This is a genomic window from Exiguobacterium aestuarii (assembly GCF_020171655.1).
Taxonomy (GTDB): Bacteria; Bacillota; Bacilli; order Exiguobacteriales; family Exiguobacteriaceae; genus Exiguobacterium; species Exiguobacterium aestuarii_A.
In genome coordinates, this window is record NZ_JAIVAC010000001.1 from 1,557,133 (window position 1) to 1,614,403 (window position 57,271).

Below are 57,271 nucleotides of genomic sequence, written 5' to 3' on the forward strand. Positions count from 1 at the left end.
GGTGCGGTCGACTTCGTCTTTGCCGCTTTCTTGTTCGTCATGATCGCCTACTGGAAATTACCACCTTGGGCACTTGTCATCGCTGGCGTCATCGGTGGGATGTTGATCAATCTGGTGTAATCACTAAGGGACCTTGCGTCCCTTTTTTTGTGGATTTTTTTGCTCATTTGATTGTTAATCTTTTGAAACCATTCCCTCTCCCCCACTCGTTATACTGAAGAATGGATTCTAAAAAAAGGGAAATGTCCGCTTTGACTAGAAAGGAAGTGGGGGCATGAAACCACTTAAACATACAACGTATATGCCCGGTCTGGACGGCTTACGCACGTTCGCCGTTTTGGCTGTCATTTTATATCATTTAAACGTACCTTACATATCCGGGGGATTCCTCGGTGTCGATGTCTTCTTCGTCCTGTCCGGTTATTTGATTACCGGCATCCTCATTCGAGAGTGGACGAAAACCGGCACGATCGACTTGAAAAGATTCTATATCGCCCGTTTCCGTCGATTGCTCCCGGCGCTCGTCTTGATGTTGTCGCTCGTGATGACATACGTCACGCTCTTTGACCGCTCGTTGCTTGAGACGGTACGACAAGATTCACTCGCCGCGCTCGCTTACGTGAACAACTGGTGGTACATCTTCCATGAAGTGTCATATTTCGAGAGCTTCGGGAAACCGTCACCACTTCAAAACTTATGGTCCCTCTCCATTGAAGAACAATTTTACGCGGTCTGGCCGCTCATTTTACTCGTCGGCCTCGCCTTCCGGAAACGGTTGCTTCAATTGGTCGCAGCACTCTTAATCGTCTCCGCGACATGGATGGCGTTCCGCTACGTTCCAGAAGCGGACCCGAGCCGTGTCTACTACGGGACGGATACCCGCCTGTTCGGTCTGCTCATGGGTGCCATGCTCGCATTCGGCTGGCGACCAGATACGTTCAAAGCGGTCATCCCAAACATCGGACGACATATTTTGAACGTGGCTGGTGCAATCTCTCTCATCGTAATCATCGGTATCATCGTCACGGTGAATGCGTATGACGCGTTCCTCTATTATGGTGGCTTCTTGCTCGTCGCTTTCTTGTCCGCAATCTTGATTGCCGCGGTCGCCCATCCGGCGACGATCTGGTCACGCCTATTTGGAAGCGCTTGGCTTCGTGTGATCGGTACGCGAACGTACGGGATTTATTTATGGCACTATCCGATCATCATCTTGTCGACACCGCTCGAACGACTTGGAACGTTTTCACCGCTCCTTGCGGTCGGTCAGGTCGCGCTCACGTTGTTGATCGCCGAATTCTCATATCGCTTTATTGAGACACCGATTCGTCGAAACGGATTCATCGCCTCGTTCCGTCAACTCGTCTCGACACCGACGCATCCAAGTGCCCGTTTCGCGGCTACGGCTTGCGCGACGGCACTCTCACTCGTACTCGTCGGCAACTTGACCATCTTAGCCTTCTCTGAATCGAAGCCGGCACAAGATGAGATTCCGATTGTGAAAGTACCGATGCCAAAGGAAGAGACACCTGATGTGCCGAAAGAACCTGAAACAGATGATTCGGAAGAAGCGACCACAGACGTGACGCCGCCACCAACTGAAACGCCAGAGGAAAAGAGTTGTCCACCAGCGCTCGCGATCGGTGATTCGGTCATGCTCGGATTGAACGAATACTTGGCAGATGCGTTTCCGAACATGACCATCGATGCTGAAATCGGGCGCCAAGTCCGCGATGCCATTCCGGTCGCATCTCAGTATGCATCGTATAACGCGCCAGGTCATGTCGTCTTCCTTCATCTCGGAACGAACGGGGCGTTCAAGATGGACCAACTCGACACGCTCCTCAAACAGTTCGAGCGCGCGGACCATATTTATTTAATCAACACCCGCGTCCCTCGTCCGTGGGAGAGCGAGGTCAATGAGAAGCTCGCTCGGGCAAGCGAACTTCACGAGAACGTTTCTCTCATCGATTGGCATGGTCAATCCGTCGGGAAGGAATCTTATTTCGAGAGCGACGGCGTCCATCTGAATGTGGAAGGCGCCGAAGCGTTCGGTGAGGTTTTAAATCAAGAAATCGGCTGTCAATCAAACTAGGCTCTTGCGGATGCAAGAGCCTAGTTTTTATCTTTGAACAGATAGCGGACAAGTAGTTTCACATAAGCTAACACCTCACGGATCACGTATCGCCCTTTTGCTAGTGGCGGAGTCGGTGCATACAGGGCATCGCTCTCGAGTTGGAAATAGAGCTTCGCAATGAGACGTGCCCGCGGGACATGAAAGTCATTCGTCACGATGGTGAGCCCCGTCTCGCCTTCCCAAAACGGTCGGCTGTGCTGAAAGTTCTCAATCGTTGAGGTAGAGGTCGCTTCAACATGGATCCGGTGTGGTTCAATGCCTCGTGCCATCAGTTCCCGTTCAATCACAAGTGCCTCGGCCATGCCTTCGTCTGGTCCTTGTCCCCCAGTTGCAATGAGTTCTACAGTTGGATGCGCCTTCGCATAGTCAGCCGCGACGTCAATCCGATGCCGGAGCGCTCTCGATGGAGAGGTACCATTGACCTTTGCTCCAAGAATCAATACGAAGCGATAAGTACCATTCCCATTGATTCGTTTCATTCTTAACCCACCTATAAAGAATAGGAGAATCTGATTGAGTTACCATCAGATTCTCCCATGTCTGTTTTATTTTACGTCTACAATGCGTCCTTCAACAGAAGGCGTAACCGTCTGAAGTTTCACCAAATAATCACGCATGATTTCCCAGTCAATGATTCCTAGGTCATTGACACGACCTTCTTCGTACGCTTTTTTGAACTCAAGGTAGTTGTCTCCACCTTTTGCTGCAAAATAGTTCGTTGCAATTTTATACGTTTCAGTCGGCACGACATCCACATACTGCCCGTCTTTAAGGACTTGGGCTTTAGCGATACGGCTGTTTGCAGGTTTCGAGCTATCGAACTCAATTTTCATACCTGACATGTGCAAGAATCCGCCACTTTCAATCGGATAAACGCTAACACTACGCTCGAGCGCTGACAATAGTTCAGAACCATCAAGTGTCATAACAGCCAACGTGTTACCGAATGGAAGTGTCGTTAATACTTCACCCGTTGTAATTGGACCAGCATTGATTGGTGCACGGATACCGCCCGCGTTTTGAATCGCAGCAACGACTTCTCCGTCCATTTGTTTCGCGCGGTCGAGCATACCATCTGTGATCAAATTCCCTAAAGCTGTCTCGTTTTTACGGACACTCGACTTCGTGACATCACCTGCATCACGCGGATTTTCGAATGCTGCAGTTGCATCTGCTCCGATTTCAGCATTGCGAATGCTTTCGATTTCTTGTGCGAACGGAGCTAATAGACTGACTGCAGTCGGATCAGCAGCATATGTTTTCACATCAATCAACTTCCCTTGATGAGAAACAATTTTACCTTTTTGGTCAAACACGACGTCTAATGTTCCTAAGAAGTCGCCATATTGGTAAGCCTGGACGATTACCGTTGGCTCAGCTCCATCTGCTACGACTACTGGTTCATTTAAACGTGAATGTGAGTGTCCACCGATGATGATATCGATGCCCTCCACACGTTTTGCCAATTCCAAATCGTTATCGACAGCTGGGTTATCATCAAAGCCTAAGTGTGATACTGCCACGATTTGATCGACACCACGTTGTTTGAATGATTTGACGGCTTTTTCCGCCTCGTCGATGTAGTGTTGGAACTGAATCGGACCAGGACTCGCGATGTTTGCTGTATCTTCAGTCGTCAAACCGAAGAAGCCTACTTTTTTCCCATCGATTGTTTTGATGACACCCTCATACAATTTTCCATCGCCAGGTTTACGTGTCAACTCTTCAGAATAAAGCTCATTCAAATATTGGTCACCACTGTAATCAACGTTCGAACTGACGAACGGGAATTCAGCGTTTTGAATGAACTCTGCGAATTCAGGATGTCCTGCTTCTGTTCCGAGGTCGAACTCATGGTTTCCCGGAACCATCAAGTCGTATTGCATATAGTTCATTAATGTAAGGTCTGCTTGTCCTTTAAACTTGTTAAAGTAGAGCGAACCTGAGAACACATCTCCTGCATCAATCAACAGACGATTTGCATTTTCTTCACGAAGTTGGTTGATGGCCGTTGCACGTTTTGGCGCATTGTCGAGTGAAGCATGCGTGTCATTCGTGTGCATAATCGCAAGCTCATAGCCTTCTATCGTGTAAGGAACATCCAATGTAACGGTTTGTCCCTTATGAGAATACGATGCCGTAGCTGTAAATTCACCGATTGTAGACGTCGATAGATTCGACCAACGAACAGGCTGTTTCTTGACTTTCCCATCAATCTTCACATTTAGGATACGGTCGTTCCCATTCAACTTTTCCCCTTGCTTGAAAACAACTGGTGAGGTTGGTGCTAAAATCTCAATCGCTTCTTGCTTCTTCGCTTGATATGTAACCTTCTCATTTTGCTTGGCTTCAACTGAAGCCAATGGAGTCACTGCTGAAACGGCCAATGCCGCAGCAATCATCCCAGTAAATAAACGTTCTGATTTTGATGAAAACATTTACTTTTCCCCTTTCTAATTTCCCCTAATTCAATGACAGGACGACATGTAGAGTTCATCTAAAGTATAACTTCTCTACTAATTTAAAGTATAAAATATTACAAAGGGAAACAACATAATTTCAATAACTTTTTTTTAAATATCTGTAAATATAATTGTGTGCACCATTAAATTATATAAATGAACATATGCCTAATTGAGTATAAGAATCAGTTTCTTCAATGATTTTTATATCTTATAAAAAGGATCATGGATGAATTTAATCTGCTTAATTATTAAAATCATCCATCAAACAAAATGGTATATGATTTTAATATACTTTTTAAAAAGTGTTTCTCTCTTAATAATTTATTGTTTGTAAATTTCCGTACATTACTCTTACTTAAGATTTAGTGATCAGTTATCTGTGTAGTATTTATTTCTTACCCTTATTCCTTAGTAGCTTTTTTTATTATAATCATGTAATTACTGTGACATTCGCATGTATTAAATATATTGTTATAAAGCTGTAACTCTATAAACTTGATTGAATAGTTTGTAAAGCTTATAATAATCTTTGTTTTGAATTTTAGATTCTATAATAAACTCTTTAAATTAATGAAAGAATAACTGTTTATTTTATTAGAATTTACATTTGATAAAGGAGCTTATTTATACTATGAAAATTTGTACTGTAGGTTTAGGATATATAGGTTTACCAACGTCAGCTATGTTCGCACATCACGGTGCAAATGTAATTGGTGTTGATATCAATATTGATATTGTTAATACATTGAATTCGGGTAAAATTCATATTGAAGAACCAGGTTTAGAGGAGCTAGTTAAACAAAACGTAGACAATGGAACATTTAAAGCCTCTACAGAGCCAGAGAATGCTGACGTGTTTATCATTGCAGTACCTACTCCAAATTTAGATGATAAATATAAATCTTGTGATTTGACTTATGTAATTGACGCCGTAAATATGATCATCCCTTATTTAGAGAAAGGGAACGTTGTAATTTTAGAGTCGACAGTTGCTCCAAGAACAACAAGTGACCATGTTAAACCACTCATCGAAAAAGCAGGTTTCAAGGTGGGAGAAGATATTAGTTTAGTTCATTGTCCAGAACGTGTACTTCCTGGTCAAATTTTAATGGAGCTTGAACACAATAACAGAATTGTTGGCGGCATCACTCCAAAATGCGCAGAAAAAGGTGCACACGTATATGAGTTGTTCGTAAAAGGAGAAATTATCAAGACCGACGCCAGCACAGCAGAAATGTCTAAACTTATGGAGAACACATATCGCGATGTGAATATTGCACTTGCTAACGAGCTAACCAAGATTTGTCGAGATTTAAGCATCAATGTTCTCGATGTGATTGATATGGCCAACAAACATCCGCGAGTAAACATCCACTCACCAGGTCCAGGTGTGGGAGGACATTGTTTAGCTGTAGATCCTTATTTTATTATTGCAAAATCTCCAGAGAATGCGAATATTATTAGTGCTTCTCGAGAAACAAATCGTTCAATGCCGCGTTTCATCGTAGAAAATGTTCGCGAAATTTTATCAGATAAGATTGAAGATAATCCAACAGAGACAGTAAAAATCGGAGCACTAGGAATCACTTATAAAGGAAACGTAGATGATGTGAGAGAAAGCCCTGCTCTCGAAATTATCGACTTATTAAAAGCGGAAGGTTTCGAATTGTCCGTTCATGATCCTCATGTAAAATTAGAACAGATTCACGGTCTCGAATTAAAAGAATTAAAAGAAACCGTTTCAGAGTCAGACTTGTTACTAGTTCTTGTTGATCATAATGAATTTAAAAATATTGATTTTGATGCTTTATTGCTTGAGCAAACGACTCCTTTAACAGTTTTTGACACTAGAAATATTATCGATTCACATGACAAAATCAAAGTGATCAACTTTGGAAACTTGCCATCAAAATCATTGCTTACAAAATAATCGATAATTGAAAATATTATTTTATGTGAAGAGGTAAAGGATTTTTTCCTTTACCTCTTCACATAAATAACGAAAGGAATACCCTAATGTTGTCACCTATTAAAGTAATTAAAGAACACCTTGAAAACTTATATATGATTGGTAGATTAGCTCGCTATGAAACGAAAGCGCAGTATTCTACGCACATTCTCGGAGTGCTATGGGAACTATTGAATCCTTTGTTCCAAATAGCGACTTATTGGTTTGTTTTTGGTTTGGGATTGAGAGGTGGAAGACCTGTCGACGGTCAAATTGACTATTTACCCTGGTTAGTAGCCGGTTTAGCTTTATGGTTCTTCATCAGCAAATCGATTGTTCAAGGGGGAAACTCAATTTACGCACGAATTAATCTTATCTCGCAAATGAATTTTCCGATAAGTATTATTCCATCATTCGTGATTGTAACTTTTCTAACAGAACATATGTTTATGCTTGTTATCGTAGGCTTCATTATGGTGAGTTATGATATACCTTTCACAATTCATTTAATTCAGTTACCTTATTACTTGTTTGCAGCTTTTTGTTTTAGTTATTCTGTAGCATTACTATTTTCAACATTTTCATCAATCGCACGTGATTTCCAGACTTTACTTCAATCGGCAATTCGTATGTTACTTTACTTGAGTCCAATTTTATGGAGCATCAATTCTATGCCTGAATATTTGCAGCCATTTTTAAAGTTAAACCCACTTACGTATTTAATTAATGGTTACAGGGATTCACTGTTTTTCGAAACATGGTTCTGGGAGCTTCCACAATTAACAATTTACTTTTGGACATTCACGTTATCGATATATTTCATTGCATCAATATTGCATGTGAAATTTAGAGATTCTTTTGCAGATTATTTATGAGTTAAGGAGATTGATTATATGTCTGACTACGCAATCGAGTTTAAAAATGTTTCAAAATACTTTAGAGTTTACAAAGGAACTAAAGACAAAATCTTAGATTTGATTTCTCGGAGTGGTTATGGAGAACGATTCATCGCACTTAACGACATTTCTTTTCAGCTTCCTAAAGGCGAAGTGTTAGGAATTGTAGGAATTAACGGTTCTGGTAAATCCACAATGAGTAATGTTATTGCAGGTGGTTTAAAGCCCGAGAAGGGTGAGGTTATAATTAATGGAGATGTTTCGTTGGTTGCCATCTCTGCTGGATTAAACACACAATTGAGTGGGCGAGACAACATCGAGTTAAAAGGCCTTATGATGGGGCTATCACGTTCAGAAATTAAAGCTTTAGAACCTTCTATTATTGATTTTGCAGATATCGGAAGATTTATTGATCAGCCAGTTAAAACCTATTCAAGTGGAATGAAATCTAGATTAGGGTTTGCTATATCTGTCCACATTAATCCTGATATTCTTGTAATTGATGAAGCACTATCTGTCGGTGACCAAACCTTTTATAAAAAATGTATTGATAAGATGAATGAATTTAAAAATGAAGGAAAAACAATCATTTTCATTAGTCATTCTACTGCTCAAGTTAAATCTTTTTGTACACAAGTTCTATGGCTTGAATTTGGAAAAGTTAGAGAGTACGGTCCCGTAAATGAGATTGTTGAACACTATTCGAAATTTTTAAATGATTTTAACAAGTGGACTGCTCAAGAAAAGTCTAACTATCGTAAAGAAAAACTAGATGAACAGTATATTTTGTTGAATCGCAAAAAGGCACATAACTGAGGTGTAAAAATGCTAAAAGTAATGACAATTTTCGGAACTAGACCTGAAGCAATAAAAATGGCACCGCTAATTCTAGAATTAAAAAAACATCCTGAGCATTTTGAGTCAATTGTCGTGGTGACTGCACAACATCGCGAAATGCTCGATCAAGTTTTAGATGCTTTTCATCTGACTCCTGATTTCGACTTGAACATTATGAAACCTAATCAAACTCTGACATCAATTACCTCAAAAGTATTGGAAAGCCTCTCTGAACTTTTTGATGAGACTAAACCTGACATAGTGTTGGTACACGGTGACACAACCACCACCTTTGCTGCCTCATTAGCAGCTTTTTATAACCAAATACCTGTAGGTCATGTTGAAGCTGGATTAAGAACCTTTGACAAGCTTTCTCCATTCCCTGAGGAATTAAATAGACAATTAACTGGAGTAATTGCTGACTATCACTTTGCTCCAACAGAACAAGCAAAACAAAACCTGTTATTAGAGAACAAACCATCCTCTTCAATCATCGTTACTGGTAATACAGCAATTGATGCTTTGAAGACCACGGTTCAAAAAGACTACGAGCACCCTATTTTGGAGTTATGTGAAGAACACAATTATAAAATGATTCTGCTTACTTCACATCGCCGAGAAAATCTAGGTGCACCGATGCGACAGATTTTTAATGCCGTAAAAAAAATTCATGATTCTCACTCTGATGTGTTTATCGTATTCCCTGTACATTTGAATCCACTTGTACAAGAACTTGCCAATGAAATTCTCGGGGAATCGGAGCGCATTCGTTTAATTCCACCTTTAGAAGTTATTGACTTTCATAACTTCGCAGCGAAATCTCATTTAATCCTGACTGATTCCGGTGGTATACAAGAAGAAGCTCCCTCTCTAGGAAAACCAGTTCTCGTTCTTCGAGAAACAACTGAGCGACCGGAAGGTGTTAAAGCTGGGACTTTGAAATTGGTCGGCACTGATTCTAGTAAAATCTTCGAAGAAGCTCATCGTTTATTAACCGATGAGTCTGTCTATCATTCAATGTCAAACCTATCTAATCCTTATGGAGACGGAACAGCATCAGAGAAAATTGTTGATTTTTTAACCCATTCATTATTAAAAAAGTAAATTTTGAATAAAAATCATCATAAACAATTCAGTATACTCCTTAATTGATAAACAGATGAACTAAAAAATCTGTTATTCTAAATTTGAACTGCACCTCCACTTGTCAGACACATCTAACAAGTGGAGGTGCAGTTTTTATGACTAGATTTACTACTCATCGAAAATTAAACACCGTCATGGCCTATCGGGAAGAGACAGATAGTATGAATGACATCGCGAAAATCCCTAGGGACAGACCCGACCTTGGTGTGTAACTGGGGCAAGCAGTTCGACTATCATGAGCCGATGGCCTTTTCCAAACCCTATACACCTTACCCCGCACAGTTTAAACTGGACGTACTTCAAACATGAACGAGAATGGCGTGTCAGTAAACGGAGCGGCTGTAATCTTCAATATTGCCTCTCCCTTCTCACAGTCCGAAAATGGGAGAGGTAACTGAGGAGGGTAGTGCGCGCTAATTCCTAAGAAGAAAGGACCGCCACCGATGAAAGATATGACAGGCAATGAAAAGCGTCGAATTCCGGCAGAATGGAGAGTTGAACGCCTTAGTTCGATCCAAGGGAAACGTCACTAAGGAAGACAAAGTAAAGGTCATCTATCGTCAACATTCTCGGAGAACAATCCTTTTAGAGAGCAGTTTGTTGAGTTTATTGAGTGGAATGAGTGCGATTGTCAACAGCGGTTTAAAATTGGTTCTTCCTCACTTTTTATGAAGCACGTCCTCGGGAATTAATTCACTAAAATGATTGAAGGGATTAATATGTTAGATGGGTTTCTTCCAGAACTAGAAGTGGTCGATGCAAACCATTCCATCGAAGCATATCAGATCATTTGTCATCGGAAAAAGTTGTGCGCTCACAAAGTTCTCATACCGTGTCCACAGCAGATACATCAGGACGTTGAGGGATGAGCGTGTGTTTGGGATGGATGTACAGTTTCGGGTTCAGGTGAGACGCTTCTTCTGCGACGATTCTGCCTGTTCAACGAGTATCTTCACGGAAAGGTTTTCTTCCGTTTGTCGTTCACATTTTCGCAGAACAATTCGTTTGGAGCGCAGTCTGTTGAGACTATTGAGTGGGTTGAGTGCAATCGGGCTGGAACATATTTGAACAACATCAGCGACAGTACGCTACTCTGAATGTTGAAACGATCGGAACATCATGTGAAAAAAAACTGCTCCTCGCGTTATCGGCATTGACGACTGGGCCTGGAGAAAACGAAAAATATGGGACAATCATCTGCGATCTTAAGACCAGACACCCAATCGCTTTACTCCCCTCTCGGGATGTGAACACTGTCCCTACCTGGATTCGCTCACACAATACCATCCAGGTCGTGGCACGGGACGGATCTGTCGAGTTTCGGGAGTCAATCCGCTTGACCGATGAAAAGATTCAACAGGTGAGCGACCGATGGCACCTGTTTCATAATTTAGGAAAGAAAATTGAAGAAGTTTTGAAACGACAACTTCCATCAAACGCAAAGATTGTTCTCGAACCGGATAGTCTAAGTGTCGAACGTGAGCTGACAGATGCTGAAAGAAGGAAATGGACACTTATTCTAGCCGTACAGTATGATGCAAAACAAGGTGACCCAATCTCCAAGTTGGTCAGAACCCGAAGACGCGTATGAGATATTTGAAGCTGACAGAGCCACCAAAAGTCAATCAGTCACATCGACGTCACAGTGCAGACATCCATAAACAAGATATCGCCAGATGAATCCGCTAAGGCAGGATGACAGAATGGGTGCATCGGGCATTGAAACGAAAGTGGAATCAGTGCATTTCGTTCATATGTCGCAAAGTTAAAAAAACAATCCCTCACGAAAAAATCATTAATCGAGGAATCATCCAGATAGTCCTTTGGGGAGATGAGCCTTCTAACAAGCCACTTCTCCTAAAGATACTTGGCCTCTATCCTTTCCTGAAGCAATTGAACGAGCTTGTCCGTTCGTTCAAGGAACTTTTCGGGGAGACGACGTCTGAACTGGATATCTTAAAGTGGTGTGAACAGGCAGAACGGATGAACGAAACACCACTATCCTCTTTCGCGACCTATATAGGAGGCGACGTCGACGTCATCCGTGTCGGGATGACGCTGTTCTGGGCAAATGGCATGTGCAAGGGACAGGTCAATCGACTGAAAACAATCAAACGTCAAATGTATGGTCGGGCGGGATGGGAACTGTTACGCATCAAAATATTGAGTATCAGTTGAATCCTGATGTTCTACTGATATATAAATCGATATAGATTCAAGGCTCTTAAGATTTATCATCGACTATCGTCCCTCCCTCAATCATAAATCGTTTTAAAAAATAAACGGCATAAGCTCTTTTGAATTAGAGACTTATACCGTTAATTATAGTTTGTAATTAATTTTTAAATAGTTTAAATAAACATAATCTTAATCTGAAGAAGAAAACTTAGATTAATTCACTTTTCAACTCGTTTTCTACAACTGCAATATGCTCAGGCAAATCTACTCCAATACTCTGGAAAGGTGTCTCTAAAATTTTGACTGGTAAATTATTTTCAATAGCTCTCAATTGTTCTAATTGTTCCATTGTTTCTAAATAGGATTGATTAAGCGAAGCAAATTCTTTTAGAAAACTAGGTTTATATCCATATACACCAATATGTTTAAAATACTCAGTTTTGTCATGATTATCTCGATTAAAAGGAATTGTTGATCTAGAAAAATAAACAGCAAAGTCATCAGTCGTCTTCACTACTTTTGCAATGTTAGGATTATTTATTTCTTGCTCATCCTCGATACGCTTACATAACGTTGCGAACGAAACGGCCTCATCCTCGAATGCTGAAATTAATGTGTCAATCATTTCTTCTTTTATCATTGGCTCATCACCTTGTATATTAAGTACAAGGTCGTAGTCAGTCTTAATTTCGTTAACTGCATATGCAATTCGATCTGTTCCAGAAGGTAAATCAGAGGGTGTCATTATTGCTTTCCCACCAAATGAAGACACGCATTCCATAATACGTTCATCATCTGTAGCCACATATACTTCGTCAATCTTCTTCATTTTTTTTACTCTTTCATAAACCCATTGAATCATAGGTTTATTATGAATGAGGGCCAATGGTTTTCCAGGAAAACGAGTAGATGCATATCGAGACGGTAAAACTGCAACAATTTTATTCATCTTCAATCTCCTTAACTTTAGTTAACAATTATTTGAATCCAAATACATCGTGAAGTGTAATAATTCCTTTGACTTCATCATTTGCATCATGAACGACTAGGTTACTGATTTTATTACTATCCATATATTCTAATGCGACGTTTGCCATTTCAGATTCCAAAATATGCTTATACTTCGGACTCATAATTTCATTCGCAGTTACTGACGATAAATCTTTTAGTTTACCAATTACTCGTCGAATATCTCCGTCGGTAATAATACCTACAACTTTTGTATCTGAATAAACAAGAGTCAACCCTAGTCGTTTTGAACTAATTTCATAAATAATATCTTGGATATTCGCATCATAGTCCACTTTAGGAATTTCAGTATGCATTAAGTCACGAACTCTTGTTAACAATCTACGACCTAGAGCTCCACCCGGATGATACACAGCAAAACTTTCCGGCTTAAAATCTCTCTTTTTAATCAGTGCTACTGTTAGTGCATCACCCATAACTAATGTTGCCGTTGTTGAAGACGTTGGTGCCAAGTTAAGTGGACATGCCTCTTTATCAATACCAATATTTAAAACTACATCAGATGCTTTTGCTAAAGGAGAATTAACATTTCCAGTCATAGCAATCAATTTACTACCAATTTGTTTAATGGAAGGGATTAAGTTTAATACTTCTTGAGATGATCCACTGTTTGAAATTGCAATCACAATATCATCTTTATAGACCATTCCTAAATCACCATGTAATCCTTCTGCAGCATTCATAAAGAAAGATTGAGTTCCTGTAGAAGCTAAACTAGCAGCAATTTTCTTTCCGATGATACCTGATTTCCCAATACCTGTAATCACTACTCGTCCAGATGTATTAAAGATTAAATCAACTGCATCAACGAACTCATTACCAATTCGATTTTTCATTTTTTCTAGTTCTGAAATCTCAAGTTCAATCACTTCTTTGGCAATGTCAACAAAATTTAGATTTTTAATCGATTCCACGTTAATTCATCCTTCCTCATTGACCACGACTAGCATAGTTAGTTACAATATTTCCCCATTTACCTGAAGCTTCAAGAACGGAAACGATAATTTCTCTTACTGCACCTTCTCCTCCGTTAAATTGGGACACGATATTTACATATTCTCTTACTTCTTTGGCAGCATCTTTTGGGCAAGCCGAATATTTGCAAGCTTTCATAGCATCGATATCATTAATATCATCACCAACAAACATAAAGTTTTTTAACTCAATATTTAATTCATCTGATATTTGATTCAATACACTTACCTTTGAATGTATTCCTTGAAATACTCGTGAAATCCCAAGCTCTTGAGCTCTTTTAGAAACAGCATCAGAACTTCTCCCAGTGATTAGAATGATTTCAATTCCAACCTTGATGGCTTGGGCAATAGCCAAGCCATCTTTTACATTAAAAGCTTTGATTTCTTCACCAGTGCTGGAATAAAATAATTTTCCGTCAGTTAGTGTCCCATCTACATCAAGTGCGATTACTCTAATATCATCCATTCTTTGTCAACTCGTCATATTTTACAGCTTCACTTAACAACGCTTTAATACCTTCAAGGTATAGTTGGTTAGGTCCATCTGAAAAAGCATTATCTGGATCAGGATGTACTTCTGCGAAAATGGCATCGACACCAATCGCTAGTGCCGCACGCATTAATGGAAAGACAAAGTCTCTATTGCCTCCAGTAGATGTTCCTTTACCACCTGGTTTTTGAACTGCGTGTGTAGCATCAAATACAATCGGATATCCAAATTCCCGCATTTCGATCAATCCAGTCATATCAACCACTAAATTATTATATCCGAAAGAGCTCCCTCTCTCACAAAGCATAATTTTATCAGTACCTGCCTCTTCGAGCTTAGAAACTACGTTTTTCATGTCCCAAGGAGCCATAAATTGACCTTTTTTCACGTTTACAACTTTCCCTGTTTCCGCTGCAGCAACTAGCAAATCAGTTTGGCGAGCAAGGAAAGCAGGAATTTGAATAGCATCTACAACTTTAGCAACTTCTTTACATTGCCATGGTTCATGGACATCAGTAATTACAGGCACTCCTACTTCATTTTTTACTTTTTCTAAAATTTTTAATCCTTTTTCTAAACCTACACCACGAGGTGCATGAATTGATGATCGGTTAGCCTTATCGAAAGATGATTTAAAAATAAAATTAATCCCCAATTCGTCACAGATTTCTTTTAACTCATGTGCTACTTGTAAACTCATTTCTTCACTTTCAATTGCACAAGGACCTGAAATTAATGTGAATCTTCCGTTCCCGATTTGAAATTCTCCATTTACATCTACTGGTTTAACATGCTTAAGTTTAGTCATTTTTAATTTACCTTCTCTCTGAAATTTATATTACACCTTTGTCTATCTTGCTAAAATTTTAGCTACTAATCGCTTGATTGAGTTTTCATCTGGGGCTGCTTTAAAAATTTCCGAAAAATATTCAAATCGTAAATAATAAATAAATTTATGAATAAGGTTTTTATTCACAGGATTATTAACAGCATTCTCAATTAAAGAATCTAATTTACGAACATCATCACAAGAATATGTTATTCCTTCAATATCATAAAATGCTTCTCCTAAAACAATAACCTTCTTTTCATGCATTAATCCTTCAAATCCAACTGTAGAATTGTTAGTGATAATGATATCTGCATTTTCTACTAAATTCTGATTATCCCCGTCATATAATAATTGTGCATATTCATATTCTTTAACCATAGCCTCTATTTCAGGTAATTTAATTAAATCATATTCACTCATATATAAAGGATGATTCTTATAGATTATAGTGTATTTATTGTTGGGATTATTTTCATTATATTGTTTAACCCCTTGTAAAGTGAATTGTACTAAATCTTTCATAGACTTTACTTCTTTTGAGTGCTTAATAATTTGCGAATCTGTCTCTAATTGAAAAGGTACATATATATATTTATTAGTTTCATTAATCATATTTTTTGTTTCAGTATTCGATGATAGCTTTTCAATCTGATTGCTGTCCTGAGGAGTTATATCCATCCCAATCAATTCATAATATTTTTTTCTAAACTTAAAGGCTTCTTCATATTCATTAGAACTCTTTTCAGGTTTTAATAAATATTCATCATACCTTTCGTAATCAACCTCAACTGATTCGTAAAATGTTCGATCCCTCGGGATTGAACTTTCATAGTTTACACCTACACTATCCACCATGAGCGTAAATGGTCTGAAGTATCCATTTTCAAAATTGACATATCTTATATTATTTTTTTGACAAAAGGCTCTGATAACATTGCTGTATAAAGAATTACCCCAGAATACAAACAAATCAATATTATTATCATTTTTTATTTTCTTTAGGTTTTCTAGTATTTTAATTACTTCGCTTTTTAATTCAAATTCAATGTCTGTTTTACTTTTTTTAATTGATAACTTTAAATTAAATTCATAGATATTGTAGATTTCCTCGGAAGAATACTTTTTATATTCATTAAAATCTGTCGACATTATTAAATCAATTGGAAATCTCGGGAAATCGATGTCCAAACCTTTGTACAAATCAACATCATTTATCCCCGCACCGTTTATATTGTATAAATAATATACATTGTGTTCTTTATTCAAACTATCAGCAATTTTTTTGAATAAATATGGTTCATTAATTTCCTCGCCTTTAAAATCCATTGTTGAAAATCCATAAAAAGCAATGTTCATTTTTTATTTCTCCCTTTTGTTTTTAAGAATACCAAATACCATCCAAAAGGCGTTGTCTTAAATTCTAAAAGTGTTTTTACTGTTACTTTTTGAAGAAGCGATAACAAATAAAATTTATTGGTGATTTTTTTATGGTTATACAGTTTGCTAGCATCTAGTTCAATTTTCAATTGATCGGAGTTTATTATAAAAGCTCTGGTTTTACTCAACGATGTAATTGAGAAATTATGAATGAGAATTTCAATTGGATGATTTTCAATGACTTTTTGACGATTCAATAACTTCCCATCAATAGTTTCTAAAACAAACTCAGAATTTCTCATCAATTCTTTTTGTCTGATGTTTATCATAATTCTGTCTTTATTATTACTTTCTAAAATCTCAGAGCGTTTTAAATAATAAGTTGTTATATCATGATCTACAATATCGAATTTAGTTGTTTTCCTTGAAATATTTCGAACTTCCCTCATGATATTATTTTTTTTGTATTTTGCTACTTCATTTTCGTCTAAAACTACTGGGTAGTCATACATCTCAATGAGTGATTTATATATAGGTAAAGGTATAGAGATTTTTTTTCTTTTTATAAAGCCATTTAAATTTGTAAACAGTTCAAGATAATATTCTTTATTGTTTAAATTCATAAGCTCTGCATTGTGAAGTCTGAAGGTGAATGTCCCATTGTTTATGCTTTCTTCAGATGCAGCATGCAGATCTCCACTACGAAAAGTTTGTAAAGGAATTTCTCGGACTATTTCATTTTCCTTTTTAAGGTTTAATGAATAAGAGAAATTACTTTCCGTTAAGTTCACCCCTCGATAATATGCTCGACCAATAAATTCGACACTGTCACCCGTTAATGTTTCAGTTTTAAAACCATCAATTTGAGTATGCAATTGGATATATTTCGAAAAGAAAGAAACATCTTTTAATTGCGATGGAACTTCTTCTTTCATTTTATTATGAAATTCATTCGATAAATTTAACATGAATTTTCCATCGTAAATGTTAACAGGCAAAACTTTTGCCATCTTAAATTTTTTGTATGTTTTTAAATCTCCAATTTTCATTAAGGTATATTCAGTAGATTTAACTTGGGCAAAAGAAATATCTGTCCATTCGAAATCCTCTAGTAATGCATTTATCTTATAAAACATCTTTTCACTAAAAGTTTCATCATATTTTTTATAGATTTGATTTTCAAAAGGTAGTAAAAATTTCTTCAGCGTGTAAATTTTAAATAAATTTAACATTAATTTCTTGTCTTTAGATTTTAGTTTTTCTAATACCATTTCAATAATTTTTAGACGATCTAGTGCATATTGTTCTGAAGAAAAATTACTTGTAATTGTTTGTTCACCATCGAATTTTCTATAGTAATACACTACATCTCTAATAATTTTTATTCTCTCACAATTAGACAAATAAATAGTATTAAAATACAAATCTTCATGCCATAATCCCTCAGGGAATTTAAGGTTAAATGTATCGATAATACTTTTTTTATACAGCTTATTACATGCTGTTTGAGAACCTATAATTGCAGGAAATCTTTCGATACTGTTCACATCCATAGAAACACCGTGCAATAACTCAAATTCCTTCATCGGTTCAGTGCCACTTTCTTTATATAAGTTCATATTTCCGATGACTAAATCAGTAGACTCATTTTGTAACATGGCTTCAATTAAATTAGTACATGCGCTTTTAGGGATTTCGTCATCAGAATCTATAAACATAATATATTCACCAGTCGCATGTTTAATGGCTGTATTTCTTGCCGCACCTAGTCCTTTACCAACTGTAGTGTACAAAGAGATATTAGAATTTTCTTTTTGGTAATCTTCGATAATCAATCTCGAGTTGTCTGTTGAATGATCGTCAACCGCAATTACTTCGATGTTTTCATATTCTTGATTTAAGATAGAATCGATACATTCGTGTAAATATTTCTCAGCGTTATACATTGGTACTATAATAGAGATCTTATTTTTTTGAGTAAACATTATTAATCACTTTCTCCTTAAAGATATAATATATTGAACAATATCTCTTAAACTGTCAGTGTCTGGCCCGGTTCTATAAACTTCAAAAAAGTAATTGAATCTTGTATAGTAAACAAATTTGTTTACTAGATACGGATCAGGACCATTTTTCAAATATTTATAGAACTCATTTATATTTATTGATTGATTCTTTCTAACATTCATTACTATTCCGTCAATATTATAAAATGCTTCACCAAATGTAATGACTGGTTTTTTTAAAGTAATTGCTTCAAATCCAACTGTAGAATTTACGACCATTATGGCTTTAGCATTCTTCAACAAAATTTGATTGTCGTCGTCGACAAGATACATATATGGATGCTTATCAATCTTATTTTTCACTTTTTGATATGAACGTAAATGCTGTTCAGAGGTCCATAATGGATGGAATTTGAATACTAATTTTAAATTCTGCTTTGATAACTGCATAGACTTATAAAAACGATTTATGTCATTGACAACTTCTAATAAAGAATCATACGAAGAGTTTTTTATCATTTGCAAATCTGTCTCTAATTGAAGTGGAACATAAATATATGAATCAAACTTTAAAGAATCACCTTCATCCAAATTAGAATTCTCAATTCTCTCTTTAGAATCAACGGTTTGTGAATCCCCTTCATAATAGGATAAAAAAATCTTTCTAATTGAATCAATTTCATCATGAACGAGTTTTGCTTTTTCAGGGCGAAAGAGAAAGTTATTTAACCTATCGTGGTCTATTTCTATATTATTATAGAATTCTTTATTTCTTGGTACTGAATTAAATGCATTTACTCCTTTTGGGTCAATTTGCAATGTGAATGGACGAAAGTAACCATTTTCCACAGAAAAACAAGAAATGTTGTTTACTGTCGCGAACATTCTTATCGTCTCCGAATCTAAAGAATCACCAAATACAATTATACGGTCCATTGGTTTACTTTCGTGAATTTCGTGTAAACGATTAAGCAATTTGATAATTCGAAATAGAATATCATCTATTTTCTTTTCATAGCCCATTTTTGAACTAAATACCATATTCCGTTGAGCAATTTTTTTTATATCTTCAAATTCATATTTTTTAAAGTACTTTTTATTTCGACTCACTTTATCTAAATCGATATATTCAGATTGAATATTTACTCTATCAAACAATAATTTTTGATTGATGCCTTGTGAAGAGCTTCGAGCTAAATAGTTTGTATTTACATTAGAATAAAGATTAAACAACTCTGTAATTCTTTTTAAAAAAACTACATCATTGATTTGCTCTCCTCTATAATCCATGTATGCAAGTCCTGATATAAAAATATTCATTAGTATCTCCTGATTTATTAGTGAGAATTCATTTTTTTCGAGATTTTAGCTTTTCTTTTTCTATGCATATCAATACTATAGCCAAATATACACCTTTCTTGTTCTAAATATATTCTTTCCAACAAATATTGAGGAATGTTTAAGAAAAACGTGTTTCTTTTATACTTTACGATAATTTTTTCTTGAACATTATGATTATTTTTATCTGGAATATAAAGTTCAAAGCCTAAATTAGTAGAGAAGTCACTATATGCTGTTTTAACATCATCTCTTTCATAAAATCGACTTTTAAGTGCATTCATATCTTGATAAAATAATATTTTTGAAACATCAATAGATGATTTACGTGAAAGTATATAACCTTCTAATTTTATCTGATTATTTTCAGTAATGATCTCTTCAATCTTAATGTGAAAGTTATTACGCCTCGTTATATATTTATATATATATTTCTTTATCATGATTAATCCTCCATACTAAGGATTGCTTCATATATCTTCGAACAGTGTGGATATGAAGGAAATACGGATTCCACCTTTTTATTTTCACCAGATTTTAGCACGCCTAAAATCTCATCTATAGAATTAACAACTACCCCTGGCATAGAATGTTCTAATATTGGGCCTTTATTATAGTGTTCACTATAAAATTTATCAGCATCAAATTGATAATATATTACCGGTTTACCCATATATGCGAAATCGTACGATATCGAAGAATAGTCTGTAATCATTATGTCACTAGTCAAAAGAAGGCTTTGAATATCTTCTTCTCCTCGCATAATTTTAATGACATCATTTTCGACTTTAAAATCATCCGGAAGATATTTTTTCAAAAGATAATGTGGATAAAAACACATTTCAATATTGTTACTACGTAACCAATCAACAAATTGTACACTTGTCATCAATTCTATAAATCTTCTCCAATATTCTGAAGCCAACAAATCAGAAGATGAAGAGATCCAATGCCTCCATGTTGGAATCAATAGTATTCTACTTTTTTTACTATTATGGTTTTTAGAATTGAGAATGTGTAAGTTGTCCCATCTTCCTAACCCAGATAAAACAATTTCATTCTTTGTGTAACCATACTCTTCATTTAGATGATTATACTCTTCGGTGGTAGAAGCTACAAATAACTTATAATTTGCTCTATTTTTATGAAGAACATGATTTAGTCTACTGAATCCAATTACTCCATGTTGAAGGAAAACTTTACTTCTATTTGACCAGGTCGGGAAAAATTTATTAATAAGCTTATAACTCTCCGTGTACATATTGGCAGATTCCAAGTAACTATTTATTGATTTAGTTGATGTTAATAGATAAAGCGTATGTTTTAGTGAGCCATATTCAATAACATTACCTATTTTTTTCACCTTAGAATAATCTTTTGATTTTTTTTCAATCACATAGTAAATCTTATTATATTTTTTATTTTCGTTTATGAATTTGAACAAATGATAAGAGTTATCTTGTGCTGTATCTTTTCTTTCTCCAATAAGCCAAGTTTTTTGTGCTCTCAAATATCTTTTAAACAATAAAAAGATAATAGAAACCAACAAAACATTTTTAGTACTTTGTTGTTTACGTGATACTCTTATCATTGATATATACGCTTTTGAAAATCGAATAGATTTTTTCACTAAATTTTTAACGCTGTTCTTTTCAACTATCAATTCCAGTTCTTTGTGAGAAGACAATGAAATATTTTTTGATTCAAACGAAAGACTTCTCAATTGATTTCGCAATTCAGCTAACTCTAGTTTTAGAGTAGAATTCAACTCCGAACCATCTGCAAACTTTTCCTGAAGAAGGATTTTATACTTATATCCGACTATTAACTGATTCAAATCAATGCATAGATTATTAAATCCTGATTTCGAGTAGTCAATTCTATTGTCCCCGTTTACGAATGATACGTCTGTCCTCATTTCCGTATCCCATTTTAGCTCACTTTTATTTCCTTTTGAGTCTAGTAAATAAAATGAAATAGAAATAACATCTTTATTAGATACGTACTTCGCATATGAATATCCATGCAATAATAGTTTATCGTTCTCAAAAGATAATCTCTCCACTTTAGAAAAACTCTCAATTTTATCAATTTTCAAGTATGAATTGGTAGATTCTAAAGGTTCAGCCCAGTAATGATAGAACTGGTTATGAATTACTTTATATACGGTTTTTTTCTTTTTCTGTTCCCACTCTAATACTGCAATTATTTTTTCAATTTCTTCAGAGGAGATTATTTCCAAAAATATTTTTTGTTCAGTAGTTAGTTCCTCGAGTTCTAAAGAGGAGTGGTGTAATGAATTCGCAAACTCTTTTAACATCACTGCTAATTGAGGAAGTATGTCTTGTTGTTCAGACTTTAGAACTTCTTTTAATAGATTATACAAATAATTGAATTGTCGAATTTCCACATATTTCGAGCTCAAGTGAGAATTACTATATAGTTGGTAAATTGCGCCCTCTACTTTTACTATCTGATTTATCATTTCTAATTTCCTACTGCTAGAAAGAGTCAGATTTGATCCTTTTCTATAAAATAAATAATCGCGAGGGTCTACAAATATTTTTGAGCTATATAAGTAAAACTCCTGAGTAAATAATAAATCTTCACCAACAAAGATATCTTCATCAAAATATATTTTATTCTTTAAAATAATGTCTGTTTTAAAAATTTTATTACAAACTGAAGGAGTTAAATGTAATTCAGGGTTTTCATTAATCGTTTTGACTCCAGTATAATGATCTTTAAATACTTGGTTATTTAAATATGAAATTCTCCATTTAGATTTTTCATTAAATGATTGAATATTACCAATTATCATAGAGTACTTATTTTTTTTAATTAATTTTAGATAATCAGATAAGATTTTTGTTGAAATGTAATCGTCCGAGTCTAAAAATGTTACGTATTCTCCTGATGCATGATTAATTCCAATATTTCTAGAAGTCGATACTCCCACATTTTTTTGATTTTTAATAATTATGCTATTTGGATTTTTATTTACAAATTCTTCAATTAATTTTAAACTTTCATCTTCTGAGGCATCATCTATAAAAATCAGCTCTACAGAATCGTCTAGTTTTGTTAATGAAGTTAAGCAATCCAACACCAAGTGACCCTTATTATAATTAGTAATTATGATGCTTAATAGTTTATTACTCATAGTGTACTCACTTTCTAAAAATAAATATGGTTATATTTACTCATTAATCATCGTGGCCTGTCCACCTTGCCAGAACCACGTATCATTCTCTTTTACATATAGATGAAGCGCCCAAAAACGACCTTCATATGCATTTGTACCCAAAATAAAACGTTCCTCGAGCAAAAGTTGGACAACAGCTAAGTCCCCTTTAATTGTTTCCTCAAATGTAATGGTGTCTTGTGCAATCCATTGAATAGTTGTCGGATCAACATATTGATCCAAAAATGTTTCTTTATCGAACTGACGTCCACTCGAATCGACATAGCGGAACGAGTGATGCATCAATGACTCGACCGCTTCAATATCTCCACTTACTTGAAAAGCTGAGCGTTCATCAGAAAGTTGTTTCATGTTGAGTGTCTCCATAGTTGTCCCTTCCTTTCCTCGCCTATCATACCACAACTTGAATCTATCCTAAATCACCCCCGTTTTACTCACATACCGAAACGTACTCCCCTTATGATGAAAAGACAAAAGCATATATGAAAAGAAAGGCTGTATACTAAAAAATGGAATTATCATTCTGAAAATTACTATACAAAAGAGGTGTAAACCGTGAAACGCATTTTTAGTCTATGGCTTTTGATTTTATCTTTTTCACTATCCTCTGTCTCTGCAGAGGAATCTAACGTCATGATTTTAGCTGGAACAACGATTTATGAAGATATTCAAGAAACTATCATATTACAAGAAACACAACATGACGTCATCGCGTATGTACAATCTATTTCACAAACGCATACATTCGTACAAATCGGGGATGTAAAAGGATTTATTCGAAACGAGAATGTTCAACACTCAAAAAGGATGTATGTCATACGTGAAACGACGATGAAAGATAATGATCACCAATCGGTTACTTCATTACCGTTTCATTCAATTGTTCAAGTGTTTGATGTAGGAACGCAGCCACTTGTTCAAACGATTGAAGGTACATGGGTTGATCGCTCTGCCCTCTCGGATAATCCCGTCACTCCGACAACCTACTATATGAAGTCAAACAGTGATGTTTATCTTTTGGCCGGTGAACAGGAGATTAATTCCCTTACGTTAGGACAATCTGTTCAAGGATATGGTGAACTCGAAGGGTACCTTCGGATTAAATTAGATGGACAGTTTGTATTTATCTCCATACAGAATGTGAGTGACACCCCTGTTCAAACCGGACAACAATTTGTCTTTTCTTCCACACCGTATTATCAAGACCTCGGTCAAACAACTCTCGGCTCATTCTCTCGTGGCGAGCTAGTCACGACTTATGGGATTGAACAAGGATTTGCTCGTGTTCTTACGAAGAATGGATTTGTCTTTGTGAAACAAACTGATTTGATTGATAAAATGCCGACATATAGCAAAACGGGATCTCGTTACGTACAGGCTGACATTCCTATTTATCGTGATCTTGATAGAAAAGAAACTGTCGGTACATTTAAACGTGACCAAAAGATAGACGTATACGGAACAGATTACAATTTTACTCGTGTATTTATCAACGGACAATTTTATTTCGTTGAATCCAACAAACTTGGAACGAAACGTCCACCGTACTTATCAACCGGAAAACGTTATGTATTAAAGAATACGCCACTTTATTCAAGCGCATCCACTTCGTTCAAAACTACTTTATCTTTTAAGCGGGGAGAACAAATCACAATCTACGGAACATCTGGAGCCTATACAAGCGTTCAGGTAAAAGGAACATATTATTTTGTTCCAACGAGTATACTTGGAACAAAAAAACCTCCGTTATATGACGCAACAGGAAAACGATATATTCGCTATGACAATGTAAGCATTTATTCTGCCCCTTCAACGTCGAAACGCGTCTCTCGTCTCAAGCGTGGACAAATCGTTGAAACATTCGGTACGACTGGTTACTATACACGAATTCGCGTCAATAACAGTTATCGATATATCGCGACGAACTACTTGACTCTTAATAAACCGGTCGCAAAACCAAAAGCAGGAACTGTTTTTTATGTTCAATTTAATGGAACGCCATACTTCCATACTGATGTTGCGTATACACGACCTGCAGGAACGCTTGCGCGCGGAACAAAACTGATTGGTATTCGCTCGATTGATGATGATTTTTGGTATGCTCGCCTATCGTCTGGTAAACGCGTGTACGTTACAAACCCTTACATTTCAAAAACGAAGCCAAATGCGGTCACGCCAAAATGGGTCAATCCAGCTCGTCACTATGGAACTACGAAACGTACCGCGTTTTATGCCAATCCGTATGATAAAAAACCAATTGGTTATTTAGATGCTAATCGACGTGTCTATCCTCGCAGTCAACATGGCGACTCATATTTAGTGCAATACAATTGGCGTCCGGTATACGTAAAGACGTCACAGATTCGCGTCAAATCGGATCCACTGGTCATAAAACGAAGTAACTCAAGGAATGAGCGATTCATCGCCTCTGCGGTCAATTATTTAGGAACCCCTTATACATGGGGCTCACAATCGCCTCGAAATGGAGGCTTTGATTGTTCCGGATTAATTCATTACGCATCAAACCAGGCTGGTAAAATCGGTGGGCGTTCAAACGTTTCAGGCTACTGGTATGGTAGCCACTTCAAGAATAAACGAATGAGTCTAACAAGTGGTCGACGTGGAGATATGATTTTCTTTGCGGGAACATATCGAAACGGTCCATCGCATATTGGAATCATGCTGAGCAACGAGTTCTTCATCCATGCAGGTGGCGAAACACTTCAAATTAACTCGATTCATGATCCACAATGGCGTCCATATTTCCTCGGCTATAAATCGCTCTGATGAGGTGCATACATGATGTTTGAATATATTGATCCTTTCTTATGGCAACTTGTCATCGTTCCGTTTCTCACCATTGGTGGTGGTGTCATGGTCGCAATGACTACGAAACGGGTCTGGGTTGGTCCGCTGGTAACGTTCTTATTTAACGCTATGATCGAATTGACGTACTTTGCCGTCTATTATGACCACAGTCCATTCGATGTCAGTCATCTCAGTTCGTGGAATGTCATCTTCCCGCTAATTTCACTCTTGTTTTCGTTCATATTCGTCGGATTGTTGAAAACATCGAAATCTGCCTGATGTGTCATGTCTAATCGTTAATAGGAGGACTCTCTATGTTTCACTATATCGACCCGTTCTTATGGCAACTCGTGATAGTCCCGACTTTTACGATTGGACTAGGGGTCGCTATCGGACTGCGCCTGAGGCGTTTGTCTATCACACCACTAATCACGCTCTTGGCATATTTAGGATTGGAATGGTTCATGTATCGTGGCACTCTCTTCTTTTTTACAAAGTGGTGGCTACTTCCACTCATAGCATTAGGTATTACGTTTACCTTTATCGGAAAACGTCAAATCGATCAACCTTCGACGAAATGACGCTTGACAATATAGCTTCATCCCGTTAAAGTAACGATAACATTCATACGAACTCGCGATGAGAAAGAAGAGTAGCGCGAAGGGACGTCTCCAGAAAGCCGGTGGTCGATGCGAACCGGTGTCGTGCCTTGCGTGAATGGGCTTTTGAGCGTTCAGACCGACATGTAGGCTCTGACGGGTCCTCCCGTTATCGGGGACAGCGAATGATGGTTCGCGATGAGTGGGAAGACAAGGCGTCTTTCAACGAAGGTGGCAACACGGGGAATCTCCTCGTCCTTCATGTCCAATCGGGCATGTGGGGCGGGGAGATTTTTTTAGTTTAAGGAGGAGATTTCGATGCAACAACTGATCATCAATGGCGACGAATTAACACCGGTGGCAATCTTTCACCGTCTGCAAGGTGAACGTAAGGTCCTGCTCGAGAGTCGGGCGGAAGGCAAGCACGGACGCTATTCCATCATCGCAGCGAATCCGGTCGAGACGATCCGCGTCGATGGGAACGACGTGACAGATTCGACCGGCACCATCTATGCGAACGATCCGCTCCACGCCCTATCTGAACGTATCACACGTGAAGATATCACTGCACCGTATCCGTTCATCGGGGGTGCCGTCGGCTATATCGGCTACGACTTACTTCGCGTGTATGAACCGATCCCAAACACACCGACGGAGACGCGCGATTTACCGGACGCCCTCTTCCAGCGCTATGAGACGGTCGTCTTATACGACCATCTCGAAGAACAGGTCGTCTTGATCGATACGAGTGAGACGGATGCTACGATGCGACTCGAGTCTATCCGTGAACAGCTCGAGACACCGGAGACACACGCCCTCGAACCGGTCGTCCGGACGAGCGAACAGCTTTTGACGACAAAAGATGAGTTCATCGACCGTGTCCTCCAGGCGAAAGAGGCAATTCTTGCAGGTGAAGTCTTCCAACTCGTCTTGTCGCAACGCATCGATGCCACATTCACCGGTGACCCGTTCCACTTTTACCGGACGCTCCGCAAACAAAACCCGAGCCCGTACTTGTTCTACATCGACCTCGGGGAAGCCATCGTCCTCGGCGCCTCACCTGAGAGTCTCGTCCGTGTCGAAGACGGCAAAGTGACGACGAACCCGATCGCCGGCACACGTCCACGTGGAAAGACCGTCGAGGAAGATATGCGTCACGCGGAGTCGCTGCTGCAGGACGAAAAGGAACTCGCCGAACACCGGATGCTTCTCGACCTCGGACGGAACGATATCGGTCGTGTCGCTAAAGTCGGCACAGTCACGATCCCAAAACACATCGAGCTCGAACGGTTCAAAAATGTGATGCATCTCGTATCCGAAGTCGAAGGTGAACTACGGGCAGACGTGACGCCAATCGATGCGCTCCGCGCCTGTCTTCCAGCCGGTACCGTTTCGGGTGCCCCGAAGATTCGGGCGATGCAACTCATTGACGAGCTCGAGACGGTCAAGCGCGAAGTGTACGCCGGGGCGGTCGGCTATCTCGACGTCCGAGGTGGATTCGACTTTGCTCTCGCCATTCGGACGATGGTCATCCAAGGTGACACGGCCCACGTCCAAGCTGGTGCCGGCATTGTCTATGATTCGGACCCCGTATCAGAATACGAAGAAACGCTGCATAAAGCCAAATCCCTATTGGAGGTGTTCGCATGATTCTCCTCATCGACAACTATGATTCGTTCACGTATAACGTCTATCAGGACGTCGCCCGATTTAGTGACGTCTGTGTCATTCGAAATGATGAACATACTATAGAAGAAATCCGTCGTATGAACCCGAGTGGGATCATCCTTTCTCCAGGTCCTGGTGGTCCAAAAGATGCAGGTGTCTCGCTTGCGGTCGTTCGACAATTGTCCGGGTACGTTCCGATTCTCGGGGTCTGTCTCGGTCATCAGGTCATCGCTGAGGCGTTCGGCGGTGTCGTCGGTCGGGCGAACGAGGTCATGCACGGGAAAGTGTCGCGCATCAATACGTCACCGAGTGTCTTATTCGAAGGCTTGTCGATGGATGTCATGCGCTATCACTCGCTCGTTGTACAAGAGACAGAACTGATTGTCACGGCAGAGACGACAGACGGTGTCATCATGGCACTCGAACATCCGACCCATCCGACGTATGGCGTCCAGTTCCATCCTGAGTCGATCGGTACACCAGATGGTCGCAGTATCTTTGAACGTTTCGTCCAGCTGTGCACGAAAAAACCGGGGCGAATGTCCCCGGTTTGAGTATCAGCCTAAAAAGTCTTCACGCTGAAAATCGTGCTTGTCGATTTTGATGTTGTCACAGGCTACCCCGTTCGTCCGGAGCACGTGAATCGTCTCGCGTAACAGTTCGTCACTGCCGACGATATAGAATAATCCATCTGGATCGGCAGCCAACGCTTCAATTCGTTCATAGTAGTCTTTCCGACTCGGCACGAACTCTGACGTGAAGTGCTCGTTCGATTCGAAGACGTCACTGAACAGATACGCTGTCGACGAATCGACGTTCAACGAATGGAGATGCGGCACACCTTCCCCGTTCGCCAAGTACTCGAGGACGATCGGACGGAATGTCGCAAGTCCGACACCCGCCGATAACAGATAGACGTTCTTTCCACTCCGCTCGAGCGGGACGTTCGAGTGTGTCTTGAACAAGGCGACCTTGTCCCCCGGCACCATGTCGCGAAGGATGGATTTGAACGTCGAACATTCTGACTTGATGCGGGTCGTGATGCCGATTGCCCCTTCGTACGGCAACGTCGAAATCGACATATGGCGAACGAGGCTTCGGTTCGGCTTGTCCCCGGCGTTGAATCCTTCGAGCGCGAGATGCGTATGCGCCCCTTCTTGCCACGTGAACTCAGGAGGTAACGCGAGATGGAACGTGTATGTATCGGGTGCTTCGTTCACGATTTTTGTGATGGGTGTCCAATCAATTTTCATGTGAATTCTCCCTTTCGTTAATACACCGCAATCGGCCCATACGGCCCTTCGATGATTTCGAGTTTCGTCTCAAAAATATCCGATAAAATCTTGGCGTCCATGATTTCTTCGACCTTCCCGAATGCGGCAATCTGTCCATCTTTCATCGCACAGATCCGGTCCGAGTATTTCGCCGCGAAGTTGATGTCGTGAAGTACCGTGACGATCGTCCGACCAAATTCGTCCGCGACGTGGCGCAAATATTCCATCATCTGAACCGAACGAGCGATATCCAAGTTATTGAGCGGCTCATCGAGGAGGACGTATTCCGTCTCCTGACAGAGCACCATCGCCACATACGCACGCTGACGCTGCCCACCTGACAGTTCGTCGAGATAGCGATTCTCGAGAGCGGTTAAGTCGAGGAAGTCGATATATTTCGAGATGATGGCCTCGTCCTCTTTCGTCAATCTTCCTTTTGAGTACGGGAAGCGACCGAATCCGGCGAGTTGCCGGACCGTGAGCCGCGTCACGAAATGGTTCTCTTGACGAAGAATCGTGATGATTTTCGCCAAATCTTTAGACTTCGTGCTCGACACGTCCATCCCAGCGACTTGAATCTGTCCCTCATCTAAGTTGAGCAACCGTCCAATCATCATGAGCGTCGTCGACTTCCCTGCCCCGTTCGGTCCAATGAGTGAAGTGAACCCGGCTTTTGGGATGTCGAGCGTGAGCGGTCCGATGTGGACGTCATCTGTATACGATTTTTTGACTTGTTCGATTTGAATCATAGCGACCTCTTTCGTAGAATGACGGCCAAGAAGATGAGTCCGCCGAACAGTTCGATGATGACGGAGACGACACTTGGCGTCTGGAATATGTGATACATGAAGAAATATGCGCTCGTCAGGACGAAGAACCCTAAGGCGAACGCCATCGGGAAGACGTATTTATGATCATACGTCGAGGCGACCTGGTAGCTGAGCGTTGCGACTAAAAATCCGAAGAACGTGAGCGGCCCGATGAGTGCCGTCGACACCGACATGAGGAGTGAAATCAGGACGAGCGTATAGATGACGCTTCTCCGATGATTCACGCCGAACGTCGTCGCAACGTCCTTACCGAGTGCCACGATATTGAGTCGGTTCGAAAACAAGAACAACAGTGTCCCGGCGATGATGACAATCGGAATGACGATCGGAAAATAGGCCACGTCTGCATTCGTCACCGATCCGAACAGTCGTGCCTCCAGAATATCGAACTCGGACGGAGCGAGCATGCGGCGCATGAAAGACGACACCGAGTTCAGTCCCGTCCCGATGATAATCCCAATGAGCAACATGAGCTGAAGATTGGCATATTTCCCCGATAAGAGCCATCCGTATAAGAGAAGACTCATCGTCACCATGAGCCCTACTTGTGTCAAGAAGGCGCCTGTTCCCGAGAATCCGATCAACGCCCCCGCCCCGAAGAAGAACACCATGCTCGTCTGAATCGTCGAGTAAAGCGCATCGAATCCGAGAAGCGATGGTGTGATAATTCGGTTGTTCGTCACGGAATGAAACGCGACCGTTGCAAGACTTTGGCACAGTGCCGCAATGAGCATCGTCACGATAGCGACGATTCGCCGTTCGACGACCGGAACGAATGACGGCGAGTCCATCGGGACCGGGTTGTTGTAAAGGAGAAGACCGAGCGCGCATAAGAGTCCTCCGAGAATAAAAGCACTTAAAAAGAGCCAGTAGCGCCGTGACGCTCGTTTCGATTGAAACGCAGAAGCATGACGTTCTTCTGTCAATGCCCCGACTTTCATTTCAACGCCATCTCGTTCAATGACCGTACTCATCGAACCCCTCCCTTTTTACGTTGCCGCAATAGAATCATGATGAAGACGAACGCACCGACCGTTCCAAGAATAAGCGAGACGGGGAGCTCGAACGGCATGATGATCGTCCGCGAGATCAAGTCACTCACGAGAATCGCGCCCATCCCTACAAGACATACCCACGGCAGATTGCTGCGTAAATCATCCCCGCGAAACATCGAGACAAGGTTCGGTACGATGAGACCGAGGAACGGTAAATTCCCGATGACCGTCGCCACGACCCCGACTGACAAGGCGATGAGCCCGGTCGCAATCATCATCAATTGGTTATAGTTCACGCCGAGACTCGTCGCGATGTCTTCCCCGAGCCCAGCTAGCGTCAAACGGTTCGCCAGTAGAAAGATAAGCACCGTCACGATGATGATGACCCATAAATATTCGTAGCGTCCGACTTGTACCGAAGCGAATGAACCAACAAACCAGCCCTCGATTGCCTGGCTTGCTCGGAAGAATAGACCGAGGAACGTCGAGATGGCTGAGATGACCGCTCCTAACATAAGTCCAATAATCGGGACGATGAGCGACGAGCGGAGTTTGACCGAACGTAAGAACCAGAAGAACACCATCGTTCCGATGAAGGAAAAGACGATGGCCCCGGTCATGCGCATCATGAGGCTCGGTGCCGGAACGAGCAAGTACACGGTAAGTAAGCCTAGCCCTGCCCATTCAAGCGTTCCTGTTGTCGTTGGTTCGACGAGCCGGTTTTGCGTGATGAGCTGCATGACGAGTCCTGCCATCGCCATCGCCGCTCCCGTCAGCATGAGTGCGACCGTACGAGGGACACGGGTGATCCAAAACATATCGAAGCCGTCTGTCCGTGATAAGTCATATACGCCTGTAAAGAGCGACAGCACCGCTAAACCGAGGACAATGATAGCGGTGAATACGAACGACTTCGTCCACAATTTAGAAAAGGAGGGCTGAGACATCGTCTCAACCCTGGCTGTCAACGGTTTTTGCATAACGAACCCTTACTTCTTGAGTGCTTCCGCAACGCCGTTGAAGAATTCAGAATACGTTTGAATCGATTCGTTCAAGTACGTGTCTTTTGGCGCGTAATCGATTTGGTCTTCTGTCACAGCCGTCGTCTTTTGAAGGGCAGGTGCGTTGTCGATGACATCTTCTGCCGGTACTGCTCCTTCTGCGTCACCTAGTGGCGCGTCACGGTCTAAGACGAACAACCAGTCCGGGTTGCTTTCTGCGATGGCTTCAACAGATACTTCATCGCCTTCATGGTCACCCGTTGTCTTCTCGACTTCAAGTGCCGGTACCCAACCAAAGATATCGTACATCGGTCCGAACACGCGTCCCGTCACCGGTGCTGAGAATCCAATGTCGCCGCCCGACACGATGACGGACATGATTGTGTCTTTTCCGTTATATGCTGCTTTCGCGTCTTCGATTGACTTATCGAGGTCAGCGACAATTTGTGCTGCATCTTCGTTCTTGTCAAAGATTTGACCGAGCGTAAGTGTCGTATCTTTTAATCCTTTAACCAAGATCTCACCCGGTGTCCCTGCATCTTCTGGAATCTCGATGTTCAAGTCGATGACCGCTGCTTCTGGTACCAACTTTTTGATGTCTTCATAGTAATCCGCGAAACGTTGACCGACGATGACGACGTCCGGGTCCACTCCCGCAATCGCCTCTAAGTTCGGTTCAAAGTGCATACCGACGTCTGCGATGTCTTTGTCTGAGGCGTATGGTGACTCCGCTGGAAGGAGTCCGATTGGTGCCGCCACCAAGTCAATATCCCACGCTGCCAATGTTTCGAACGTACGGTTGTCAAGGGCGACGACTTTCTCCGGATTGACCGGTACCTCGATTGTGCCATGTGCATCCGTAATCTCGACTGTCTCTGTTTTTGTTGCACCGTCGACGTTCTCTTCTTGCTTCGTCTCACTCGTTCCGCCACATGCGGCGAGTACGAAGACGAGTAACGTCAACATGAGTGAAAGTTTAAATTTCCCCACTTCATCCATCTCCTCTGTATGTCAATTTCAATGATCCTCCCACCAAAAACGAGTCATGTTGGTTATGTATGTCTCTTTTCCTTTCTCGTTATCAGTGATAATGATTATCATTGTCGTTTTCATCAAGTAGCATATCAAACAAAAAAAGGATACGCAACGTCAAATTGTAAAGATTCGGATAGGTAAAATTTTCTTTCTATAGATGCACGCACAAAAAAAGAAAGTGGAGGTCCACTTTCTTGGTTGAGTTCACACAATTTAGTTTAGGGATCAATCTTTATTATGCCGTGCCCTCTTTTTACCTCGAAACACAATATAAGTGATGAACCATACACATGTGATTGTGAACGCCAATAATACGGTTTGTGTCATCCCTCTCGGTAAAAGGTCTACCACGAAAAATAAGGATAAGATGACCGAAAAAATGAGATGTCCAAATCGTAAATCATCATCATCCAAATCTCGCCAATATATGACTAGAAGGAGGAGCGCTACCGGGGCCACGAGGGCTGATAAAATGAAAAACGGCACACGGCGCATTAGAAACGGAATGTTCTTCGGTTCGTCCATCTGACTCATGCCTCCGAAATCCCGTTCGCCAACAGCAACAGGAAAATCCAAATCGACAATGGGATCATCAATCCGATTGTCGCAAGAAGCGTGTAAATTTTTATGATTCGATCCTTCGTAAACAGTCCCCAAATCAACGTGGCGAACAAGGCGATGTCAATCGCGAGATATACCCAAATGACCGTCATCAACTCGAGGTTCGGGAACACTCGGCCATTCAAGATGAAGAAAATAATCACCGTCAATAGGAAGAGACCGAGCGTGGCGTAGAGTGGTGCGTATCGCTTGTTCATACGAGCATCGCCCGCTTCCGTTTGACTATCTCCAGGCAGCGACGGACACACGTATCGACATAGCCATCAAACTGGTGCGGCAAGAACATGGTGTACGTCCCCTCTTCTGTCATCGCCGCGTCCCGTTCGACTTTTTCAATCAATTCATCAAAAGCCGGATTCCCTTTCAATCGTTCGAAATCGAACGCTCCTAGTCGTCTCGACAGGCGGGCGTTATAGGCATCAAAATCTGCATAGTAGGCAGCCTGTTTCTCTGGATTTTGGGTAATGATTTCTTTCAACCAACTCTTGTAGAACCCTTGTAGCCAGATTTCATCCGCGACGAGATGGGCGTAGTAGCCGAGTCGAAAGGAGAAGTCTTTCTCTTTGCTGTCAATCCAGTATTGGGAAAGATCTAAACGACGGGATAAATCATCATGGCGCCCTGCGTAATAATGGGATGACTCTTTGTCTGTTGTTGCATCCGGTGCGAGACTTCCTAATAAAAACGCGACTTCATCGATTTCCGACAACTCTAGCAACATCTCGTTCGCGATGACGAGATGCATCAAATGTGAGCCCATACCGACACCCCCTTTCCCACATTATTCCATCAGTCATTTCGCTAGACAACCTGAATCATTATTTGGTAGGATAACTTTACTAAACGGTCAGTAAAGTAAAAGTGGGGTGTAAATCGATGAGTAAAAAACAATTGTTGTTGCAGACGGCCGCCCAGATGATTCGAGAGGACGGCATCAGTCAATTGTCACTCGAACGATTGGCGACGAAAGCAGGAATCACGAAAGCAGGTGTCCTTTATCATTTTGATAGCAAGGCCAACTTATTGCGTCAGATGAACGAACTCGCGATTGAGACGTTCGAAACACGAATCACCGACCATTTGTCGGATGGTCCGTATCCATTCACTCGTGCTTATGCCCTCGCTACATTGGATGATGTCGACCATGGAGACAAGGACCTCATCGCCGTCTTCATCTCGTCACAAGAAGATGCGGCGAGCGAGTCGATTTGGAGCAACGTCTCGACCGGTTGGAACGAACGGTTCTCAGCCGACGGTCCCGACCAAGATGCGATTTTAAAACTCCGTCTCCTCTGTGACGGTTTTTGGTTCGCCGTTTTGTATGGATATAGCGAATCGTTCAAGGATCGTGCGGCGACACTCATCCGAGAGGCGTGTGACGAGTTACTTGAAGGAGGTGGCTGACATGGGATTCATCTATTTGATTGGGGCCATCGTTTCTGAACTATTCGGATCGAGTATGTTGAAAGTGAACGCCACCTCGACGAATCGACTTCCGATTCTCGGGGTGGCCATCGGCTACGGGACGGCATTTTATTTGTTATCACTGGCGCTCTTCACCATCCCGCTCAGCTTCGCCTATGCGTTTTGGAGCGGTGTCGGGACGGCGCTCACGGCTGTGATCGGCTTTGTCGTCTTCCACGAACAAGTGAGTCGTCAAAAAGTTACCGGAATTGCGCTCGTGATCATCGGGCTCGTCTTTATGAAATTGTGAGGTGAATGAAGATGAAAGCTTATTTTTTACTGTTCTTTTCCATCGCATTCGAGGTACTCGGGACATCGATGTTAAAGCTATCGGATGGATTCACGAACTTTGTGCCGAGTGTCATTCTCTTGGTTAGTTTCGCCGCCTCATTCACCCTCATGGGCATCGTCTTGAAGACAATCCCGCTCAGTATCGCCTATAGCATCTGGGCCGGACTCGGTACGGTGGCGACGGGTCTAATCGGCGTGTTCGTATATGGAGAAGTCCTCTCCGCACTGAACGGGATTGGTTTGTTATTGATTGTCCTTGGGGTCATTGTGATGAATCAACAACGAAAAGAGGTTGTCACATGAACAAGTTGGCGTATCATCTTCAAACGCTTGAAGAAGCGTTACTCACGACGGAAGTCAGACAGTCGACGGACCGCTTACGTGAACTGTTGACCGACGATTTTTTTGAAATCGGCAGCTCGGGACGATTGCTGTATCAAGACTGGGATCAAACGACACTCCAAATCGATCCGATTGAGGCGGTGTTATCTGAATTCACTATGCATCCGTTAACGGAAGGACACGTTTTGGTGACGTATCGTCTCGTTCAACCGAAACTAAATCGTGTGACACGTCGCAGCTCGATTTGGGTACTCGAGGACGGTCGTTGGAAGATGCGTTTCCATCAAGGAACGGTTGTCCCATCAGAAGCAACTTGATTGCCGAACGTCCTCACCTTCCGCTACTCTGAAAAGGAATCTAGGCGTGACGAAAGGGGCAATTTTCACATGAATATTTTACTCGTAGGGGCAAGCGGCACGGTCGGTCAGGCCGTCGCAAACGAATTGGAGAAAACACATACAATCATCCGAGCTGGGCGTAACGGAGCGGACGTGCAAGTCGACCTCACTTCTGAAGACAGCATCCGTCAGATGTACGAGACAGTCGGTCGCGTCGATGCGGTCATCAGTACGGCGGGCAGCACACATTTCGGACCACTTTCCGAGATGACGCCGGCGGATAATCAGAAGAGTATCGACAGCAAGATCAAAGGGCAGGTCAACCTCGTCCTTCTCGGGCTCGATTATGTGAACGATGGTGGCAGTTTCACACTGACAAGCGGAATCTTGATGGACGATCCCATCAAAGAAGGCGCATCGGCCGCACTCGCGAACGGTGCCATCAAAGGCTTTGTCACCGGAGCGGCGATTGAGATGCTACGGGGCATCCGTATTAACAACGTCAGCCCGAACGTTCTCGTCGAAGCACTCGATGCGTATGGTCCTTATTTCCGTGGTTACGCGGCGGTGCCGGGTGAACGGGTCGCCCTCGCCTATGTGAAGAGCGTCGAAGGCGCGCAGACGGGACAAACGTACGAAGTGTATTAACAGCAAAGCATCTCGTTGAGAGGTGCTTTTCTTCGTACCTTGAACGTTATTTTACCTACTCATTCATATGAACTCCGCTATACTCAGGACAACTTATATGCGAGAAAGGTTGAATGTTCATGAATGACAAAACATTGCGCGATCTTTTTGATCTTCCTCCACCATTCGTCCGCCACCCGTTCCCACGTCGACTACTTCGCTTCACCAGTCGATTGAAGCGTCCGGAACAATCGTCCATTGAGGCCGTTTTTCGTGTCGGTGGCTTTGGTGTGTTTGATGTGAGTACCCTGACCTTTTTTGAAAATGGTACCGTCCTTCGTCACGTCGATCAATCCGCCCTTTCGATATCCGAGGAATTCGAAGGCGAAGAAGCAGAACAGATCCGCGTGGCGTTTCAATCACTCGGAACGCACCGCTGGCCAGTCGTGTTCGAAGAACCCGAAGACGTCAACACTGTAGATGGTACGCAGTGGAACCTCAGCGTATACGCTAACGGAAAACTCATTCATGAACATAGCGGTAGTAACGCCTATCCCGACCAATGGAGACAATTGACGCAGCTATTCTGTATTTCTTGAAGAACGACAAAGGGAGCATCCGCGATGGATGCTCCCTTTCGTCAAAGTGCTTGAATCATTTCGACCCGATTGCCGAACGGATCCCGGAACTCGAATCGATCGAATCCTGGGATTGGGATGCCTTCGGAGTATACAATCTCGTTTTCTGTGAGGGCTGCCTTCCAATGACCTAAATCCGTCACAGCATACGCGATATGCGCTTTCGTCTTCTGTCGTTCGACGCCGTCCTCAGTACCGACATGAACGGAACGATCACCGACTTGAAGCCAAAATCCGCCGCGCCTTTTCAGTGAGTCCGGCTTCTCGATTTCATGTAGACCGAGAAAGTCGCAGTAGAACGCCTTCGCTTCTCGTTCCGCTCCAGTTGGAATTGTGAGCTGTACATGATGAATCCCTGTGATCATGCTTCATTTCCCCTTCCGATAGGTCAATCCGATATACTGCATCTTCTCGTTAAACAGACGCGGATACGCCAAGTAACCGACGAGTGTCGCCGAAATAGAGGCAGTCGTCAAAATCAAGAACAGAATCAAGAGTTGGTACAGCACCGCTTCCATCGGGTCAGCCCCACCGATGATGAGACCGCTCATCATTCCCGGTAGCTGGACGAGGCCCATCGTCTTTTGCGCCTCGACGGTCGGGATCATGCTCGTGCGAATCGCATTCTTCAAGCTACGGTCGATGGCCACTTTCGGTGTCCCGCCTAGCGAGAGGATGAGTTCGATGACGTCATCACTCCGTTCGACCTCGTCTTTGAACTTATTCAGGAAGAGGAGCGACAACACCATACTGTTCCCGATGACCATCCCACTGATGGGAATGACCTTTTCCGGTTCAAACGGGATGATGCCGAGCCCGAGCATGAGACCCATCGTCAGCGCTTCGATCGTCACGAGCGTCAAGACGATAATCCACATGATGCCCGGTATCCCGTCCCCTTTCCGTCGGATATTTTGTGTCGCGGCGACAATCATGAGTAAGATCATCAACAGCATGAAAATCGGACTGTCACTCTCAAAGACGAACGTCAGGATATAGCCGATAATCAACAGTTGAATAATAGAGCGGACGGTCGCGATGATAATATCTCGCTCGAGCCCGAGTCGTAGGACGAGCGTCAAGGCGAGCGGGATGACGACGAAGATGAGCGCTGTCGCGAGTTCAATGTATGACATCAATCTTCCCCCCTGACGAATTGTTGGATGACCGGATCGTCCGATTCATCGATGAACGATGCGTCCCCATACGCAAGCAGTTCCCCGTCTTTCAAGAACCACATGTCGTCACTCACCCGACGCGCCTGATCTAAGTCATGGGTGATCCAGATGACAGTCACGCCATACGATTGTTGCAGTTTTCGGATGAGTCGTTCGATTTCTTTCACTGTCCGATAATCGAGGCTTGCCGTGATCTCATCGAGCAAGAGTACGTCGGGTTTATTGACGAGTGTCCGTGCGATGGCGACCCGACTTCGTTCCCCGCCCGACAATGATTTGACGGGTTGGTCGAGGAGCGCCTCACTCAAATCGACGCGATGGAGCAATTCGGCAGCCCGGTCGCGGTCGAGTGTCTCGTCGAAGATGGCTTTCGGAAGATTCAAGTTGTCGTACACCGTCCCTTGAATCATCGGCGCGCTTTGGAACGCCATCCCGATTTTCTTTCGCAGTTCGAGGATGTCCATCTCCGCGATATCTTCCCCTTTGAATAAAATCGTGCCTGTGTCGGGTGACAGCAATCCGTTGATATGCTTCAGACACGTCGTTTTGCCGGCGCCGCTCGGTCCGACGAACGTCGTGATTCGCCCTTCCCGAAACGTTCCGGACACATGGTGCAGGATGTCTTGATGACTCACATCTTTGAATTCAATGATTGACATGCTTCTCTCGCCTCCTGCTTCTAGTGTACATAAACTCAGGAATCGACTGCATCCAATATGTATGGGAAAAGTTTATTCATAATCGTTGTTGAGAAAAATTACATCCCCATCAAAAAAAGAAACGCAAGTTGTCCTACAGCAATCGCTATTGGAACCATCGAGAGTATAGATAACCAGCGTTTCTTCATCACAACACCGATTCCCAACAGCACTAGTCCGAAGACCAGGACCCCGAAAATTGTAAACATCGTCATATTGCTCACTCCCACTATTCAATTTGATCGTATGTATCTTCGGTTTTCTCTTCATCATATCCTTTTTGAATCACTTGATAAAAAAGCGCCCGAACGTTTCCATACGAAACGGTCGAGCGCTTTTGTTAGTTATAATTCCGTTCGATGACGAAGCTCGTCTTGTCCCCACGGAAGTACGAACGTGAATATTCAATCGCTCGTCCCGACTCGTCTTCTGTCACCGTCTCGATATGGAAACATGGTGACCCGAGTGGACAGTTGAGGAGCGTACTCACTTTCTCGTCGGCAAGGGCAATCTCCAATGCCTCCGTCGTCTTCGCGACATGGACGTCGTGGACTTCAGCCAGTGTTCGGAAGAGCGAATGCTCTGCCTGTTCTTTCGTGATCCCCGGTGCAATCTTCCACGGGATGAATGAGACCTCATACTGGGTCGGTTCCCCGTCCGCATGACGAATCCGCTCAATCTTTTGAATCGGCGCATTGTCCTCTGCTTCAAACACCGAAGCGATTTGACCGGACGCTGAGATGACGGAGATGTCGATCAACGCGACTTGACCACGCTTCCCTTGAACAGCGAGCTGGGCCGCATAGTTGTTCGGTGTATACGATAGCGTCTGCTGGACTTTCTTTCCGGCGACGAACGTGCCGCGACCTTGTTGACGGACCAAATACCCTTCTGTCGTCAATTGGTTGAGGGCGCCACGCACCGTTGTTCGGCTCACATCGAACTCCTCGCAAAGCGCGTACTCAGTCGGAAATTTCTCCCCTTCTTTATAATGCCCACTTTTGATGCGGGACAACAATTCATCCTTGATTGCGGTTTGGAGCGTCGATTGCGACATACCTCCATCTCCTTTACGTTAGGTTGGTTCCTTTATTGTGATACAGCAAGCATACAATTGCAAATACAAAAAACTAATTGTATTATTTGTATTTTTTATATTGCCGAAAGTTGTACTATTTGTTATATTTGTTACGACAAAAAGAAATCGCTTTCAAAAGGAGGAGTTGACACCATGGCAGTCAAGGTCGTCATCATCGGCGGTGGGTCTAGTTACACCCCGGAAATCATCGAAGGATTGATTGATCGGCAAGCCTCGTTCCCCGTTCGGGAGATCGTGCTCGTCGATATCGAAGAAGGGAGGGAGAAACTAGAGATTGTCGGTCGTCTCGCTCAGCGGATGATCGAGAAGGCCAACGCCGAGATCACACTCAGTTGGACGCTCGACCGAAGAGCCGCACTCGTCGGCGCAGATTTTGTGTCGACACAGATTCGGGTCGGTGGACTGAAGGCACGTGCGCTCGATGAACGCATCCCGCTCAAGCATGGCTTCATCGGACAAGAGACGAACGGCGCAGGTGGATTATTCAAAGCGTTCCGTACCATCCCCGTCTTGATCGACTTGGCCAATGAAGTCGCCGAGATTTGTCCGGACGCCTGGCTCGTCAACTTCACCAATCCGGCGGGCATCGTCACCGAGGCCGTACTCAAGCACTCATCTCATAAGAAGGTCATCGGTGTCTGCAACATCCCGTTCAACATGCGAAACTCGGTCGCAGAGATTCTCGAGACGCCGGTCGAACGAGTCGCGATTGAATTTATCGGATTGAACCATTTCGTCTTCGGTCGTCACGTCTGGGTCGACGGCGTGGATCGGACGAATGACGTCCTTGCTTCGCTCAACGCAGGCAACGACTACTCGCCAGCGAACATCGTCGGTCTCGGATGGAGCGAATCGTTCCTGTCGTCACTCAGTATGTTACCGAACCCGTATCACCAGTACTACTTCCAGACGAAAGACGTGTTGAAAAAAGACCTCGAGGCGTACGAACAAAATGGCACACGTGCCGAAGTCGTCCAACAAGTCGAGGCGCAGTTGTTCGAGAAATATAAAGACGTCGATCTCGCCGTCAAACCGGAAGAACTTGAAAAACGTGGAGGTGCCTACTATTCAGACGCCGCCTGCAATTTGATGGACTCGATTCACAATGACCGTGGCGACATCCAAACCGTCAACACGCTCAACAACGGCACGATTCGAGACTTACCAGACGACGCGGTCATCGAAGTGAACGCCGTCATCACGAAGTCTGGCCCTCGTCCGATCTCAATCGGGACATTACCGCTCCCGATTCGTGGACTCATCACGAACTTAAAAACGTTTGAACAGCTCGCCATTCAGGCGGCTGTATCTGGTTCTTACGAGGACGCCTACCTTGCTTGCCTCATGAATCCGCTCATCCAAGACGAGAAACGGATTGACCCGCTTCTCAAGGAGCTGTTCACAGCGCACGAGGCGTACCTACCCCAATTTCAGAAGGAGGTCTATTCATGAACAAGTTTATTGAAATCGCGGGACGTATCGGGTCCCAAAGGCACTTAGTCGCCATCCGTGACGGGTTTGTCTCCGTCATGCCACTCATCATCGTCGGGTCGCTCGCCGTTCTTATCAACAACTTCCCTGCTGTCAACATCGGTAGTCTCTCGCTCGATTTCGTCGGCTCGATGAACAGTCTATTCGGCGAAGGAAATTGGCAAGGACTCGGCGGAAGTATTTGGAACGCGTCTTTCGCCATACTCGGACTGCTGATTGCTTTCTCCATTGGGTATAACTTGGCCCGCTCATACGGGATTGACGGACTTGCTGCAGGGATCTTGTCGCTCGCCTCATACATCATGCTCGTACCGGTCACTGCTGACTGGGGGCTTAACTTCGCATGGCTCGGTGCCCAAGGGCTCTTCGTCGCCATCATCGTGTCGATTGCCGTCACGGAAATGTTCCGCTATCTCATCAATACGAAATTGACAATCAAGATGCCAGAAGGAGTACCGGGCGGGGTCACACGTTCGTTCCAGGCGCTCATCCCATCGATGATCATCTTGACGGTCGTCGCAGGATTCCAGCTTTTCATGACGCTCGTCGTCGAGCTCAGTGTCTTTGAAGTCATCTTCAAGGCGATTCAACAACCGCTCCAAGGATTCGGAGATTCACTCCCGGCTGCCCTTGTCATCGCGTTCTTGAACCACATCCTTTGGTTCTTCGGACTTCACGGGACGAACATCATCGGTTCGGTCATCGAGCCGGTCTATCTCCCGCTCATCGAACAGAACTTGGCGGCATTCCAAGCGGGAACATCAGCGTTTGATGTGCCGTATACGGTCACAAAACCGTTCTTGGATGCATTCGTCTTCATGGGTGGATCAGGTACGACGTTCGCGCTCTTGCTCGCCATCTTCATCGTCGTCCGGAAGCAACGGAATCACCCATATCATCAAGTGGCAAAACTCTCAACACCAGCCAGTCTCTTTAACATCAACGAACCGGTCATCTTCGGTCTTCCAATCGTCTTGAACCCGATCATGCTCGTACCGTTCATCTTAGTGCCGGTCACGCTCACGATCATCTCGTACGTCGCCCTCTCGACAGGCATGGTTCCGAAGACGGTCGCCATCGTTCCGTGGACAACGCCACCAATCATCAGTGGATATTTGGTCACTGGCGGTAGCGTCCGGGGTGTCTTGCTTCAAATCGTCAACTTGTCGATTGCGACTGCGATGTATATCCCATTCGTCATGGCAGGAGCAAGAGCGATGACAGCCGAAATCAACAAAAACAAAGCTGCCACTGAGGAAGGAGAAAAGATTTCGTGAAAACCGAAACGATTCAAGAACTCTCATTTATGATTATTCTGCATGCCGGCAATGCCCGTTCGTCGGCATTCGAAGCCATCGCTGCGGCAAAACGCGGTGAAGCAGACGAGGCGACAGCCAAATTAAAAGAAGCCGATGCGGCTTTTCTAGAAGCACACAAATTACAGACAGAACTCTTACAAGAAGAAGCGCGAGGGGCGACGAGCGATATGAGCGTCCTCCTCGTCCACGCCCAAGACCACCTCATGACGGCGATGACCGTGAAAGAACTCGCCGTCGAAATGATTGATATGATCACCCGTTTGAATCGATTGGAGGAAACAACATGAACATCTTACTCGTCTGCTCGGCAGGTATGTCGACATCGATCTTAGTGGAAAAAATGCGAAAAGAAGCGGCGAACCGCGGAATCGACGCGTCCATTGACGCCATCCCCGAGTCTCGTTTGAAAGAACAGACGAATGTCGACGTCATCTTGATTGGACCACAAGTTCGTTACCTTGAAGGGAAAATCAAATCGTCCGTCGACGTACCGGTCGCGGTCATCGACAATATGGCGTACGGGATGATGAAAGGTGACCTCGTCCTTGACCAGGCACTCGGTCTCGTCAATGCCTAAGACGTTCGTCTTGGTCAACGCCGATGATTTCGGATTGACGACAGGTGTGAACGCCGGCACCTTGGAGAGTCATCTGAATGGAATCGTGAATTCGGCGACGATGATTATGAACGGGTATGCCGTCGAGGAAGCCGTCCAACTCGCGAAACAGCAGCCATCGCTCCGCGTCGGTGTCCATCTCGTCTTGACTTGGGGCAAACCGCTTGCCGACACGAGTGCTCCCCTTACAAAAAAAGATGGCACGTTCCGCTACACGAGCCGTTTCTTGAAGGAGACACCACCTAACCCGGAGCTCGTCTATCTCGAGTGGAAAGCCCAGATCGAGGCGTTTCTCGCGACGGGTCTCCCGCTCGACCATCTCGACAGTCATCACCATGTTCACGGCTGGCCGGTCCTGCATGACGTCATCATTCGTCTCGCTGAAGAATATGACACGACGTTTCGGGCCTTAACGACGCTCGGGTCGCGCCGAGACTTGTGGGTGACCGAACGGTTCAGTGATCAATTTTATGCGGACGGTGTCTCCCATGCGACGCTCGATGCCATCGAACCTGGAGAGTCCATCGAAGTGATGGTCCATCCGGCCGACCTCGACGATGATCTTCCGAGCATCACCTCTTACCTCGTGCCACGCCTCCTCGAAAAACAGGTGTTGGTCGACTATCAACGCCCCGATTGGTGGGCATGACAAAAGCGGGTTCCCTTGTTGGGGACCCGCTTTTTCATAGGTCAAACACTCTTTGAATTTGTGCAGCCGTCTCTTCCGGACTTAAACGGGTGTTGTCGATACGAAGATAATGCTCGACATCCAATTCCCCCGGACGCGAGTTCAAGCGATACATCGTCGCCGTCTGCTTCAGTTCCGCTTCGGACCAGGCGATGTCGCGCTTCGATGGTTTATGCGTGAGGCGGTTCTCCGTCGTATTGCGCGCGAGCCGCTCCTCCATCTCTGCCTCGAGCTCGACGTAGTAAATGTCCGCCCCATGTGATTCGAACAAGTCCGTCACGTTTTTCACGTAATCCCAGTCTTCCTGCATGTCAAACGCCCAGACGAACGTGAAGATCATGCCGGGTAGATTACTCTTGGCGACCGACTCGAACAGCTCTTGCCGAAACAGTTGGACGAGTCGTTTCCCTTCTGCCGTCCCGTAATTGAAGAACGGTCCGACGAGATCGATCGTCATATGGTTATGGAATAACTTGAGCCCGGTCCGGTCGGCGAGTGCCTGTCCGACGGTCATTTTACCGACGGCTTGCGGACCGAATAAGATGATGAACTTCATTAAATCTCCCCCTGCGCTGAATCATTTTGTTCATCATACTAAAGTAGATATAGAAAATCATACGATTGACCAAATTTTCCACGGAATGATCGGAAAGAATCATTTGACCGGCCGATCAACTGGTTGTTTCGATGATTTACGCAACCGATACAGTTTTTGAAGATTAAGAAATGTGACTTTTAACACGGCGTAGAAAGGAACTGCAAGCAACATACCGACAATACCGGCTAATCGACCTGCGACGAGTAAGACCAAGGTGATCGTGATGGGATGGACCCGTAACGATTTCCCTTGTACAAGAGGAGAGATGACATTGGCATCTACTTGTTGAATGATGGTAATCGCGATGATGACGTAAATCGCTTTGATCGGTTCATCGATAAACGCGATCAAGACAGCTGGAGCGGCCCCGAGAAAAGGACCGAAATAAGGAATGATATTTGTAGCAAAGATAAAGATACCAAGCGGCAAGAAGAACGGGACATCGAGTAACCAGAGCGCGATCGTCGCAAAGAAACCGACGAATGTACAGACAATCAACTGGGCCCGAACGTAACGCTTGATTGTTTGGTGCATATCCCGAAGAATTTGCCGAGCGTCTTGTTCATAGGCTTCTGGAATCCAGCGAACAATCGCGCTCGCCAATTTCCCACCGTCAATCAGCATAAACACATATAAGAACAAGGCGATAAACAGGGTGAACAATCCCGAAATGATAAACGCAAGGACACGACCGAGTGAACCGGCGACGTTCCCGATCACCGCTCCCACCGTATCCGTCAATTGACGAATCCACGTATCAATCGAGGTCTCGTTTTGATTGATATACTCCTGGAACCAAGCGTACTCTTCTAAATTTCTATAGAGACTGACAAGTTGCCGATAACTCGCTTCCGCCACTCGAGGAAAGGCATCGAGTAATGCGAAGAGTTGCCGGGTAATGATAGGACCGAGCGTAATGACAAATAAGACAATGATGAGCAAGAGCAACAGGAGAACGATGAGAATCGCGAACGACCGACGTTTTAACTTCACCTCTAACCAATCAACGAAACCGACAGTGAGATAGAACAGAACGCCCGCAATGAGAAATGGGGTCAATACCGTAGCGAAGAAGATTCCAAGTGGATAAAAGATAAATTCGACTTGCTTCAACATAAAAATAATCGTGAGAACGAGCAACACCCAAATCCCATTACGGAAAGCAGGTGTGAGCCAGAAGGGTTGCATAACATGCCTCCTTTCGTCCGAAGTATACCTATTTTTTCCCCATTTTCAAAAAAACAGTCCCTTACAATTTTTTATAAAAACACCCTCCTAAAATATTTGTTTACCTCTTTCCAATTGAAGGAATAAGCATAACATCGAACTTTTTAGAAAGAAGGTGCCCCCGTGACTTGTCCCCACTGCGGAAAGAAGACACGATCGAAAACGGTCTGTCCGACGTGTGGCCGCCGCTCACGTCGCACAATTTGGTTACTCGCCGCCCCGCTCGCCATTGCACTCATCGCCTTTGCCACCTTCATTGGAAACGCCTATTTCACGGATATGTTGCGTTCGACCGACTCGCTCGCCGACCAGGTCGACTTACCGATTGGTGAGGATACGGTTTCTGCTGACGAAGCAACGACCGCCGACTTCGATACGTTACAGGACAGCCTCTTTACCGTCAGTTACGGGACCGGCTTTTTGGTCAGTTCCCGTGATGTCGTCACGGCGGCCTCGAACGTAGCCGGCTTGACGAACATCATCATGTACCATGACGGACAGGCCGTCTCCGGAACAGTCGTCGGTCGTACGAGTTTCATTGCCGTCATTCGCATTGAAGAAACCGACAAAACACCGTTCTTGCTGACGCAAGCCATCGCCGCAGAAGATGAAAACCTTATCACATTGACCATGAAGGAACGCATGAATGGTACGGTCACATTCGCAGAGAACGGCTACATCCGAAACTTTGAATTGCCACGTCATGCGTATGGCAGTCCGCTCCTTTCAGCATCCGGTCGGGTCGTCGCGATTCATTTACGAGGGATTGCATTACCGACCGCCTTGTTCGAACGAGATCTCCGTACGTTGATCGATTCAGACGTAGCCGCACCACCGCCGGTCGAACTCGCACCGGTCGAGCCGATCCGACCTGATTTGACAGAAGAACCGGTCGTCATTCCGGAAACTCCAAGCGTTCCAGAGACAGAGCCTGAGTTACCGCCAGCGACTGAACCGGAAGCACCTGCTGAAGAGAACGTCGAGGAAGAGGTGGTGGAAGAAGAGACCGAACCGACTACACCTGAGGTGACACCTGAAGAACCAACAGAACCACCTACAGAGCCAGCAGAACCAGTTGATCCACCGGAAACGGAAGAGCCGATTGAGGATGACCCTCCGGTGACAGAACCAGAAGTGCCTACTGAACCAGAGGAACCGGTCGAGCCTGAGGAGCCAGTTGAGCCGGAGGAACCGACCACACTTGAACCAGATGGTGAAGACGACTCCATCGTCGAGGACGACCCGGTCACGGAAGAAGGTGTGGTGGAAGAAGAAGAAAATGTTGAAGAAAACGACACAAGCACACCATCCGAGTGATGGTGTGCTTGTCATTTGTCTCGCGTGAATCGTCGTTGCAGATTACCGAGCACGGCCCCGAGTCCGAGGAGCAAGATGGATAACGCCCAAAACGGCAGCGCGTCTTGCAATAACCAGACGACGAGGGCACTGAATCCAATCACGGCTCCGAGCCACAAAAAATTACGTTGTCCCATATGGTTCACCTCGTCCTCATCATAACACATCGATGCGATGCGCCGTTGTCTGCGGCGGCAGGGAACGCGTCATTCGTTCATCGTGCTCGACTCTTACATATTGACCGACAAGAAGTGGTGTTTTTTCAGGAAATGGTTCCTCTAGGTGAAACACGATGCCGTCGAATGGTTCTGCCTCCCGTGACGGAGCGACCCGAATCTTCCTTTCCATCACTTCTGCGATATAACCTGTGAACGTCGCCATGTCCTCCCCTCCTTTTCACGCCTTACTTTCCATTTCCCGTTTTTTGAAAAGATGCTACTCCCACGTTTCGAGAACAAGTATAATAAAGCCACACCTATATTCGTGAGGAGGAGATCACATGACGCACACCATCGATTTACACAGCCCAGACTTCCAACGCACGTTTCTTGAGATGATGCTCCTCGCAGAATTAACAGATGCGTATAACACAGAAGCGATTACGGCACTTGCGACACGTGGCGAGACGGCTTTCCCAGAAGATCCATTCTTTCCTGCGATGCGCGCCTATCCGTATATTCGTGAAGGGAACACCGCAAAGGCAAAGGAGTGGCTCGATCGAGCAAGCGAACTCGGTGACCACTTCATCCTTCACATGCTGAACGGGATCGTCAGCGAAGATACGAGCTTCACGTTCGAGGCGGAGCAGCATTTCCTCCGAGGTGTCGAACGCTATCCTGACGTTCCGCTCATGCACCGTGCCATCGCCATTCATTACTTCGAGCGGAAGTTCTACGGAGAGGCCGGCCTTCACGTCATGCATTACGTCCGCCTTGCCGGACTCGGACCGGATACCGTCCCGATGCTTCTCGAGTTTTTCCAAGTATACGATGACATCCCGATTGAGATGGTGGACGAATTGATGAAAACGGCGAGCGGCTATTTGACGGCCAATCCGCATGACTCACATGCCCATTCTCTATATGCCGCCATCTGCAGTCAACGTTTCGCTTCCCTCTCCGCCGAACTTGAAGACGAGGACCCGCTCACCGAAGAGATGATTTGGATGCTCCTCGAAGTCGAGAACCACGGGATGTGGAGTGCGACATATGACCGCAGTGAAGACCGGACGTTCCGCCACATGTTCGCTGATTATGTGAACAACGTCATTCTCCCGAACACGTCACAGTTTTATGTGTTGCGCCTTCGGATGCGTTATTGGACACGTCGCCTGACACACCGCTTCACAGGTGGCTACACCGTCCCGATGTCATGAAAAAATCACGCCACAAAATGGCGTGATTTTTTAGGTTATCCGGCGTACGGTTTAATCGGTCCGCGTAAACTGAACGAGTAGTCCTCTGGGTCGACAATCCCGACGACTTCATCCCCTTCGAGAAGGTCATACAAGAACTCAGCCATTTCGCGTGCCGTATGATATTTCGCCACGTTCTCACTATAGTCGAATCCTTCCGTATCGCGTGCCCGATCGGCAAAGCTCGTCTCAGTTGCAGCCGGTGCAAGCACTTTCGCCCGAAGCTTCGCACCGCTATTCATCAATTCTTGTGCGAGACCTTCCGTATACGCACTCACGTAAAACTTCGTCGCACAATACGTGACCGAGTTTGGCACGATCCGATACCCACCGACGGAAGACACGTTCAACAGTTGCGCCCCCTCAACATCGTGGTAGTCACGGACGTACAGGCTCGATAAGACCGTGAGCGCCTCAATGTTCAGGCGAATCATATTCTCAATCTTGCCTAAATCGACATCTTTGATGAGGTCTGCGTCTCCGAACCCAGCATTGTTGATCCACGTCTCGATATCAAGGTCGGCGAGTGATTCATATAGACCATATACGTTCTCGCTGTATGAAAGGTCTGTCGATTTGATGATGACGTCACTTTCTGACGAGATCGACTTGATTTCGTCTCGCAGCGATTCGAGCTCATCTTTTCGTCTCGCGACGAGGACAAGTGACTTCCCTTTTTCAGCGAGCAGCTTCGCTGTCTCATAGCCAATTCCTGAACTTGCTCCTGTAATGACGGTATATTTCATGTGATCCACTCCCTTTTTTTCGTTTACCCTGTTCTCAATTCCCTACTTTTTGCTTCATGAATCGTCTCGATGTGAATGAAAAAATCCTGACTCCGAAGAGACAGGATTTTCCTCACATCATGTCGTGAACTTTCCAATCAACGTCTGTAAGTCGCTCGTCATATTTCCGAGTGACTCGGCGACGCCGTTCAATTCTTGAATCATCGCAAGTTGTGCGTCAGAAGTTTCTCCGACCGAACGCATCGTTTCAGCCATCGCTTCACTGTCTTGTGACATGTGAAGAGAAGATGTCGCGACTTGCTTCGTCGTCTTCGCAATCTCGTTTGACGCGATGCGGATGTGCGACGTGTTATCGACCGACGTCTCGAGTTGACGGACAATCTGTTCGAACGCACGTGTCGCTTGTTCAAGTAACTTTGAATTCGTTTCGACACGCTTCGCACTGACGACGTGTTGGTCGAGGACGGCATTCGATTGCGCCTGAATCGACTCGATCAGCCCAGCGATTTGTGTCGCCGATTGTTTCGACTGCTCCGCGAGTTTACGCACTTCTTCTGCGACGACCGCGAATCCTTTTCCTTGTTCGCCGGCACGTGCCGCTTCGATGGCCGCGTTCAGCGCCAACAAGTTCGTCTGATCGGTGATCGATTGGATGACTTCTGTGATGAGGGCGATCTCATCCGACTGTTGTTTCAATGCCGAAATCGATTCCCCGGTGAGACGTGTCTCCCGCTCAAGCGCACGCACTTCGTCTTTCGCCTGCGTCATCGTTGCCCCGCCTTCTTCAGCGAGTTTCAAACTTTGTGACACATCATCATCAATCGAACCGATTGAACCGGCGATTTGACCGATGCCTTCGTCCGCAGCTGCCACGGACCGCGCTGAATCACTCGCTTCTTTCGCCTGGGCGACCGTTTCTTCCACGACCCGGTCGATGAGGCGAGTCGTCTCTTCCGTCTGTGACGCCATCTCTTCAGTGCTCGCATAGAGCTCTTCAGATTGTGCTGTGATTTCTTGTGCGTTTTGTGTGACACGGTCAATCAATTCGCGTAAGTTCCCCTTCATGCGGTTGAAGCCGGTCATCAACTGTCCGATTTCATCTTGTGTGAGTGCTTCGAGGTCGTCACGTGTCAAATCACCTTCCGCGACCACAGCCACTTCTTTCGCTAAAAAGCGTAAAGGAGCCGTCACCATTCGACTGATGGCGTATCCTGCCCCCACCATCAACAAAACACTCACGATGGCGATGACAATCGAATACAAGAAAGCACGCTCGCCCGCCTGTTGGAGTTTGGTTTGCATCGCCAACATGTCTTTCTCCGTTTCGGCTTGAAGTGCCTCCCCTGTCGATGAGATCGACTTCGTGACGTCCGGCATGAGACGGAGCGTCAAGCGGTCGATTGCCTCTTGGTCATTCTCATCGATGGCGGTGATTGCTTGTGTCGCGAGCGCATCGTATTCGGTCGCATATTCCAGCAATGCGTCAAACTCGTTTCGTTCCGCTTCATTGTCTGCCAGTTCAATCAATGATTCGATTGCCGCTTTCTTTTCTTCTCCACCTTGGATGATTTGTTGTTTGCGTTCATCATCCTGAACCAAGACATAGCCACGGACCCCATATGCTTGGCGTACCATTCCGAGCGCCAATTCATCCGCCGCTTTCATTTTCATGACATCGTTTGAGATCATCTGCTCATACTGACTCGTCATGCGTTCAAGCGTCCAAAGGTTGTATCCCATCCCGACGAACGTCAAGATGAGGAGCAATCCGATGCTCGCCATAATTTTTTTGGACAACGTCCATTTGTTGAATACTGTTTTCACGACTTACGAGGAGTCTTCTCCTCTTCCACCTCTTTTTCTCTCTGTATATGTACTGCCTTTTTCTATATCGGACATCACAGCCTAATTTGTACCAACAATTTGAAATTCATAAATGCATTGACCTATCTTTCGAAAAGGCAGCAAAAAAAGAACCAGACGTATGCCTGGTTCTGATTACTGCTTATAGTTTAAATTGAGCGACACGATTCGATAGTTCGCTCGCACGTTTTTCCGTCTCACTCATCTTCGCCTGGACGTCATTGAAACGTTCGACCGAAAGTTGAACTTTCTCTGAGATCGACTGCGTTCCGTCCGCGCCTTCTGTCACGGTCGTCGCCACTTCTTGAATGACGCCGAGAATGTTGTCCGTCATATGTCGGAGTTGAAGCGCATTGCCTTCGAACGTCTTCGCTGTCTCTCCGAATACTGTCGCATCTTGTTCGTATTGCGTTGCGGCATCTTCAAGTCGATCGTAGTCGGCCATGACTTTTGTGTTCAAGAACGTCAGCATGTCAGCCGAACTCGTGTTGAGGCGCTCGACCGAATCGATGACCGTGTTCGATACGTCACGAATCTCGTTCACCGTCTGACGTGAGTTTTCCGCAAGTTTACGGATTTCAGAAGCGACGACCGCGAATCCGCGCCCCGCCTCTCCCGCTCGTGCTGCTTCAATCGATGCGTTCAATGCGAGCAAGTTCGTCTGGTCGGCGATGGCGAGAATGGCCGCCGTCAAGACGCGAATCTCTTCGACAGACTGTGCTCCCTTGATTGCTTCCGCGAGTTCAACCTGCTTCTTCTCGATAATCGTTACAGCCTCCGTCTTCGAGACGACAGCCTGTTCACGCATTTCGTGAGCACGTGTCTCGACACGTGTCGCCGTTTCGGCACTATCGTTGGATAAGTCGACGATGGAATCGATCGAGCTACCCATCTCGGTCGTCGAAGCACTCATCTCTTGCGAAGATGCTGCCGTCTCTTCCATCCCAGCCGTCAATTCTTCGACCGTTCCAGATGTTTCTTCCATATAGTGACTGAGTCGCGTCACTTCAGCAGATACGTCTTTTGAAGATGACAGGACGACTTTCGCCGTCTCATCGACATCGATCATAATTTCGCGGAGTGTCCCGAGGAACGTGTTGAACGAGCGACTGACTTGGGCAATCTCATCGTTCGACGTCACCGGGATTGTCATCGTCAAATCGCCACCTTGTGTTGCGAGCTCATCGAAGCGAGTCTGTAGCGTCTGCATCGGTCGGATAATCGAGCGTAACAAGCTGAGTCCGAGGAATAATAGAATGACCACGGCTCCGACCGTCACGGCGACGAGGGCCATGAGTGACTGCATAAACTCGCGCTCCATGTTCTGCCCGACACGTTGCGATCCTTCTGAGTTGTATGCGACCAGATCACTCAGTTTTTGAGTGAAGTTATCATACGTCGCTTGCGACTGGGCATCATAATATGATCGTGCCATGCCCGTGTTCCCAGTCGTACTGAATGTCAACATGTTGTCTGAGACACGTTGATACATCTCCCATTGACGTGAGAAGTTATGGAAGAGTTCTTTGTCCTCTGCATTCACGGCTCTTTCTTCATACTTCGGCGCAATCGTATTGATTTCATCCCGAATCTCTTTCATTTGCGTCATCAATTCTTCTTTTTGCGTCGCATCCTCTGTCACGATATGGTCGAGTTCGAGCGTGCGATAGTTCGCTGCGAGCGTGTTCAGTTCATGGGCGTAATCGAGCCCTTTGTTCCAGTTGTTGACGATATCGTCCGCTTGACGGTTCGCGTCGTTCATCGAAAATAGTGCATACCCACCGACGCCAATGACCATGACGAGTGAGATGATGACGAGTCCCCACAATTTTTGACGAATCGTCAAGTTCTTGCCGACGTTCGCCCCGAAAGATGTCGTGCGTTCACGCTTCTCTCCACGTTTTCGTTTGAGCGTCGGTTTCCACGTCCATGTCGGTTTTCGTTTGATCCGACTGAGTGTCTTAGACCAGATTGATTTCCATGCCATCTATGTATTCCCCTCTCAATCATGCAGTGTTTCCTATACTATCGACAATTTTCTGAAAATAGTGAAGGGGATTGACCAAACTTAAAAAAGGCGACTCCAATTGCAAGAGTCGCCAGCCGCTAGATTATTTCGCACTCAATACCGTCTGTGTGCCTTCAATCATTTTGATTTCCGTCCATTCCATCACGTTTTTCGCGAGTGGATCGTTGGCGACCATAAAGTCCGCCAATGCTTCGATTTTTTGTGAGTCGACGGGTTGCTTCACGTTGTTGAGACGGAAACGAACGACCTTATGGAATGCGTCTAAAAATGAAATTTCAAGTTTTGTGTCAGTCATGGGTTATGTCCTCCTTAGGGTATGGGTTAGACTAAATCGTATTCGCGGATGATGCCGAGGTCTGCGTCTTCTTGAATCACCAAGTCGATCAAGAGACGACCGAACGCGTTGACCGTATCGGCTGTGAGGTCGGCACGGACTGGACCGAACCGTTGTGCTTTTTTCGTTGGTTTTGCCGTTTCAATGTCGTGATGCGTCGTCAAGACGAGTGTCGCTTTCTTTTCTGTTAAGACAGCCATAGGGGATGGCTCCTTTCAATGGGGGATTAGGTTTCTGATAAGGTCGAATCATCCATGCGCTCGAGGAGCTGGATCATCCGATCGAGTTTCGTCTCGATTCGATGAAGTAAATAGAGCGAAACGACGATCGGGAACCCGAGATTCGAGATGAGTTCGGGCCAACTCATGTGACCACCTGCTCATCATGCCGAATGCCAGTGCCGGTACGAGTGAGGTTCTGCATAAGTCCTCCGTGTTAATACACGATCGATTCTTTAGCGACGACGTAATTGACGGATTCGACATCGATGAGTGCCGTCAGTAAATCTCCGAACTGCCGCATCAACGTCTCATCCATTTGACCGCCGAGCGGTCCGTAGCGAACGAGCTGCTTCTTCTCTTTCCCATCCACGAGTCGACGAGTGTCCAAATAAAACATCGTCGCCACTTCTTCGTAAGTTGCCATCTGTCTCACCTCCTTCGCCCTTATTAACCGTTCACGAGATGAATGTGCTCAATCTATTTTCAAGTTGATTTCAAGACAAAAGTCCCATATTGTCTGAATTTTTATTCATTTTTCAGATTTTTACTGCTAAGCTTGAGTTTTGATACCAATTAGGGTATCTTAATGTTCGACAGACATCGTTCAAAATTACGCCAAAAGTCCCATGAATCATTTCCCCACTTTGAAAAAACTGTAAGTTAAAATCTTGTAAATGGGGTACGATACGTAAGAAGACATTTTGAAATGACCAGTCAGTCTTGAAGAAGGAGATCCATCATATGAACAGCTTAGACCTCGCACGTACTACTTCTATTCCTTCCGCTCAACACGACTTCGACCAGGCCGACCTGACGTTTTCAGCGACCGAATGGGATACATACCGACCGGAACAAGGAAAACCAATCTCGTATAAAGAGCAACATTTGATTGTCTATCCGCTCAAAGAATTGAGCCGTGCCTTTAGTGTGGCCGGCATCCCGCGCAGCCAACAACAGTTGATCAAATGGGAGACAGATGGCGTATTGCCAGCTACCCCGTTCACATTTGGCCGGAAACGATTCTATACGGAAAATCAGATTCGTACCATTGTCGACATCGCATTAGAATGCGGATTGCGTCCACGGACACATGTCAAAAAGACAAACTTCTCGGAATTGGCGCATCATGAATTGACGTACATATTACAACTCGAACTGAACGCCTATGAAGCGCCTGTCGTCTGAGCAGGCAAAAGCCATCCGCCATGATGCTCATGACGAATGGCTTTTTTGTTACTGATTTCGAATGACCGGATTTGGTACGTCCTCGCGTAAGACTTCATCATACGACGTAACGGTATCCCCGTCCTTAACGTATAAGCGCAAATACGCGCCTTCTCGAAGTTCTTTTCCTGCGGTAAACGTGACTTCTTTCGACTCCCCTTCTGACGTATACGCGGGTTGCGTGTACACGTATCGTTTCATCACATCCCCATTTTCAAGTGTCGTCTCTTCCACATCACTCGGTGTTTGAACTTCCACAAACAAGGTGTCTTTTCCAAATCGATTCCAATCCACTTGCAATAAACCCGCGAGGAGTAGGATGGCAACTACTCCCATTCCAATCCATTTCTTCATCTTTCTTCTCTCCTTATCGAATGGCCGTCATGAACCGACGAACCGTGATCCCGTAATAGACCGCATAAATGGCCGTATAGACACCCATCCATGCGAGAACAGGCACCGTGAAATTCATACTTAACAAGTTTGAAAAGGCAATGAGGGCGACCGTCGCATGCAAAATCCCGAGTGCGAACGGTGCGAGGAAGACGACGATGATCTGTTGACGCACCGTGCGTCGCACGTCCCGTTCGGATATCCCGATTTTTTGCAAGATGGCGTACTTCGCCCGGTCATCCTCAGCTTCCGTCATCGTCTTGAAGTAGATGACGCTGCCTGTCGCAACGAGGAAGACGAGTCCGAGGAACGTTCCGACGAAGAGGAGGGCCCCGTTCATCGCCATCGTTTCCGCGTATACGTCCGGTGCGCTCGAGAACGATTCGAGCCCGAGATTCGCCAAACGTTCAGATTGAACTTGTTGATCTTTGAACGACTCCGTGAGGGCGACGTGATACGTCTCGCTCGGCTCCGTCATCGCTTGAAACACATCGTCTGAGACGACGAGGAACGTACCACCGAACGTCATGACGTTGAGTGGTGAGGTTTCGGCGCGTGTCGCGACGTCAAACGTCCCTGCTGAAAGTTCGACCGATTCGATCCCCTCCGAGTAACGCTCGTCATAGAACGGGTCAACCCACAACACCTCGTCCTCCGGAAACGATGCAGGCTCTTCCTGTCCGAGACCTTCGAGAAGGTGACGATATGTCGACGCATCGATGACGCCAAGCTCTCGTTCTCCGTATTGTGCTTCCATTCGGATCGTCTTTTGTTCCACGTTTGATTCGAACGTCGCCCCTTTCACATCGACCGCCTCCCCTTTCCAGGCGTACGTGTACGGTGTATAGGATGCCACATTCTCTTCCGCGTAATAGTAGACACTGAAGATGGCACCACCGGCCGTGATGGCCGTCGCACTGATGATACTGATCAACGTGAGCGTCTTGGCATTGCCACGGATGCGATAGAGAAGTTGTGACGTCGTCAACAAGTTGAGTCGTTTCCACGACCAGCGCTCATTCTGTTTCAGCCACGTCAGGGCAAAGATCAACACGCTATGGAATAAGAGCGCCGAACCGATGACGCTCAATCCGATGATGAGCAGCGGCATGGCGAGACCGAGCGTTCTCCAAAGCGAGGACGTCATCAAGTCTTGAAGCGCGAGCCAATAAGCAACGCCGAGTGTGAAGACACCCATCAAAGCGACCCATCCTCTCGCCGTCGGCACACCTTCACCGCTCTTATCCGCATGAAACAGCTCGATCAACTTGAAGCGATAGATGACCCGATACCCTTGAAACGAAGTAAAGAGGAAAATGGCAAGAAACACGAGGAACGTCTCCACGAGTGCCGACGCCGAGAAGGCGAATCCGATGTCGAGGTCG

64 protein-coding genes and 1 other annotated feature (2 of these 65 running past the window's edge) are annotated in these 57,271 nt (G+C 44.4%); of the genes, 28 read left to right on the plus strand and 36 right to left on the minus strand.

Annotated elements, in window-relative coordinates:
- Nucleotides 1–120: the 3' end of a chromate efflux transporter gene (gene chrA / locus LCM29_RS08150; protein ID WP_224861917.1), read on the plus strand. Its footprint begins 1,065 nt before the window's first position; only the last 120 of its 1,185 coding nucleotides appear in the window; the start codon falls outside the window, past its left edge; the stop codon is at nt 118–120.
- 154 nt (nt 121–274) lie between these two features.
- Nucleotides 275–2,095 (plus strand): acyltransferase family protein, encoded by a 1,821-nt coding sequence (locus LCM29_RS08155; protein ID WP_224861919.1) that lies wholly within the window; start codon nt 275–277, stop codon nt 2,093–2,095.
- Between the two features lie 20 nt (nt 2,096–2,115).
- On the opposite strand, the gene LCM29_RS08160 is transcribed toward LCM29_RS08155, so the two are convergent.
- A complete protein-coding gene (locus tag LCM29_RS08160) occupies nt 2,116–2,616 on the minus strand; it encodes a YdcF family protein (RefSeq protein ID WP_224861921.1) in 501 nt (166 codons plus the stop codon).
- A gap of 66 nt (nt 2,617–2,682) precedes the next feature.
- Nucleotides 2,683–4,575 carry a bifunctional metallophosphatase/5'-nucleotidase gene (locus LCM29_RS08165; RefSeq protein WP_224861923.1) on the minus strand — a complete coding sequence of 631 codons (1,893 nt, stop codon included), beginning with the start codon at nt 4,573–4,575 and terminating at the stop codon, nt 2,683–2,685.
- Nucleotides 4,576–5,233: 658 nt separating this feature from the next.
- Here LCM29_RS08165 and LCM29_RS08170 point away from each other — a divergent pair.
- The 7 genes from LCM29_RS08170 (at nt 5,234) to LCM29_RS08195 (ending at nt 11,607) form a co-directional block, all read left to right on the plus strand.
- Nucleotides 5,234–6,532, plus strand: a complete 1,299-nt coding sequence (locus LCM29_RS08170) for a nucleotide sugar dehydrogenase (RefSeq protein WP_214744200.1) — start codon at nt 5,234–5,236, stop codon at nt 6,530–6,532.
- A gap of 86 nt (nt 6,533–6,618) precedes the next feature.
- A complete protein-coding gene (locus tag LCM29_RS08175) occupies nt 6,619–7,425 on the plus strand; it encodes an ABC transporter permease (protein ID WP_214744201.1) in 807 nt (268 codons plus the stop codon).
- Nucleotides 7,426–7,443: 18 nt separating this feature from the next.
- The gene (tagH, locus tag LCM29_RS08180; protein WP_214744203.1) at nt 7,444–8,262 is read left to right on the plus strand and encodes a teichoic acids export ABC transporter ATP-binding subunit TagH; all 819 of its coding nucleotides are present in this window, start codon (nt 7,444–7,446) and stop codon (nt 8,260–8,262) included.
- Nucleotides 8,263–8,271: 9 nt separating this feature from the next.
- Entirely contained in the window at nt 8,272–9,387 is a 1,116-nt protein-coding gene (gene wecB, locus LCM29_RS08185) for a non-hydrolyzing UDP-N-acetylglucosamine 2-epimerase (RefSeq protein WP_224861925.1), read from the plus strand.
- Between the two features lie 798 nt (nt 9,388–10,185).
- Nucleotides 10,186–10,497, plus strand: coding sequence for a transposase family protein (locus LCM29_RS15310; protein ID WP_412093973.1), 312 nt, complete (start codon nt 10,186–10,188; stop codon nt 10,495–10,497).
- Entirely contained in the window at nt 10,472–11,020 is a 549-nt protein-coding gene (locus LCM29_RS08190) for a transposase (RefSeq protein WP_214744207.1), read from the plus strand. The genes LCM29_RS15310 and LCM29_RS08190 overlap by 26 nt, the downstream gene beginning before the upstream one ends.
- Nucleotides 11,021–11,136: 116 nt before the next feature.
- A complete protein-coding gene (locus LCM29_RS08195) occupies nt 11,137–11,607 on the plus strand; it encodes a transposase (RefSeq protein ID WP_214744209.1) in 471 nt (156 codons plus the stop codon).
- A 208-nt stretch (nt 11,608–11,815) separates the two neighbouring features.
- On the opposite strand, the gene kdsB is transcribed toward LCM29_RS08195, so the two are convergent.
- Genes kdsB through LCM29_RS08245 form a run of 10 tightly spaced genes read right to left on the minus strand, consistent with a single transcriptional unit; the run spans nt 11,816 to nt 23,227 of the window.
- Entirely contained in the window at nt 11,816–12,556 is a 741-nt protein-coding gene (gene kdsB, locus LCM29_RS08200) for a 3-deoxy-manno-octulosonate cytidylyltransferase (RefSeq protein ID WP_214744211.1), read from the minus strand.
- A gap of 28 nt (nt 12,557–12,584) precedes the next feature.
- Complete coding sequence (locus LCM29_RS08205) at nt 12,585–13,550, minus strand: KpsF/GutQ family sugar-phosphate isomerase (RefSeq protein ID WP_214744213.1); 966 nt, start codon at nt 13,548–13,550, stop codon at nt 12,585–12,587.
- Nucleotides 13,551–13,566: 16 nt separating this feature from the next.
- Nucleotides 13,567–14,079 carry a KdsC family phosphatase gene (locus LCM29_RS08210; RefSeq protein ID WP_214744215.1) on the minus strand — a complete coding sequence of 171 codons (513 nt, stop codon included), beginning with the start codon at nt 14,077–14,079 and terminating at the stop codon, nt 13,567–13,569.
- Entirely contained in the window at nt 14,072–14,911 is an 840-nt protein-coding gene (gene kdsA / locus LCM29_RS08215; protein ID WP_224861929.1) for a 3-deoxy-8-phosphooctulonate synthase, read from the minus strand. The genes LCM29_RS08210 and kdsA overlap by 8 nt, the downstream gene beginning before the upstream one ends.
- Nucleotides 14,912–14,953: 42 nt before the next feature.
- Entirely contained in the window at nt 14,954–16,291 is a 1,338-nt protein-coding gene (locus LCM29_RS08220; RefSeq protein WP_224861931.1) for a hypothetical protein, read from the minus strand.
- The gene (locus tag LCM29_RS08225) at nt 16,288–18,297 is read right to left on the minus strand and encodes a glycosyltransferase family 2 protein (protein ID WP_224861933.1); all 2,010 of its coding nucleotides are present in this window, start codon (nt 18,295–18,297) and stop codon (nt 16,288–16,290) included. Before LCM29_RS08225 ends, LCM29_RS08220 begins: the two co-directional genes overlap by 4 nt.
- Before the next feature lie 6 nt (nt 18,298–18,303).
- A complete protein-coding gene (locus LCM29_RS08230; RefSeq protein WP_224861935.1) occupies nt 18,304–19,638 on the minus strand; it encodes a hypothetical protein in 1,335 nt (444 codons plus the stop codon).
- Nucleotides 19,639–19,655: 17 nt separating this feature from the next.
- Nucleotides 19,656–20,099, minus strand: a complete 444-nt coding sequence (locus LCM29_RS08235; protein ID WP_224861937.1) for a hypothetical protein — start codon at nt 20,097–20,099, stop codon at nt 19,656–19,658.
- A gap of 2 nt (nt 20,100–20,101) precedes the next feature.
- Nucleotides 20,102–22,819: a CDP-glycerol glycerophosphotransferase family protein gene (locus tag LCM29_RS08240; protein WP_224861939.1), complete on the minus strand. Its 2,718-nt coding sequence runs from the start codon at nt 22,817–22,819 to the stop codon at nt 20,102–20,104.
- A 36-nt stretch (nt 22,820–22,855) separates the two neighbouring features.
- The gene (locus LCM29_RS08245; RefSeq protein WP_224861941.1) at nt 22,856–23,227 is read right to left on the minus strand and encodes a nuclear transport factor 2 family protein; all 372 of its coding nucleotides are present in this window, start codon (nt 23,225–23,227) and stop codon (nt 22,856–22,858) included.
- Between the two features lie 189 nt (nt 23,228–23,416).
- Between LCM29_RS08245 and LCM29_RS08250 the strand changes: the two genes are divergently transcribed.
- From LCM29_RS08250 to LCM29_RS08270, 5 genes are all read left to right on the plus strand, one after another.
- Nucleotides 23,417–25,648 (plus strand): C40 family peptidase, encoded by a 2,232-nt coding sequence (locus LCM29_RS08250; RefSeq protein WP_224861943.1) that lies wholly within the window; start codon nt 23,417–23,419, stop codon nt 25,646–25,648.
- A gap of 12 nt (nt 25,649–25,660) precedes the next feature.
- Nucleotides 25,661–25,948, plus strand: coding sequence for a hypothetical protein (locus LCM29_RS08255; protein ID WP_214744231.1), 288 nt, complete (start codon nt 25,661–25,663; stop codon nt 25,946–25,948).
- Nucleotides 25,949–25,983: 35 nt separating this feature from the next.
- Complete coding sequence (locus LCM29_RS08260; protein ID WP_214744233.1) at nt 25,984–26,250, plus strand: hypothetical protein; 267 nt, start codon at nt 25,984–25,986, stop codon at nt 26,248–26,250.
- Between the two features lie 49 nt (nt 26,251–26,299).
- Nucleotides 26,300–26,531: a binding site (T-box leader), on the plus strand.
- A gap of 55 nt (nt 26,532–26,586) precedes the next feature.
- A complete protein-coding gene (trpE, locus tag LCM29_RS08265; RefSeq protein ID WP_224861945.1) occupies nt 26,587–27,918 on the plus strand; it encodes an anthranilate synthase component I in 1,332 nt (443 codons plus the stop codon).
- Nucleotides 27,915–28,490, plus strand: a complete 576-nt coding sequence (locus tag LCM29_RS08270; protein ID WP_214744236.1) for an anthranilate synthase component II — start codon at nt 27,915–27,917, stop codon at nt 28,488–28,490. Before trpE ends, LCM29_RS08270 begins: the two co-directional genes overlap by 4 nt.
- A gap of 3 nt (nt 28,491–28,493) precedes the next feature.
- Here LCM29_RS08270 and LCM29_RS08275 read toward each other — a convergent pair whose 3' ends face one another.
- The 7 genes from LCM29_RS08275 to LCM29_RS08305 form a co-directional block, all read right to left on the minus strand.
- Nucleotides 28,494–29,189, minus strand: a complete 696-nt coding sequence (locus tag LCM29_RS08275) for a dihydropteridine reductase (RefSeq protein WP_214744238.1) — start codon at nt 29,187–29,189, stop codon at nt 28,494–28,496.
- A 17-nt stretch (nt 29,190–29,206) separates the two neighbouring features.
- Entirely contained in the window at nt 29,207–29,959 is a 753-nt protein-coding gene (locus tag LCM29_RS08280) for an ABC transporter ATP-binding protein (RefSeq protein ID WP_214744240.1), read from the minus strand.
- Entirely contained in the window at nt 29,956–31,014 is a 1,059-nt protein-coding gene (locus LCM29_RS08285) for an iron chelate uptake ABC transporter family permease subunit (RefSeq protein WP_224861947.1), read from the minus strand. Before LCM29_RS08285 ends, LCM29_RS08280 begins: the two co-directional genes overlap by 4 nt.
- Nucleotides 31,011–32,015 (minus strand): ABC transporter permease, encoded by a 1,005-nt coding sequence (locus LCM29_RS08290; protein ID WP_224861949.1) that lies wholly within the window; start codon nt 32,013–32,015, stop codon nt 31,011–31,013. Before LCM29_RS08290 ends, LCM29_RS08285 begins: the two co-directional genes overlap by 4 nt.
- Before the next feature lie 9 nt (nt 32,016–32,024).
- Nucleotides 32,025–33,035 carry a siderophore ABC transporter substrate-binding protein gene (locus tag LCM29_RS08295; protein ID WP_224861951.1) on the minus strand — a complete coding sequence of 337 codons (1,011 nt, stop codon included), beginning with the start codon at nt 33,033–33,035 and terminating at the stop codon, nt 32,025–32,027.
- A 566-nt stretch (nt 33,036–33,601) separates the two neighbouring features.
- Nucleotides 33,602–33,889 (minus strand): hypothetical protein, encoded by a 288-nt coding sequence (locus LCM29_RS08300; RefSeq protein ID WP_224861953.1) that lies wholly within the window; start codon nt 33,887–33,889, stop codon nt 33,602–33,604.
- The gene (locus LCM29_RS08305; RefSeq protein WP_224861955.1) at nt 33,886–34,452 is read right to left on the minus strand and encodes a zinc dependent phospholipase C family protein; all 567 of its coding nucleotides are present in this window, start codon (nt 34,450–34,452) and stop codon (nt 33,886–33,888) included. The genes LCM29_RS08300 and LCM29_RS08305 overlap by 4 nt, the downstream gene beginning before the upstream one ends.
- A gap of 116 nt (nt 34,453–34,568) precedes the next feature.
- On the opposite strand from LCM29_RS08305, the gene LCM29_RS08310 reads away from it, so the two are divergent.
- From LCM29_RS08310 to LCM29_RS08335, 6 genes are all read left to right on the plus strand, one after another.
- On the plus strand, nt 34,569–35,096 hold the full coding sequence (locus tag LCM29_RS08310; RefSeq protein ID WP_224861957.1) for a TetR/AcrR family transcriptional regulator: 528 nt from the start codon (nt 34,569–34,571) through the stop codon (nt 35,094–35,096).
- A 1-nt stretch (nt 35,097) separates the two neighbouring features.
- Nucleotides 35,098–35,406: a DMT family transporter gene (locus tag LCM29_RS08315; RefSeq protein ID WP_214784252.1), complete on the plus strand. Its 309-nt coding sequence runs from the start codon at nt 35,098–35,100 to the stop codon at nt 35,404–35,406.
- Between the two features lie 11 nt (nt 35,407–35,417).
- Nucleotides 35,418–35,750 (plus strand): DMT family transporter, encoded by a 333-nt coding sequence (locus tag LCM29_RS08320; protein ID WP_214694091.1) that lies wholly within the window; start codon nt 35,418–35,420, stop codon nt 35,748–35,750.
- Nucleotides 35,747–36,106, plus strand: a complete 360-nt coding sequence (locus LCM29_RS08325; protein WP_224861960.1) for a DUF4440 domain-containing protein — start codon at nt 35,747–35,749, stop codon at nt 36,104–36,106. The genes LCM29_RS08320 and LCM29_RS08325 overlap by 4 nt, the downstream gene beginning before the upstream one ends.
- 69 nt (nt 36,107–36,175) lie before the next feature.
- Nucleotides 36,176–36,775, plus strand: a complete 600-nt coding sequence (locus tag LCM29_RS08330; RefSeq protein ID WP_224861963.1) for a short chain dehydrogenase — start codon at nt 36,176–36,178, stop codon at nt 36,773–36,775.
- Nucleotides 36,776–36,894: 119 nt separating this feature from the next.
- The gene (locus tag LCM29_RS08335) at nt 36,895–37,353 is read left to right on the plus strand and encodes a hypothetical protein (RefSeq protein ID WP_224861965.1); all 459 of its coding nucleotides are present in this window, start codon (nt 36,895–36,897) and stop codon (nt 37,351–37,353) included.
- 41 nt (nt 37,354–37,394) lie between these two features.
- Here the strand turns inward: LCM29_RS08335 and LCM29_RS08340 are convergent, their stop codons facing one another.
- The 4 genes from LCM29_RS08340 to LCM29_RS08355 form a co-directional block, all read right to left on the minus strand.
- A complete protein-coding gene (locus tag LCM29_RS08340) occupies nt 37,395–37,757 on the minus strand; it encodes a VOC family protein (protein ID WP_224861967.1) in 363 nt (120 codons plus the stop codon).
- A gap of 3 nt (nt 37,758–37,760) precedes the next feature.
- A complete protein-coding gene (locus LCM29_RS08345) occupies nt 37,761–38,528 on the minus strand; it encodes an ABC transporter permease (protein ID WP_074035973.1) in 768 nt (255 codons plus the stop codon).
- Nucleotides 38,528–39,229 carry an ATP-binding cassette domain-containing protein gene (locus tag LCM29_RS08350; protein WP_214694101.1) on the minus strand — a complete coding sequence of 234 codons (702 nt, stop codon included), beginning with the start codon at nt 39,227–39,229 and terminating at the stop codon, nt 38,528–38,530. Before LCM29_RS08350 ends, LCM29_RS08345 begins: the two co-directional genes overlap by 1 nt.
- A 379-nt stretch (nt 39,230–39,608) precedes the next feature.
- Nucleotides 39,609–40,325 (minus strand): GntR family transcriptional regulator, encoded by a 717-nt coding sequence (locus LCM29_RS08355; RefSeq protein WP_214694104.1) that lies wholly within the window; start codon nt 40,323–40,325, stop codon nt 39,609–39,611.
- A 174-nt stretch (nt 40,326–40,499) separates the two neighbouring features.
- On the opposite strand from LCM29_RS08355, the gene LCM29_RS08360 reads away from it, so the two are divergent.
- Genes LCM29_RS08360 through LCM29_RS08380 form a run of 5 tightly spaced genes read left to right on the plus strand, consistent with a single transcriptional unit; the run spans nt 40,500 to nt 44,442 of the window.
- Nucleotides 40,500–41,819 (plus strand): 6-phospho-beta-glucosidase, encoded by a 1,320-nt coding sequence (locus LCM29_RS08360; protein WP_224861969.1) that lies wholly within the window; start codon nt 40,500–40,502, stop codon nt 41,817–41,819.
- Entirely contained in the window at nt 41,816–43,135 is a 1,320-nt protein-coding gene (locus LCM29_RS08365) for a PTS sugar transporter subunit IIC (RefSeq protein ID WP_224861971.1), read from the plus strand. The genes LCM29_RS08360 and LCM29_RS08365 overlap by 4 nt, the downstream gene beginning before the upstream one ends.
- 29 nt (nt 43,136–43,164) lie before the next feature.
- The gene (locus LCM29_RS08370; RefSeq protein WP_224862777.1) at nt 43,165–43,464 is read left to right on the plus strand and encodes a PTS lactose/cellobiose transporter subunit IIA; all 300 of its coding nucleotides are present in this window, start codon (nt 43,165–43,167) and stop codon (nt 43,462–43,464) included.
- Entirely contained in the window at nt 43,461–43,754 is a 294-nt protein-coding gene (locus LCM29_RS08375) for a PTS sugar transporter subunit IIB (RefSeq protein WP_214694114.1), read from the plus strand. The genes LCM29_RS08370 and LCM29_RS08375 overlap by 4 nt, the downstream gene beginning before the upstream one ends.
- On the plus strand, nt 43,723–44,442 hold the full coding sequence (locus LCM29_RS08380) for a carbohydrate deacetylase (protein ID WP_224861973.1): 720 nt from the start codon (nt 43,723–43,725) through the stop codon (nt 44,440–44,442). The genes LCM29_RS08375 and LCM29_RS08380 overlap by 32 nt, the downstream gene beginning before the upstream one ends.
- A 34-nt stretch (nt 44,443–44,476) precedes the next feature.
- On the opposite strand, the gene LCM29_RS08385 is transcribed toward LCM29_RS08380, so the two are convergent.
- Both LCM29_RS08385 and LCM29_RS08390 read right to left on the minus strand, forming a co-directional pair.
- Nucleotides 44,477–45,037, minus strand: coding sequence for an AAA family ATPase (locus LCM29_RS08385; RefSeq protein ID WP_224861975.1), 561 nt, complete (start codon nt 45,035–45,037; stop codon nt 44,477–44,479).
- A gap of 99 nt (nt 45,038–45,136) precedes the next feature.
- Nucleotides 45,137–46,267 (minus strand): AI-2E family transporter, encoded by a 1,131-nt coding sequence (locus tag LCM29_RS08390; RefSeq protein WP_224861977.1) that lies wholly within the window; start codon nt 46,265–46,267, stop codon nt 45,137–45,139.
- A 162-nt stretch (nt 46,268–46,429) separates the two neighbouring features.
- Here LCM29_RS08390 and LCM29_RS08395 point away from each other — a divergent pair, with 162 nt between their 5' ends.
- Entirely contained in the window at nt 46,430–47,623 is a 1,194-nt protein-coding gene (locus tag LCM29_RS08395; RefSeq protein WP_224861979.1) for a hypothetical protein, read from the plus strand.
- 11 nt (nt 47,624–47,634) lie between these two features.
- Here the strand turns inward: LCM29_RS08395 and LCM29_RS08400 are convergent, their stop codons facing one another.
- Together LCM29_RS08400 and LCM29_RS08405 are read right to left on the minus strand one after the other, a co-directional pair.
- Nucleotides 47,635–47,799 (minus strand): hypothetical protein, encoded by a 165-nt coding sequence (locus tag LCM29_RS08400; protein ID WP_214816856.1) that lies wholly within the window; start codon nt 47,797–47,799, stop codon nt 47,635–47,637.
- Between the two features lie 19 nt (nt 47,800–47,818).
- Nucleotides 47,819–48,043 carry a YobA family protein gene (locus tag LCM29_RS08405; RefSeq protein ID WP_224861981.1) on the minus strand — a complete coding sequence of 75 codons (225 nt, stop codon included), beginning with the start codon at nt 48,041–48,043 and terminating at the stop codon, nt 47,819–47,821.
- Between the two features lie 118 nt (nt 48,044–48,161).
- On the opposite strand from LCM29_RS08405, the gene LCM29_RS08410 reads away from it, so the two are divergent.
- Nucleotides 48,162–49,037, plus strand: a complete 876-nt coding sequence (locus LCM29_RS08410; RefSeq protein WP_224861983.1) for a hypothetical protein — start codon at nt 48,162–48,164, stop codon at nt 49,035–49,037.
- Between the two features lie 35 nt (nt 49,038–49,072).
- Here the strand turns inward: LCM29_RS08410 and LCM29_RS08415 are convergent, their stop codons facing one another.
- The 7 genes from LCM29_RS08415 to LCM29_RS08445 form a co-directional block, all read right to left on the minus strand.
- Nucleotides 49,073–49,822, minus strand: a complete 750-nt coding sequence (locus LCM29_RS08415) for an SDR family NAD(P)-dependent oxidoreductase (protein WP_074036282.1) — start codon at nt 49,820–49,822, stop codon at nt 49,073–49,075.
- A gap of 117 nt (nt 49,823–49,939) precedes the next feature.
- Complete coding sequence (locus LCM29_RS08420) at nt 49,940–51,646, minus strand: methyl-accepting chemotaxis protein (RefSeq protein ID WP_224861985.1); 1,707 nt, start codon at nt 51,644–51,646, stop codon at nt 49,940–49,942.
- A gap of 181 nt (nt 51,647–51,827) precedes the next feature.
- The gene (locus LCM29_RS08425; RefSeq protein ID WP_224861987.1) at nt 51,828–53,672 is read right to left on the minus strand and encodes a methyl-accepting chemotaxis protein; all 1,845 of its coding nucleotides are present in this window, start codon (nt 53,670–53,672) and stop codon (nt 51,828–51,830) included.
- 124 nt (nt 53,673–53,796) lie between these two features.
- Nucleotides 53,797–54,009 (minus strand): DUF2922 family protein, encoded by a 213-nt coding sequence (locus tag LCM29_RS08430; protein WP_074036279.1) that lies wholly within the window; start codon nt 54,007–54,009, stop codon nt 53,797–53,799.
- Nucleotides 54,010–54,035: 26 nt separating this feature from the next.
- Nucleotides 54,036–54,248, minus strand: coding sequence for a hypothetical protein (locus tag LCM29_RS08435; RefSeq protein ID WP_074036277.1), 213 nt, complete (start codon nt 54,246–54,248; stop codon nt 54,036–54,038).
- A 26-nt stretch (nt 54,249–54,274) separates the two neighbouring features.
- Nucleotides 54,275–54,415 (minus strand): YvrJ family protein, encoded by a 141-nt coding sequence (locus LCM29_RS08440; protein WP_214694127.1) that lies wholly within the window; start codon nt 54,413–54,415, stop codon nt 54,275–54,277.
- A gap of 68 nt (nt 54,416–54,483) precedes the next feature.
- Nucleotides 54,484–54,693 (minus strand): hypothetical protein, encoded by a 210-nt coding sequence (locus tag LCM29_RS08445; RefSeq protein WP_214744297.1) that lies wholly within the window; start codon nt 54,691–54,693, stop codon nt 54,484–54,486.
- 317 nt (nt 54,694–55,010) lie between these two features.
- On the opposite strand from LCM29_RS08445, the gene LCM29_RS08450 reads away from it, so the two are divergent.
- The gene (locus tag LCM29_RS08450) at nt 55,011–55,454 is read left to right on the plus strand and encodes a MerR family transcriptional regulator (RefSeq protein ID WP_214694131.1); all 444 of its coding nucleotides are present in this window, start codon (nt 55,011–55,013) and stop codon (nt 55,452–55,454) included.
- Nucleotides 55,455–55,502: 48 nt separating this feature from the next.
- On the opposite strand, the gene LCM29_RS08455 is transcribed toward LCM29_RS08450, so the two are convergent.
- Together LCM29_RS08455 and LCM29_RS08460 are read right to left on the minus strand one after the other, a co-directional pair.
- Nucleotides 55,503–55,847: a YxeA family protein gene (locus LCM29_RS08455; protein WP_224861989.1), complete on the minus strand. Its 345-nt coding sequence runs from the start codon at nt 55,845–55,847 to the stop codon at nt 55,503–55,505.
- Between the two features lie 13 nt (nt 55,848–55,860).
- Nucleotides 55,861–57,271, minus strand: the 3' portion of a protein-coding gene (locus LCM29_RS08460; protein WP_224861991.1) for an ABC transporter permease. The gene runs 422 nt beyond the window's last position; 1,411 of the gene's 1,833 nt are visible here — the last part of the coding sequence; its start codon lies beyond the right edge, outside the window; it ends in the stop codon at nt 55,861–55,863.

Coding starts and splice junctions, on each gene's coding strand:
- LCM29_RS08155 (WP_224861919.1), top strand. CDS start 275: ATGAAACCACTTAAACATACAACGTATATGCCCGGTCTGGACGGCTTA.
- LCM29_RS08160 (WP_224861921.1), bottom strand. CDS start 2,616: ATGAAACGAATCAATGGGAATGGTACTTATCGCTTCGTATTGATTCTT.
- LCM29_RS08165 (WP_224861923.1), bottom strand. CDS start 4,575: ATGTTTTCATCAAAATCAGAACGTTTATTTACTGGGATGATTGCTGCG.
- LCM29_RS08170 (WP_214744200.1), top strand. CDS start 5,234: ATGAAAATTTGTACTGTAGGTTTAGGATATATAGGTTTACCAACGTCA.
- LCM29_RS08175 (WP_214744201.1), top strand. CDS start 6,619: ATGTTGTCACCTATTAAAGTAATTAAAGAACACCTTGAAAACTTATAT.
- tagH (WP_214744203.1), top strand. CDS start 7,444: ATGTCTGACTACGCAATCGAGTTTAAAAATGTTTCAAAATACTTTAGA.
- wecB (WP_224861925.1), top strand. CDS start 8,272: ATGCTAAAAGTAATGACAATTTTCGGAACTAGACCTGAAGCAATAAAA.
- LCM29_RS15310 (WP_412093973.1), top strand. CDS start 10,186: ATGCAAACCATTCCATCGAAGCATATCAGATCATTTGTCATCGGAAAA.
- kdsB (WP_214744211.1), bottom strand. CDS start 12,556: ATGAATAAAATTGTTGCAGTTTTACCGTCTCGATATGCATCTACTCGT.
- LCM29_RS08210 (WP_214744215.1), bottom strand. CDS start 14,079: ATGGATGATATTAGAGTAATCGCACTTGATGTAGATGGGACACTAACT.
- kdsA (WP_224861929.1), bottom strand. CDS start 14,911: ATGACTAAACTTAAGCATGTTAAACCAGTAGATGTAAATGGAGAATTT.
- LCM29_RS08220 (WP_224861931.1), bottom strand. CDS start 16,291: ATGAACATTGCTTTTTATGGATTTTCAACAATGGATTTTAAAGGCGAG.
- LCM29_RS08225 (WP_224861933.1), bottom strand. CDS start 18,297: ATGTTTACTCAAAAAAATAAGATCTCTATTATAGTACCAATGTATAAC.
- LCM29_RS08230 (WP_224861935.1), bottom strand. CDS start 19,638: ATGAATATTTTTATATCAGGACTTGCATACATGGATTATAGAGGAGAG.
- LCM29_RS08235 (WP_224861937.1), bottom strand. CDS start 20,099: ATGATAAAGAAATATATATATAAATATATAACGAGGCGTAATAACTTT.
- LCM29_RS08240 (WP_224861939.1), bottom strand. CDS start 22,819: ATGAGTAATAAACTATTAAGCATCATAATTACTAATTATAATAAGGGT.
- LCM29_RS08245 (WP_224861941.1), bottom strand. CDS start 23,227: ATGGAGACACTCAACATGAAACAACTTTCTGATGAACGCTCAGCTTTT.
- LCM29_RS08255 (WP_214744231.1), top strand. CDS start 25,661: ATGATGTTTGAATATATTGATCCTTTCTTATGGCAACTTGTCATCGTT.
- LCM29_RS08260 (WP_214744233.1), top strand. CDS start 25,984: ATGTTTCACTATATCGACCCGTTCTTATGGCAACTCGTGATAGTCCCG.
- trpE (WP_224861945.1), top strand. CDS start 26,587: ATGCAACAACTGATCATCAATGGCGACGAATTAACACCGGTGGCAATC.
- LCM29_RS08270 (WP_214744236.1), top strand. CDS start 27,915: ATGATTCTCCTCATCGACAACTATGATTCGTTCACGTATAACGTCTAT.
- LCM29_RS08275 (WP_214744238.1), bottom strand. CDS start 29,189: ATGAAAATTGATTGGACACCCATCACAAAAATCGTGAACGAAGCACCC.
- LCM29_RS08280 (WP_214744240.1), bottom strand. CDS start 29,959: ATGATTCAAATCGAACAAGTCAAAAAATCGTATACAGATGACGTCCAC.
- LCM29_RS08285 (WP_224861947.1), bottom strand. CDS start 31,014: ATGAGTACGGTCATTGAACGAGATGGCGTTGAAATGAAAGTCGGGGCA.
- LCM29_RS08290 (WP_224861949.1), bottom strand. CDS start 32,015: ATGCAAAAACCGTTGACAGCCAGGGTTGAGACGATGTCTCAGCCCTCC.
- LCM29_RS08295 (WP_224861951.1), bottom strand. CDS start 33,035: ATGGATGAAGTGGGGAAATTTAAACTTTCACTCATGTTGACGTTACTC.
- LCM29_RS08300 (WP_224861953.1), bottom strand. CDS start 33,889: ATGAACAAGCGATACGCACCACTCTACGCCACGCTCGGTCTCTTCCTA.
- LCM29_RS08305 (WP_224861955.1), bottom strand. CDS start 34,452: ATGGGCTCACATTTGATGCATCTCGTCATCGCGAACGAGATGTTGCTA.
- LCM29_RS08310 (WP_224861957.1), top strand. CDS start 34,569: ATGAGTAAAAAACAATTGTTGTTGCAGACGGCCGCCCAGATGATTCGA.
- LCM29_RS08315 (WP_214784252.1), top strand. CDS start 35,098: ATGGGATTCATCTATTTGATTGGGGCCATCGTTTCTGAACTATTCGGA.
- LCM29_RS08320 (WP_214694091.1), top strand. CDS start 35,418: ATGAAAGCTTATTTTTTACTGTTCTTTTCCATCGCATTCGAGGTACTC.
- LCM29_RS08325 (WP_224861960.1), top strand. CDS start 35,747: ATGAACAAGTTGGCGTATCATCTTCAAACGCTTGAAGAAGCGTTACTC.
- LCM29_RS08330 (WP_224861963.1), top strand. CDS start 36,176: ATGAATATTTTACTCGTAGGGGCAAGCGGCACGGTCGGTCAGGCCGTC.
- LCM29_RS08335 (WP_224861965.1), top strand. CDS start 36,895: ATGAATGACAAAACATTGCGCGATCTTTTTGATCTTCCTCCACCATTC.
- LCM29_RS08340 (WP_224861967.1), bottom strand. CDS start 37,757: ATGATCACAGGGATTCATCATGTACAGCTCACAATTCCAACTGGAGCG.
- LCM29_RS08345 (WP_074035973.1), bottom strand. CDS start 38,528: ATGTCATACATTGAACTCGCGACAGCGCTCATCTTCGTCGTCATCCCG.
- LCM29_RS08350 (WP_214694101.1), bottom strand. CDS start 39,229: ATGTCAATCATTGAATTCAAAGATGTGAGTCATCAAGACATCCTGCAC.
- LCM29_RS08355 (WP_214694104.1), bottom strand. CDS start 40,325: ATGTCGCAATCGACGCTCCAAACCGCAATCAAGGATGAATTGTTGTCC.
- LCM29_RS08360 (WP_224861969.1), top strand. CDS start 40,500: ATGGCAGTCAAGGTCGTCATCATCGGCGGTGGGTCTAGTTACACCCCG.
- LCM29_RS08365 (WP_224861971.1), top strand. CDS start 41,816: ATGAACAAGTTTATTGAAATCGCGGGACGTATCGGGTCCCAAAGGCAC.
- LCM29_RS08370 (WP_224862777.1), top strand. CDS start 43,165: ATGATTATTCTGCATGCCGGCAATGCCCGTTCGTCGGCATTCGAAGCC.
- LCM29_RS08375 (WP_214694114.1), top strand. CDS start 43,461: ATGAACATCTTACTCGTCTGCTCGGCAGGTATGTCGACATCGATCTTA.
- LCM29_RS08385 (WP_224861975.1), bottom strand. CDS start 45,037: ATGAAGTTCATCATCTTATTCGGTCCGCAAGCCGTCGGTAAAATGACC.
- LCM29_RS08390 (WP_224861977.1), bottom strand. CDS start 46,267: ATGCAACCCTTCTGGCTCACACCTGCTTTCCGTAATGGGATTTGGGTG.
- LCM29_RS08400 (WP_214816856.1), bottom strand. CDS start 47,799: ATGGGACAACGTAATTTTTTGTGGCTCGGAGCCGTGATTGGATTCAGT.
- LCM29_RS08405 (WP_224861981.1), bottom strand. CDS start 48,043: ATGGCGACGTTCACAGGTTATATCGCAGAAGTGATGGAAAGGAAGATT.
- LCM29_RS08410 (WP_224861983.1), top strand. CDS start 48,162: ATGACGCACACCATCGATTTACACAGCCCAGACTTCCAACGCACGTTT.
- LCM29_RS08415 (WP_074036282.1), bottom strand. CDS start 49,822: ATGAAATATACCGTCATTACAGGAGCAAGTTCAGGAATTGGCTATGAG.
- LCM29_RS08425 (WP_224861987.1), bottom strand. CDS start 53,672: ATGGCATGGAAATCAATCTGGTCTAAGACACTCAGTCGGATCAAACGA.
- LCM29_RS08430 (WP_074036279.1), bottom strand. CDS start 54,009: ATGACTGACACAAAACTTGAAATTTCATTTTTAGACGCATTCCATAAG.
- LCM29_RS08435 (WP_074036277.1), bottom strand. CDS start 54,248: ATGGCTGTCTTAACAGAAAAGAAAGCGACACTCGTCTTGACGACGCAT.
- LCM29_RS08440 (WP_214694127.1), bottom strand. CDS start 54,415: ATGAGTTGGCCCGAACTCATCTCGAATCTCGGGTTCCCGATCGTCGTT.
- LCM29_RS08445 (WP_214744297.1), bottom strand. CDS start 54,693: ATGGCAACTTACGAAGAAGTGGCGACGATGTTTTATTTGGACACTCGT.
- LCM29_RS08450 (WP_214694131.1), top strand. CDS start 55,011: ATGAACAGCTTAGACCTCGCACGTACTACTTCTATTCCTTCCGCTCAA.
- LCM29_RS08455 (WP_224861989.1), bottom strand. CDS start 55,847: ATGAAGAAATGGATTGGAATGGGAGTAGTTGCCATCCTACTCCTCGCG.